We start from the raw sequence: 43,447 nt of genomic DNA on the forward strand, positions 1-43,447 counted from the left end.
CATTAAATAGGCTTTTATAAGTAGGAGCGTCATAGATTTGCCCGTTTTTTCTAATTAAATCACGTCCCGTTGCAGGATCAACACCAGCCCATTGAACGCCCCAGATTGTGGTTGTACTGTAACCAACTTTTTGTGCAAGAGCAATATTAGCTATAGAATAATCACTTCCTAAACCTACTAAATCAGTTACCTTATTATCAACAGTTGAGATGTTGAAAGATGATGTCCATTTGAATTTTCCTTTCTGGAACCATTTAATTCTCGTAGTCAATTCAAAACCTTTGTTGTACATACTTGCTGCATTAAGCTGCATTGTTCCGTAACCCGTTTCTGTAGGGATTTCGCGGCTTGCGATCAAATCGTTTAAATCATCATAATAATATTCTAATGATAATTCGACAGCATTAAAAATATTAAAATCGATTCCGGCATTGAATTTTTTATTTTTCTCCCAGCTTAAATTTCCGTTAGGCGCAGCACTTGGCGTTGCATATGATCCGCCATTATAGCCGTTTTGAAGCACATTATATAATCCTTTTGAACGGTACGAACCAATTCTGGAATTTCCGGTTGAACCGTAACTTGCTTTTAGTTTCAGGAAATCAATCCACGACGAGTTATTCAGAAAACTTTCATTAGTGATAATCCATGCTAAACCTGCACCGCTGTTTATAGCCACGTTCGTATCATCTCCAAAAACCGAACTTTCGTCACGCCTTATATTTCCAAGGAAATAGTATCTTTTTTTATAATTATAATTAAGTTGTCCAAAGAAAGAAACACGTGAATTGTAATTAATATCACTCTTAAAAAGCTGCTTTGCATAAGTTTCATCAGCAGTTGTATTGACATTATCATCCTGAATGGCATCTTCAATATTATTGAGAATATTAGGGTTTGTAAATCCGGTTGCAGTGGCAGAATTAAAATTTGTCTTTTCTTCAGAAAGTTCAAATCCTAGAACACCGTCAATCGTATTATTTTTATTGATTTCCTTGTTGAATAACATTTGTCCCTGCCAGTTCCATTTAGTCGAATTTCGTTTATTGAATAATCTTCTTCCCCAGTTAGGATAATTAATGCCGTCTAACAGGAAAGTACCATTGACTTGCCCGCTTTCATTTTCACCGGAAAAATAGCGATCCTGTACTTTATCCAGATAATCCAAACCAAATAAAGTAGCCAACCTGATGTTTTTATTAAGATCATAACCAACATTCAAACTTCCTAAAATAGCTTTAGATTCGGTTTCATTTTTATTTTGTTCGATAGCCGCTAACGGATTTCCTCCCGTTGAACCCGTTAATCCTAATTTAGAATAAGTTCCGTCTGCGTTATAAGGTGAAATTGTTCGTAAATAAGCAAAATCATAGTAAATATTTGGTGCATCTTTTTTTACATAACTGGGATTAAAAGACAAGTTAATATCCCATTTTGATTGTTTGTACCCAATGTTTATTCCACCATTTAATTGTTTTGTAGTATTGCCCAATTGCGGTTCATCAATATTTAAATACGTGATATTAGTGCGATAGGTAATTTTTGAAGTTCCGCCAGAAACACTAAAATTATACTTATTATAAATCCCCGAATTATTTAAAAGATCAAACCAGTCAGTATCAACTCCGTTATAAGGAACTGGAACATAATTAGGTGTTTGACTGGCGTTAAAAGCATTATTTACATCATTATATTGCTTTCCGTTAAGGTATTTAATTTGATTTATTGCCGTTGAAACCCCAAGCTGGTTAGAGAATTGAAACTGTGCTTTTCCTTTTTTTCCTTTTTTGGTAGTAATCAAAATTACCCCGTTTGCACCGTCGGCTCCATAAATACCAACCGCCGCCGCATCTTTAAGAACCGTAAAAGTTTCAATATTGTCTGGCGAAATAAAAGCAAGAGGATTTGATAAATTTTCTCCAAGACCGCCGGCTGCGTCAAAAGAAGCACTATCAATCCCTTTTTGTTCGTTCATAATCACGCCATCAACTATAATTAATGGCTGAGTCGAAGTTCCAAGAAGACTTCCGGTTAGTGGTTTTAAACTTCCCTGACCACGAATATTGATTTTAACGGGAGTTCCAATTCCCGAAGTATTTTCGATTAAAACACCTGCAACTTGCCCTTCCAGCATTTTATCAATACTTTCGGAGGCTTGCTGAACAGGAATATCCTTAGCATTTATAGTTGAAATACTCCCAACAATTTCCTCTTTCAGTTTTTTAGTTCCGTAAGATGAGGTAATTACAACCTGATTCAGTTCATCTGTAAATTCTTCGAGATAAACCGAAAATTCTTTTTTATTATCTGTTTTTGTATTTTGAGAAATCATCCCTAAAAATCCAACTTCAAGCACTATATTATTGATATTATTTCCTTTTAACTGATACACAAATTTTCCGTTAAAATCAGTTATGGCGCCCATTCCGGTTCCTTTTATACGAATTGTTGCTCCGGCAAGCGGAAGTTTATCTTTAGCATTATAAACCGTTCCGCTAATGAATCTTTCTTTTTCATCAGAAGTTGAAGTAACTGTTGGAGCAGGAGCAGAGTTCGTTAATAAAACCTGCTTTTTTTGTATGTAAAACGAAATATTTTTCCCCGAAAATAATTGTGTTAAAGTAGTTTCTAAAGTCGCATTTTGAACATTTAAATCTGCCAGTTGACCGGCATCAATTTTTCGTGCATTATAAATGATCCTAAAATCAGTTTGTTCTTCAATTGATTTAATAATCAAACTAATAGGTTTGTTTTTTAGCTGTAATGTGATTAATTTATTTTGAGAAAAACCTTTAAAACAAGATATGAACAGGGCTAGGAAAAACAGTATTTTCCTTAAATTGGGTATCGTAAAAGTCATGTTTGTTTAGTTATGGAAGATTGGTAATGGTTATGGTATTTTCTTTAATCGAATAATTAAACGGCGTATCACGTTTTAGAAGTTCTAAAATGTTTTCGACACTTGATTCGCTAATTTTAATAGTACCGGTGAAATTCTGTCTGGCCAAAACAGCATTTTCATTGATAATTTCAACATCATAAGTACGCTGGATAATTTTAGCGATAGTAGAAAATGGGGTATCTTTAAAAGCAAGTTCGCCTTTTGTCCATGCCGAAAAGAAAGCAGGATCAACTTCTTTTGTTGTAATTTTTTTAGAATTATTTTGCCAGGTTGCCATTTGGTTTGGTTTCAGCAAAACGGCATTTAATTTGTTTTCAACTTCATACATTTCAATGCTTCCTTCGACTAAAGTACCGTTAACAGTTGGGTTTTCAGGATAAGCACTTACGTTGAATTTGGTTCCAAGAACTTCAATATCAACCTGATTGGCGTTTACAATAAATGGATGTTCTTTGTCTTTTGTTACTTCAAAAAAAGCTTCACCGGTCAAATAGACATTTCTTTTTGAGTTGATGCCAAATTGTTCCGGATATTTTAAAGTGGTTCCTGAATTTAAACTCACAACCGTTCCGTCTGAAAGCGTAAGTTTAAATTTTTTGCCGTAAGGAACTTTAAGTGTATTGTAAACCACTTCCTGATCCTGAACTTTTCCGAAATAAATAATTTGGTTTGGAAATTTCTTTGCGATCAAATCACCGTTGCTATTTTTTATCTGAGTATGATTGTTCTTTGTAATAAATTCTGAACGTCCATTTGCCAATTCCAGAACAATTTCTTTTGATGATTTTGCTTTCTGACTAAAATCAAAAGCCAATTTTCCTAATCCAAATACAACCAAAATTACAGCAGCATATTTCAAATAATGAAATACTTTATTTTTTGGCTGAATAGAAATTACAGGAACAGAATTGTTTGAAAGATCTTCAGAAAGACCGGAAATTGCCCAGGTTTTCTTTAAAGATATAAAGTGCTTTTTATTTTCTTCTGATGCATCAATCCATTCAAAAAGAGTTTGAACTTCTTGTTCTGAAGCTTCATTAGAAAAGTATTTATAGATAATTTCGGTAATCATATTTTGGTTTTTAAACTTCCGGTTATAGTAAGTACACTTCAGAAATAAAATACCCTACCTTTTATTTTTAATTATTACAAATAAGAATAAAAATCAAGAACATATAATCGGATAATTTGGTTTTTAAAATCTTCAAAGCCTTTGTCATGTGGGCTTCGACAGCTTTTAAGGAAACTTGCATTTCTTCGGCGATTTCTGCGTTTTTTTTATCCTCGAAGCGTTTTTTGATAAAAACTTCTCTGGTTTTGGGAGGTAATTCGCTAATGGACTCCTTGATTAAACGCTCTAATTCGGTTAATTCTAAAGTGTCAAATTGCACCGAGTTCAGGATTTCGATATCCAGTTCTCTTTCTTTTTTGTTTAAAATGTCGCTTTTAAATTTATCCTTAACCTTATTGTGTCGGATCATATTCAGGCATTTTGATTTGGCATAAGTATACAAAAAAGATTGAATTCCGTTTATTGATTCAATATTTTTCCGGTTTTGCCACAGATGTAGAAAAGCTTCCTGAGCAAGATTTTCGGCTTCATCCTTATCATAAATAAACTGAATGCTGAAAGAAGTAATTCTGCGAAAGTATTTGTCGTAAAAATAAGTGAAAGCAGTTTCGTCTCCTTCTTTGAAAGATTCAAAAAGATTTGATTCGAAACTGGTATTGTTATTCATTAAACGAAATTTACTTAGAAAGTGGCAATCGGGTAAATGTATAAAACTACCGGAATTTGCCATGAAAGCGGCAAATATAAAAGTTTATTTATATTAATTCTAAATAAAATAAAATTATTCAATGTTTGAAAAAATATTAGTCAGAATAAGAAGAATTTTTACCGCAAAGTCCACAAAGATTTTAATATTAAAGATTTTATAAAAACACAAAGTTCACAAAGCTTTGTCTAAAAACTTTGCGAACTCTTTGCGCTTAATAATGTATTACTTATTTAACCGCAGAGTTCCCAAAGATTTTAATATTAAGGATTTTATAAAAACACAAAGTTCACAAAGCTTTGTGTAAAGCTTGTGAATATTGCGTCAACCTTTGTGAACTCTGTGGTAAAAAATTACCGCAAAGCTTTGACTAAAAACTTTGTGAACTCTGCGTAAACCTTTGTGAACTCTTCGGTAAAAATTTTTCGGTTAAGAAAAAACTTTACGCTTAAAATTTCTCCATCCAAAACAAATCAAAACTAAATTGAAAAGTAATAATGGTAAAAATGCTTTCAGTAAACTAATTTCTGAAGAATCACTAAAAGTTTCCACTTTAAATTTCGACCAGTTTTCTTTACTAACTTCTGCATTATCGAATATTTTCGGATAGAAATACAAACGCATTTTTTCGTGGAAAAGCTTGGTTTCTTTCAAAAATAAAAGCTGGTTTCCTAAGTCTGATTTGGCGATTTCATTCAGTTGAATCTGCGTGTGCAAAGTCGGAATAAATTGCGCGATTAATTGACTTGCATTATTACGCTGTTGCAATTTATTTTCTAATTCCTGAGATTGTTTCGATGAATCATCATCTCCTGCTTGTTGCATGGCGTAATACCAAAGCCAGTTGAACTCGCCTTCAGGCAAAGGATATTTCTTAAACTGCGGATAATGATTGTAGAATTTATCCATCGTGATTTTTTTATCCATATCCCATTTTTCATGATAGGCATTTCGTTGTTTTACGGTTAATTCCAAAGCTTCAGGAATTGGATATTTATTGACTACATACGTATTGATTATCGCTGGCAAAATAATAATCAGAAACAACCAGATTGTCAATAAAATAACGGCGTTGAAGTTTGAATTTTTTTGTAATGAAACAATAAAAAAGCTTATTGAAAACCAAAATAAAATATACAAAACACTTAATCCGTAAAATGTTAAAAGTGAAGTATCAAATGGAATATTCAAAAACAAAACTGCCACAAAAAGTACAATTGTAAGCAAGAGAATTAGGCTTAGAATCCTGATATAAAACAATTTCAGAATGTATAAGAACGTATTTTCGGTTTGAGTGGCAACAATTTTCCAGGTGCCGCTTTCTTTTTCTTCCGAAACCAAATTATACGAAAAAGCGATAATTAAAAGCGGAAAAAGATAAATGAGCACAAAACTAAAGTCAATATTTCCGGATAAAAGATTATTAGGGTTATTGAGTTCGGCATCGTATTTCTGAGCTTCTAAACCTCGAATCGTAACACTTTGTATCGACGGATTTACATCGCGCTGACCAATTGCCAAACTGTTTATTGGCAACGTTTTATTCACTAATGAAAACTTAATGTAGTAGAGGAGAAGCCCAATTTCGTCTTTATGGAAAGCGGCATTTCTTGCAATATGTTCTTTTTGATATACAGCGGCTTCGGTAATAGTATTGTGTTGTTTCTGTTGGAATTGCTGACCAATCAAAAGACTTATGAATCCGATAATCAACAGAAATATCAATCCAATTTTTGTGCCTTTTGATCGTATGAAATTTTTAAAAAGTAATGCTAACATATTAAATGGCTTTAAGGTTTTTAGCTGCAATTCGAATCAAAACGGGCAGCAGGATAATCCAGAGAATAATAGAAATAACCGAAACAATTTCAGACTTTAAAACGTCTGAAACTCCTTTTGTTTCGTAGTGAAATTCGGCAATATCAGCCCAATGTTCTTTGTTAATGGTCAAAGGTTTTTCGTTTGGTCCCGGTTTTTTATTACTGATGTATTTTACCTGTAAAGCGTTCATTTTCTGCGCCATATTATAACGGTATTCTTCGGCTTGTTTCTGGAAATCGATATACGAATCATAATCGGTATTAGACAATCCCATCGATAAATTTTTCATCGCGATGTAGGGATTAAAAAACGAAATTGTTTTAGAAAAACTGTTTTGCTTTTCATAAACCTGAAGTAATTTTTCCAGATGTTTGTTGTAAATACGAGAACTTATTTTCTCGCCTTCGGTCATGATAAATCCTGAATAATTAAAAGGAAGTTTTTGTACCGAATCGACTTTGTAAACGCTCAAAAGTGAATCTTTAATGGCTTTATAATGCAAATCATTCGGGTTGTGGCTGTCTCCTTGTTTCAGAATGTCTTTTTCGATATCACTGTTAAATTGAATTTTCGACGGCGCCTGATAGATATAAGCCCCAATTGCCTGAGTAGTTCTTGGCAGAATAATCGTGAAAACGAGCCAAATTCCAATTAATGAAATCAACGCTTTTTTTGATGTTTTGCTTGAAGCAGAAATTAAAACGGCAATCACACAAAAGAAGATTAAATAGATAAAATGAAACCCAATAAACAATACCATTTTGATCGTTTCATCAACCGAAATTGTAAAGTTTTGAAGCAACAACCAAATAAAAACAAGTACAATAATCGTGGGAATAAAAAGCATCATGATAACGCTTGCGATTCCTAATACTTTGCCTAATAAAAGCTGTTTCCAACTAATTCCCTGACTTAAAAGGAGTTTTAAAGTGCCGTTTTCCCTTTCGGCAGCGACCGCATTAAATCCTAAGAAAAAGATAAGTAATGGCAGTAAAATTTGCAAAACCATTGCAATACTGATTTCTCCAAAACGCAGCATACTGTTTGAAAATCCTGCTTCAGAGAAATTTGCCGTGTTTTGTTTGTGTGCTTCCAGAAAAATAGCATTCCCGAAAAACGGTTCCATTCCAAATTCAAAAACACTTAGCGGTGTACTTTTTCTAAAGGCAAAATTTCCGTAATGCGCCATTCGGTGCGGGTTTTTGTCCGGATTTTTCAACCAGTCTTCGCGGGATTCATGTTGGTATTTTTCGCTGGTTTCATTTTGATTGGTATAATTCTCCCAACCTGAAAATGCGGCGTAAAGTAAAATAAGCCCAATAAAAAGGGTGATGATAAATACCGCACTATTTTTAAATACCGAGTTCTTTAAATGTTTGGCGATTAAAATTTCTGTTTGTAATAATTTCATATAAATTAAAATTTATAAGTTACGTTTAGGCTGAAGTTTCTGGGTGCTCCGGGAAATAATCTCAAATAATTCTGAGCGCCTAACCAATAGGTTTTGTTGAATAAATTACCCGCATTAAGGGCAATTTGCATATTGCTTTTGTTGGGTTTGTAATACACTGCGGCATCAAAAACTGTAAAGTCAGGAAGTGTAAACGCTCTTGTAAACCATGGCACTTTGCTGCTTTGATATTGCATCCCAAAACCAACACCAAGATCTTTTAAACCTGAATCTGAGTTAAAGTTGTAACGTGTCCATAAATTGGCGCTGTTTTTTGGTGTATTTTGCTTTCTGGCACCAATTAACGAGACATCACGATCATTTGTAATTTTGGCATCGATATAACTGTAGGATGCATTTATTTGCCAATCGACGGTGATATAACCCGCTAAATCACACTCAAAACCACGGCTTCTTTCAGCGCCTCTTGTCACCAATAAATCGGGATTTGCGGGATCATTGGCATTCATTAAAATATTGCGCTGATTGATTTCGTAAATCGCAGCATTAAAGCTCATTGAATTATTAAAAAATGTACTTTTTATTCCTATTTCTTTCAAATTACTTTTAAGCGGATCAAACAAACTTCCGGCGGGTAAAGATCCCGTTTGTGGCATTAAAGTAACCGTATTCGATTGAGGCTGATAACCTTCAAGATAAGTCGTGTAAACGTTAATCTCATTATTTACGGCGTAAGTAATACCAACTCGTGGCAATAAAGCTGTTTTTTTAACCGTTAGTTCATTGTTTGATTTATAATTGGTTATGTCTTCAAACCATTCGTTTCGCAATCCAAGCAAAACCGTAAATTTCTCCCACTGAATCTGATCCTGAATATAAATTGCATCTGTTGTGGTTAATGCTGATGGCAGCGCAGTTCTCACATTCAGTGTATAATCATCTGGACTTGTAATCGTGTAAGTGGGGTTATTTAAGTTGAAGTAATTGACATTTGGTTTTGGTAAAACAACGCCGTCAATTGTTGTAGTTTGGTAATTGGCGGAGTTTGCAGGAACAAAGGAACTTGCCACAGTTCCGTCTTTTAATAAATAACCTCTCGCTGCATTTTGTCCGCCGCCTTTGGTTTTGTTCCAACTGCTTAAATCGTAGCCCACTAATACCTTATGTTTAATTTTTGCGGTTTTTAAATCGAAATTAAAATAGGTACTTAAATTATCAACGTCCCAATATTGCTGACGCTGAACAAATTGCATCATCGCTAAATTTGTAACGGGCTGATTGTTCATATCAACTGCAAAACCATTTGTAGTTCTGTGTTCCTGAAGATTTTCGGTCCAGGATTGTTTCATGTATTGGGCGTTGAAACCAATTTTAGAACTGAATTTATGTGCTAAACTGGTCGTAAAAACCATTTCTTTGGATTTAAAAAAATCACTTGGAGCACCCAGATTCAAACTAATTGGTGTTTTATTTAAACTGGTAACTCCGGAAACTGCGCCAAAAATAGGCTGACCACGATCCAGAATTCCGGTCATATCGCTTAAAATTAATTCGGTATTAATTGCGGTTTTTTCATTTGGGATATAACTGAAAGACGGTGAAATCAAAAACGATTTGTTGCTCACTAAATCACGAAACGATTTAGCTTCCTGATAAGCGCCGTTTACGCGGTATAAAAGGGTTTTAGATTCGTTTAAAGGTCCTGTAAAATCGAGGCTTCCTCGGAAAGTACTGAAACTTCCCACACTTAAACTGACTTCTTTTCTATCAATTGCCAAAGGTTTTTTGGTGACTAAATTGATACTTCCGCCCGGATCTACAGAAGAAAATGTGGCGCTCGACGGACCTTTTATGACTTCAACACGCTCGATATTAGTGGTCAAAGGCTGTAAAAAGTAATATTGGCGTGTTCGCATTCCGTTTATAATCTGCCCCTCTTCATTTTGACTGATTCCGCGAATCGTGTATTGATTGTAATAACTCGCCGGAATCACGCCACTTGCCATTTTTACGGCATCGGCAAGATAAAAAGCGCCTTTGTCTGCAATTAATTCTTTGGTAATCGTTGAAATAGATTGCGGAATATCCTTGTTTAAAGCGGCTGTTTTTGTCGCCGCAAACGAGTAATCGCTGTTGTATTTTTTTGTTGAACGACCAATGATTTCAACGGTTTGCAATTCGTTGCGTTTGGAAACCATTTCGATAGAATCTTTCGCAATACTATCTTTTACTTTTTTGTTAATGACTTGGGATTGTACAAATTGCGTACTCACGAACAGCAATATAAAGAAAATTAAATGTTTCATTTTTTTGGTTGGATTGGAAAAATTTTCCTTTTATACAGTTTGTAAATACAAATCTTCAAGTTCGTTTTCCGAGATTTTATCCGCTTCAATAATGGTGACTAAGTTTCCTTGTTTCATAATCCCAATATGTGACGCAACTTCTCTGGCTCTGAAAATATCGTGCGTCGCCATTAAAATCGCGGTTCCATCTGCAGAAAGCTCTTTCAGGATTTGCGAAAATTCATTTGATGCTTTGGGATCTAATCCGCTTGTAGGTTCGTCTAACAATAGTACTTTGGCTTTTTTGGCAATGGCAATTGCGATTCCTACTTTTTGGCGCATTCCTTTTGAATATCCTCCCAAATTTTGCTCGTGCGCGGTAATTTGTAAACCTGCTTTTGTCAGGAAATAGGTCAATTCGCCCGTTGAATATTTAAATCCGGCAAGCGATGAAAAGAATTTTAAGTTTTCTATTCCGGTAAGATTAGGATATAACATTACGGTTTCAGGGATGTATGCGACGTATTTTTTAGTTTCCTGAGCGTTTTCGATTACCGAAATTCCATTGATTCTCAATTCACCTTCGGTTGGTGTTATAAAACCTAAAAAAAGATTGATTGTGGTTGTTTTTCCAGCACCATTCTGACCTAAAAGCGCAAAGATTTCACCTTCTTTAATGGTTAAATTCAGTTTGTTTAATGCGATTTGGTCGCCGTATTTTTTCGTCAGATTTTCAGCTATAAGCATGTTTTTATGTATTTAGTTTTTAGTATTGGTTTTCAGTTTTCAGTCTCGGTCTCAGTTTTCAGTCTCAGTTTTCAGTCTCGGTTTTCAGTCTCAGTCTCAGTCTCAGTCTCAGTTTTCAGTCTCAGTCTCAGTTTTCAGTGTCAGTCTCGGTCTCAGTCTCAGTTTTTAGTTCCGGTTTCGTTATGAGACTGAAAACTGAGACTGCGACTAAAAAAACTGAATACAAAACGAGTTTTCCTTTTACCAATTAAATAACGGGTAAGAGGTTTTTTTACTTTCGAAAAATAAAATGTAGTAAACTAGACTGTGATAGGAGGCGCTCTGAGTGCGAAAAGGCTGCCTTTGAAAAAAGTTGAAGCTCCTTTTGTATAGAAGAATACATAAGAGGTTTCAACGCTTGCTTTATGAAAAGATAAAGCTTGGAAATTATTAGGGATAAATGTACTAAATGCAAAGTGGCAAACGTGACAATTGTTGTCGACAGTGTGGCTGTGTGTGATTTGTTTTTGTCCATCAACGTATTGATGATCACAACGTTGTTCTGTTAACTGCTTGTAAATATGCTCGTAAGAATGTATGGTCTGAAACAGCATTGCGAACAATACGGTTAAAGACATAAAAAAATTAATTAAGACAATTTTCTTTTTCATTCTTGTTTTGAAATCCTTACAGATAGCGGAGTTTCTGAGTTTTTAACTAACGCAACTTGGTTGCAAATATAACTTTAATTATAAATTATTGGTTATAAATTATTAATTTTTCTTCAGGCAATGAGATTTTATTTGAAGCGGAATATCTTTAAAGATATGCTTATTAATCTATTTTTCAGTGTGATAAAAATAAAATTTCTTGATTTTTAGAAGTTACTATATAACAATTGCAGCGTATGAAAATCTGAAGATCCGTCAAAATATTTGTCTAATACATCATTAAACAAAGGTTCCGTATTTTGAATGCTGGCAAACAAGGTCATGCAGGATTGCAATTTTTCGTTATCAGGGTTTCCAAAGATATCTTCGGCAGTTTTTTCATCTGTTTTGATTAATTCGGCTGTGATTTCTATAAGATGTTTTCCCAGAATTGGATGTTCCAGAAACGCAATTGCTTCATCGACATTTTTAATTTCGTAAAATTTTGATGTATCACAAGATGCAAGTCCTTTTATTTGCGGAAAAATAAACCACATCCACGGTGATTCTTTTTTGCCTTTCTTAATTTCTGAAAGTGCAGCTAAATATAATTTGTTTTGCGCGTCTAAAAAGCGAACTAAATCTTTGTTGTTGTAAGCCATTATTTACTGATTTTATTTGGAGCAATCAGGTCGTAAATCTACTGAAAATATATGTAGTTGTATATTTCTAAAGCTTTTTTTACATCTATTTTTTGTGATTTTATTAAGAAAAAAATCGCTGTAGTATTTATCTGATTTTTTTTAAGTGTTTGAAAATTTGATCTAGCAAAGGCGAAGAGGCGTAAAGTTTTTCGTGTAAGTTTTTGATAATTTAAACTTTGCGTCTTTGCGAGAAATTATTTTTGCTTGGATTATAAGTTTTTTGCATCATTCAAACCTATTGCGACTTATTTTTCAAAAATTATTTGATATATCAATTATTTATTTATATTTGATATATCAAATACTTTTAAAAAAATGAAACAGAAAACCCCAACCGGAACCGTGCTTTATTCTATCGAACAGGCAATAAAGGAATACAGGAAAGTTTGCCAGAAAAATATCCAGAAAATTGTCAATGATATTACAGTTGACCAGTGTCTGGTATTAATTATCTTAAACGATAATGAAAAGATTTCTCAAATAGAAATTGCCAAATTGATATTCAAAGACAATGCTTCGATTACAAGAATCATTGAATTGATGGTTAAAAAAGATTATCTGACAAGAGAAATTGATGAATTTGATAAAAGAAAAACGAAGCTTATAATAACCGAAAAGGGCAAAAAAACGGTTGTTTTACTATCGCCTGTTTTTGAACTTAACAGGGAAACGGCTCTTGACGGAATTTCGGCTGAAGAAATCGAATTACTGGATAAAATTCTACATAAAATAATTTCAAATTGTAAAACTTCATAAAATGAAATACCTTTTAAATTTACTATTGCTATCGATATCAATAGGTTCCTATTCCCAACAAAATCAAACGGCAAAAGATTTTAATCTTACCGAAATCAATCAAAAACAAATTATAGATTCTTTATCAAAGGAACTTGAAGAGTTTTATATACGACCTAACTCGATTGCGGCTATAACTAAAAAACTGAATGAGAATTACAAGAAAGGAAGCTATAAAAACATCTCAAAGCCTAATGAATTTGCTTCAAAACTGAGTGCAGATCTTGTCGATGTCAGTAAAGATTTGCATTTTAGTGTGACGTATAATCCTGAATGGACAGCGACTAAAAAAAATAATAGTATAGAATCGCAGAAAAAGCTTAAAGCGGAAGAATTAGCAGCGGCTAAAAAAAGGAATTTTGGTTTTCAGCAAGCACGAATTCTGGAGGGGAACGTTGGCTATTTAGAATTCGATTATTTTGAAGATCCTGCAATAGCAAGCGAAAAGGCTGCCAGTGTTATGCAATTTTTAAATAATACTGATGCTCTGATTATAGATTTGCGTAAAAATAACGGTGGAGCTATGGAAATGGGACAATTTTTAAGCAGTTATTTTTATTCAAATAAGGAATTACCGCTTTATAAATATTATTATTACGAGAAAAACAGAAAAAAAATCGACAGGGAAATGTGGTTATTGCCCTCTGTTCCGGGGAAACGCATGGAGGATATTGATATTTATATTCTAACAAGTGAAATTACTTTTTCGGCTGCTGAATGGATGAGTTATTCTCTTCAAAACTTGAAACGTGTTACGATTGTGGGCGAAAAAACGGCTGGCGGTGCGCATCCGGTTGATCGAAAGGTTTTGCCAAATGGTTTTTTTGTAACTATACCTGTTGGAGAGGTGAAAGATCCTATTACCAATACGGATTTTGAAGGAAAAGGGGTTATTCCCGATGTTTTATGCAAAAGCGAAGAAGCTGTAAATAAATCTCATATACTGGCATTGCAAAAGCTTTCGGCAAAAAATAAGGATTCATTAAATAATCTTGATTGGTTTATTCCGATTATCAAAAACAGACAAAAAGCGGCGCATATTGAAACTTCTGTTTTAAAATCTTATGAAGGTAAATTCGGAAAATCTGAACTGAAATACGAAAATGATAATTTGTATTATAAATGGAATAATATTGCCAGTTTTTTACTTACTCCGATAGATCAGGATTTGTTTCTGTTAAACGGAATTGATGATTTTCGTATAAAAGTTATTTCGGATAAAAACGGAGTAACGGAAATTAAGAGGATATATCAGAATGGACAGGAGAAGATTTATAAGAAGGGGTAGAGAGTGAAGGAGCAAGAGTATAGATTATAGAGTATAGATTATAGAGGAAATAAGCAAGAAGCAAGATTATAGAGGAAAGAAGCAAGAAGCAAGATTATAGAGGAAAGAAGCAAGAAGCGAGAGTATAGAGGAAAGAAGAAAGAATGTTGTAGTTATAAAAAATCCCAAATCTAGTATTAGATTTGGGATTTGCATTATTACAATTTGTTTTTAAAACTGTTGGATGCAATTTATTTCTATGTTTTGAAATGTTTTACAACCAACGTGATTTTACTGTTTACTTATAGAAATCGCTTTTCCAGTTCCTTTTACTTTGATAAAATAAATTCCTGACGGATGTTCTGAAATGCTGATTAAGTTTCCGGATCCTTGTTTTACCTGAGTTCCTAAAGGGGAATAAACAGTCCATTCCAGTTCTTTTGATAAATGGAATAATCCGGTTGACGGATTTGGAAATACTGTGATTTTATTCGGTTCTTCATTTGGATTTTCAATACCAAGATTGCAATTATGAACCATAAAAGGAGAATTGTTTTTAATGTTATTTCCTATGGTATTACTCACAGTTAATGAAACGGTTTTTGTTCCTTCAGTACCATAAATTACGGTGTGAGGACCAGCTCCTGTTGCTGTTGCAGGTTGCGCGCCTTCGCCAAAACTCCAAACATAATTATCAACGGTTCCTATAGAAACTGAGGTAAATGTCACGGGAGTGTTCAAGCATCCCATTGGTGTATTTACTTCATAATCAGCAATTGGTGCTGCTGTACTTCCTGTTAATACAAATTCCATTTTATTGATGTTGATATCTGCTTCTTCAAAATACAAAGTGATTACGTGAGCGCCCTGAGTTAAAGCAATATTTTGAATTGCAGTCGTTTGCCACGCTTGAAAACCTCCTGTATTAGGTATATTAATTGTTCCGGTTACATTTACGCCATCTACTTCAAGGCGCAATTTTCGGTTCGTATAAGGAGATGAAGTTCTGAAATTTATCGTATAATTTCCGGCTGTATTTACTTTTGCGGTGTATTTAAGCCACTCATCTTTAGCAACGTAGGAAAGATTAAATCCTCCTTCGTTACAAACTTCGGTTCCTACGCGATCTCCGGGTCTGTATGGTACATCGCCTCCGCCATTGGTATCAAAATAAGCAGTTGGTCCCACATCATAATTCTCAGCTTCTATAATGCCGGGAATTTGTGCTACAGCTCCTAAATATGGAGCATTACCAAGTGTGATTGCAGTATAAACAGCAGTATAAGTGATTGTTCCCGTTGCCGGAGCTTTAAAGTTTTGGTTTGCCGCTCCGCCGTGAACCCAATGATCAAAATCATATCTGATATTGCCAACATATTGCGGAGTTGGCGCATTCAATGTTTGTACAGTTGCATTAGCTACCACTTGTTTTGTTGCTGGTGCCGTAACTGGTTTCTGATTGAATTCTAAAGCTAATAAAGCAGGAGTACTGGTTACGGTAACATCGACTAAATTAGGTTTAATGTCAACAAAAGCTGTTCCTGTTAAACCATTAGTATCGGTTACTTTTACAGTAAATCGATACCAGACGTTCGGTGTTTTTTCACCTTGATTAGAGGCAGTAAAGTCTCCTGATTTTACACCTTGCGGACTTCCGCCTGGATGCGAATGTCCCGCTCCGGGAATGTCTTCATGAAAAAGGTCTATATTCCATGAATACGCACTTGCGGGTAATATTCCGTCTTCGACATCTGTTGCAGTTGCTTCAAAGTGAACCACATCGTCAGCATTCCATTTTAAAGATGTCAATGGCGAAACTATGGTAACTACAGGCGTGTTATTAAAAGGAGTTACCGTTAAAGTTGCAGGATTACTGGTTGCATTTCCGGCAGTATTGGTTACAATTACTCTGTAAGCGCCTGCATTTCCTGTGGTAACGTTTGGAATTGTATAATTGACTGCGGTTGCTCCGGGAATATTTACATTGTTAAATTGCCATTGGTAGGTAAGTCCCACGCCACTTGCCGAAACGGTGAAAGTGACAGGCGTAGTTTGCATTATGGTTTGAGAAACAGGATGATTTACTATAGTTGGCGCGGCAGTTGCAATGTAATCTAGTTTGATTAAAGCACCGTTATTTCCATAGGCACAATAATAAATATAACCATCATTCCCTAACATCATTCCTAGTGCTTGTTGTTGTGGCGCCGTATAAAATTCGGTTGATTCCGGATCAGCAATATTGGGGTCGAATGAACGAATTGCATTTCTGACAAAATCCTTAATAATGAATTTTCCCTGCAAATCAGGATAACGGGATGTTACAGGATTGTAGAGTAAACCATTTGTTAAAGCGTTTCCGATACTTCCGGTTTGGTATGTAAAAATTGGGTTGGTAAAAATATCAGTTTCAGTTTGTTTTCCGTCACCACCTTGCGGATGTCCCCAAGCATAATTGCGAATTGTTGGGTTACTGATTTCATTGATTTCTTCCCACGAAGTTCCAACATCCAAAACAAATAATTTATTGGCTACGGGATTGGCAACAAGTCTCCACGGATTTCTGAAACCATAAACCCAGATACTTTGTCTTTGTACAGAACCGGTTCCATAAAACGGATTTCCTGGTGCGGGTTGTCCTTCCTCAGTAATTCTTAGGATTTTTCCTTTATAAGTGTCAAGATCCTGAGCGTTGGTGTTTTGCTGGCTGTCTCCAACCGTTACATAAAGATATCCCTTAAAGAATTTTAAATCTCCACCATTATGAAAACCCTGTCCGATAGGCTCTAACAGTAAAATTTCCTGTCGGCTCACAACCTGATTTGCATTGTCGATTTTTATTCTTTCAATTCGGTGACGGATTACGCCATCGTTAATAGAATAAAAGACATAGATATAACCGTTTGTGGCAAAATCAGGATGTAAAGTAAGTCCAAGTAAGCCTTGTTCATTGTCTGTAACGGTTGCCACTGTAAAAACGGTCGAAACGATATCGTTTTGAAATACCTTTACAATTCCGCCTCTTTCAGCAATAAATATTCGTCCGTCTGCTGATTGTTCTAACGCAAGTCCTTCCTTAATTACTGCATTAGGAGCAAGGGTTTCTGTAATGTACTGACAATTTGCCTGTGATGAGAGCAATAGAAAAAAGACATACAAAATACGCCTGAAATGTTGCTTTTGGAAAAGGGTAAGTAGATTTTTTTTCATAATTATTCAGATTGAATTTATAATTTGGGTAACCAAATTTAAACTTTTTCTTCCTAATTATTTAATTTCCAATGATTTCTTTGCGATGTAATGTTCCCCAGTCTTTTAATGCCATAATTACACCATTTAAAGATTTACTGTGTTCTGTAGAGGCGTATTCGACTGTTGGCGGGAATGTATCATACACAGTACGGGTTACAAGCTTGTTTATTTCCAGATCTTTAAGTTCTTTCGACAGCATTTTATCGGTTATGCCGTTGATGTCTTTCGAAATTTGTTTGAATCGTTTTGGTCGGTTTGATAAAGCGATTAATATTGGTATTTTCCATCTTCCGCTTAAAACTTCTAATGCATCTCTTACGGGTCATAATGAAGCCAGGCATTCTTCTGGTTCACAGACTAATTCTTTTAAATTATCGATTTTTGTTTCCATATAAATAATGTTACTATCCTCAAGGAAAGCGCTATCCTCCAGGATAGTACTATAAAAGAGATAGCAAATGTAGATAAGTTTGTATCATAAACAAAATAATAATAAATATGAGCAAAAAGATTCTGAATATAGTAACAAGCATTAAAGGCGATGCTTCTTTTAGTAATAAATTATCGAATGCAATTCTGGAAAAATTGGAAGCAGAATATAACGAAACCCAGGTTAAAACGCTTGATCTTTCTAAAACGCCTCTGCCTTACTTGAGTGAATTGGATATTAGTGCTTTTTACACTCCGGAAGAAAATCGTACAGAAGCCCACAAAGAAACTTTAAGACCATCTGATCTTGCAACAACTGAACTTTTAGAAGCTGATATTATTGTCATTGGTGTTCCGCTTTATAATTTTGGAATCCCAGCGGTATTAAAAGGCTGGATCGATCAGGTTGCGCGTGCAGGTAAAACTTTTAGTTATGATGAAAATGGACCAAAAGGATTATTGACAGATAAAAAAGTGTTTTTGTCTATTGCTTCAGGCGCTATTTTTTCTGATGGACCTTATAAAAGTTATGACTTCTCAGAGCCTTATTTGCGAACGGTTTTAGGATTTTTAGGGATTACCGATATTACTACTTTTCGTGTAGAAGGAACTGCAATTCCTGACTTTGCTGAAAATGCTTTGCCTAAAGCTTTAAACGCAGTAGAAGAATTTGCTTTTTAAACTGAAGATAAAATTACGATTGTTGGACATTTTCGTAATTGTATAAACCCGACAGGTTTTTACAACCTGTCGGGTTTGTCGTATAAACATTTTTCGTAAATTAAATAACACCCCGATGGGGTTCTGTTCTATAAATTTCTAATTTTCTATAAATATGTTGTCCCGCTGGGACTGAAAAAACAATTTGTATCAAACTTAGTAATCTTTATTAAATTTTTTGAACTTTGACAAAGATAATTTTGACATTATTACTTCTCAATAATCATGGTAACTCCTTGTCCTCCGGCGGCACAAATGGAGATAAAACCTCTTCCTGAACCTTTTTCGTTTAGTAATTTTGCCATAACGCCAATGATTCTTCCTCCGGTTGCGGCAAAAGGATGCGCGGCTGCAAGAGAACTTCCTTTTACATTTAATTTATTTCTGTCAATTGCACCCAGAGTTTTCTTTAAACCTAATTGTGCGCTGAGTTCCGGGCTTTCCCAAATTTTTAAAGTAGCCAAAACTTGTGCTGCAAAAGCTTCGTGGATTTCGTAATAATCAAAATCCTGCAAAGTCAGTCCAGCTTTGTCAAGCATTCTGCTGGCGGCAAATAAAGGCGCTAACAAAAGATTTTGTTGATTTTTGACATATTCAATAGCCGCAATTTCAGCGAAAGTAATGTAAGCCAAAATTGGAAGATTATTTTCTTTAGCCCATTCCTCACTTGCTAAAAGTATACAAGAAGCACCATCTGTTAATGGAGTTGAATTTCCTGCGGTAAGCGTGCCGTTTACTTTATCAAAAGCAGGATTTAATTTTGCCAGTTTTTCAATAGTGCTGTCTTTCCTCAGATTATTGTCTTTGTCTAATCCGTTAAACGGAGTAATCATATCATCAAAAAAACCTTCATCATACGCTTTTGCCATATTAAGATGGCTTTTTAGCGCTAAATTGTCCTGATCCTCACGGGATATCTGGTAATGTTTTGCAGTAATTTCGGTATGACCGCCCATAGAAAGTCCGGTTTGTGATTCTTCGTTTTTTGGAACTAACGGCGATAAATCCTTCGGACGAAGTTGTAGAAACAGTTTTATTTTTTCGCCTACTGATTTTGCTTTTCGGGCATTCAGTAAAATTTTTCTCAGTTTTTCACTCACTGCAATTGGCATATCGCTGATAGAATCAACTCCTCCGGCAATTCCGGAATCTATTTGTCCAAGCGCAATTTTGTTGGCAATATATATGGCACTTTCAATTCCCGTATCGCATGCTTGTTGTAAATCACAGGCTGGAGTTGCGGGATCGAGAGCGGTTTTCATTACACATTCTCTAATCAAATTATTATCATAAGTATGTTTGATTACGGCACCTCCGGCAACTTCACCAAGTAGTTTTCCTTGCAAATTGTATTTATCAATAAGTCCGTTAAGTGCAGCGGTCATCATTTGTTGATTTCCAACTTCGGCGTAGGCCGTATTAGCCCTTGCAAACGGAATCCTGTTATAACCAACGATTGCAACTTTTCTAACTGTAGAAGTGGTATTCATATATTTTAAGATTAGTTTTTGTTCGAAAGATTAAAGGTAAGTAGATTTTTTTTGCCACAGATTTGAAAGATTAAAAAGATTAATTTTTTTAAACTGGGATTTTTTGCCACCAGTAGCTATCGGGATAAATGATAAAAAAATATTTACTCCTTGCCATGCAGATTAATTTTTAACACATAGTCCCGATAGCGGGACTTAGATTTTATATTCTTAAAAGGCGTTTCACTTATTTAAAATGCACATAGCTGTGTGAAAGAACTGTTTTTAATCATTTTAATCTGTGGCGATATAAAAGAAATTTTTTGCCACAAATGTCACATATTAAAAAGATTAAACATTTGAATTATTAATCTTTAGAAGAATGAAACTGCATTATAATTTGTTTTTATTTAGAATGATTAAAAATAATTTGGAAAACAGACTTTTAGCTATTACTTTTGCCACCGAAATCAAAACCAATTAAAATGAATAACATGACAATAAAAAAAGTTTTATTTTTTCTTGTGTTTCTAAGCTCATTGCCCATGATGAGTCAGGAACTGGGAAAAGTGACTGGGAAAGTTTCGCTAAGCGGAAACGCGCCGGCAGAAAATGTATCTGTAGTGCTAAGAGGAACAAAATATACTGCGGTTACGAATGAAAAAGGACAGTATGAAATTAAAAATGTAAAACCGGCAAGTTATACTATTAGTATTCATTCAGTTGGGATTCATCCAATCGAAGACCAAATTATCGTTAACGCAAAACAAACTACAACTAAAAACTTCATGCTTGCTGAAAGTCAGGAAGATCTTGATGAAGTAGTAATTACAAAAAACAAGTACAAGCAAGATAAGCCTTCATTATCATTGCGTCTTCAGACTCCCGTACTTGAAATTCCTCAAAACATTCAGATTGTTAATGGTCAGACTTTAAAAGACCAGCAAATTACAAGTATGAGTGATGGGGTTATCAGAAACGTGAGTGGTGCTGTACGTTCAGAGCATTGGGGAGATTTATATACAAATATTAAAATGCGTGGTTCTCAAGTTCAGGCTTTTCGTAATGGTTTTAACGTGGTTTCTTCTTTTTGGGGACCTTTAACCGAAGATATGAGCTTTGTAGATCATATCGAATTTGTAAAAGGACCTGCTGGATTTATGCTTTCAAGCGGTGATCCAAGTGGACTTTATAACGTGGTGACTAAAAACCAACCGGAATTACTAAAGGTGAAGCTACTGTAATGGCGGGAAGTTATGATTTTTACAGAGCAAGTATTGATCTTGACGGAAAACTGGATAAAAAAGGTAAATTATTATATCGTTTTAATGCAGCTGCACAAAACAAAGGTTCTCACAGAGCATTTGAACACAATGACCGTTATGTAATTGCCCCGGTTATTACTTATCAGGTTGATGATAAAACAAAAATTACTGCGGAATATAATTTCCAGTATGCCAATATGACTGAGGTAGGTTCTTATTATGTATTTGGTCCTGCATCTGAGGGATATGCAACTTTACCGGTTGGGTTTACAATGACGCAGCCAGGATTGCCGGATACTAATATACAGGATCATAGCGGTTATCTTATGTTTGAACATAAATTTGATGATAACTGGAAACTGACAGCACAAACTTCTTATTTTAAATATCTTCAACAAGGGTATAGCTCATGGCCAAGTGCTGTAGGTTCAGACGATAATGCTCTTGGAAAGGGAAATATTATTAGAGATGTTGGTATCTGGGATGCAGAAAGTAATATGTACTTAGGTCAGATATTTGTAAACGGAAAGTTCACCACAGGAGCAATTACACATAAGATATTAGGAGGAGTTGATTTAGGAAGCAAAGATTATATGGCAGATTGGGGACAATCTCATGATCTGGATACTCCCGAAAATCCATTTAATGTTTACAATCCTAATTATGGAACACCATCTAACGGTTTCCCCGCTTTTGATCATACAACGCCGCTTTCAATTAGAGCTGGTGGTAAAATGAATTCAGAATATGCTGCTGCATATATTCAGGATGAACTTGGTTTTTTTGAAAATAAATTAAGATTAACTCTTGCTGCGAGATATACCTGGATTAGTCAGTCAAGTTTTGGTGAAACACAGGAAGATAGTCACATTACACCTCGTGTAGGACTTAGCTACTCCGTGACTGAAAGTTTAGCTGTTTACGGATTATATGATCAGGCTTTTACACCACAATCAGGTATTGTTTTAGATGGCGAAGTAAAACCATTAACGGGTAATAATATTGAATTTGGTATAAAAAAAGATTGGTTTGACGGTTCTTGGAGTACAAGTTTATCTGCTTACAATATCTTAAAGAAAAACGAACTTACTTCTGACCCAATGAATACACCAGGTCAACAATATAGTGTTGTTCTTGGAGAAAAAAGAGCACAGGGTGTTGAATTTGACTTAAGAGGAAAAATCTTTGATGGTCTTAATTTAATTGCTAATTATGCTTTTACAGAATCTACTGTACTTGAGTCTAATGTTACAACTATTAAGGAAGGTTCTATTGTTCCCGGATATGCAAAACATACGGCAAATGCCTGGTTAAATTATACAATTCAGGGCGGAAAATTGAAAGGATTAGGAGCTTCGATTGGAGGAACTTTCCTTGATGGACGTCAAACAGATAGCTGGAGTGTAGGACTTGAAAAATTACCAAGTTATTTTAAATTGGATGGAGGATTATCATATGAAACTTCTAAATTTAAAGTTACTGCAAACGTATTTAATATTCTTGATAAATATCTTTACAGCGGTTCTTATTACGAATGGCTTTCTGCTTACTACTGGCAAACAGAAGCACCAAGAAACTTTAGAGTTGGTGTAACATACAAATTCTAAATTTTTTTGCTCACGGATTTTACAGATTTAAACGGGTTTACACTGGTTTAATTATTGTAGTAATTTGTAAAAAATATAAAAAAAGCATCCGTCGTTATGGCGGATGCTTTTTTGTTTTGAAGATATGTAAGAATATGTTTTGCCCACGGATTTTAGACAGATAAAACGGGTTTTCGCTGATTTTTGTTCTTAAAACCTGTTAATCTTGATGATTATCGTGAGCGACAAAAAAAATAAAGATCAGTAAAAGTCCGCTTAATCAGTTGATTAAAAAAAAATCCGTGCAAACCAGTTTAATCCGTACCATCCGTGGGCAAAAAAACTATCCTTTATGAATTAATGGAATAACTTTAGAACCTATAAGTTCAATAGCATTCATCAATTGTGTGTGTGTTAAACCTGCATTATCCATTTGGAAAGTAAACCTTGAGATTCCGCCAAGGGATTCACTGTGACGTAAAATTTTCTCTGCAATACGTTCTGGATCACCAACAACTAATACACCTTCATCATCAATAAGCATATCAAATTTGTCTTTAGTTACAGGAGGCCAACCGCGTTCTCTTCCTAGTTTCGTCCAGAGTTCAGCATAACCCGGATAATATTCTGATATGGCTTTTTCTGTCGTACTTCCCACAAAACCTGGTGAATGTAAACCAACTTTTAGTTCTTCGGGTTTATAACCGGCGGCTTTTCCGGCTTCACGATACAAATCAACCAAAGGTTTAAAACGATGTGTTTGTCCGCCAATAACAGCGACCATTAAAGGCAATCCCATAGATCCGGCTCTCACAAAAGATTCCGGAGTTCCGCCAACGCCTAACCAAATGGGCATTTTTTCCTGTACTGCTCTTGGATAAACGGGAAGATTATTCAAAGCCGGTCGAAATTTCCCCGACCATGTTACAAATTCATTATCCCTGATTTGAAGTAATAATTCTAATTTCTCCTTAAAAAGCGCATCATAATCATTTAGATTATATCCGAAAAGAGGATAAGCTTCGATTGCAGATCCACGTCCTGCGACGATTTCGGCCCTTCCTTTCGAAATTAAATCAAGCGTTGCAAAACTTTGATACAATCTTACGGGATCAACGGCACTTAAAACCGAAACGGCACTTGCTAGCCTGATACGTTTTGTTCGGGCAGCGGCAGCGCTTAATATTACGGCTGTAGCCGAATCTAAAAACTCCTTTTTATGATGTTCTCCAATTCCAAAAACATCAAGACCAGCCTGATCTGCAAGTTCGATTCTTTGCAATAATTGTTCCATCGCATCAACACTACTCAAAGTATTGTTGTCCCCGTACATTGCCGAAGCAAAACTGTCAATTCCTATTTCCATTTTTTTTTTTTAGCTTTAGGCTTTAGGCGATAAGCTTTAAGCTTTTTCGCGTTTAGCAATTGTTGTTATTTAGCTTTAGAGGTTTTATGCGCAAGCTTTGAAAGCCTAGTGCCTAAAGCTTATAGCTTAAAGCATCTTTCAATGTGAGAATCCAAAGGAAACACTGATCAAAATAATGATAATAACGATCAATGTAATCACCACATACAGATAATCCTTCTCTAATAAAAAAGAAAATAACGAAAGTAAAACACGTAAAACCGGCGTTAGAAATAATAAAATAATCCCAACAAATATCAATGATTCTCCATTTCCCAAAATGGCTCCATTATAGATTGCCGAAATTACTTCGAATATATTACGGTCATTTTCATGAAATACAGAGTAATTTTCAATATCAGTACTATGTGCCATTAAATAGACAATTCCGCCAATAAAAGCGACTGATAATGAAATCCAGACGCCGTATCGCAATAAATTCCCTATGATGGTTTGAAAATCTTTTTCTCCAAATTTTTCCTTTTGCATAACCTTAGATTTTTCCATTAAGTCCGTTGTATATCATATTTACTGCAAGCACAAAAATCAGGCACGCAAAAAAGATTCTTAGTTTTTTAGGGTTGGTTTTAACCAATACTTTTGCTCCCGCCATTGCGCCAAACAAAACACCAATTACAACAGGCATGCAAATTCCGGGTTCAATATATCCTTTTTGAATATAAATCACAGAACTCGCCATTGCTGTAACTCCCATCATAAAATTACTGGTTGTGGTAGATACCTTAAACGGAATTCTCATAATATTGTCCATTGCAATTACTTTAAAAGCACCGGAACCAATTCCTAATAAACCGGACATCATTCCCGCAATTCCCATCATGCTAAAACCGCCAATAACATTTTTAGTTCCGTAGCTGATAACTTCTCCATCGTGTGAAGGATAAGTTCCTGCTAATCGAAGTTTTTTAGCTAAAGGGCTTGATTCTAAAACAATATGTTCTTCTTTTTTGCGAAGTGAATTGATAGCCGAGAAAATCAAGGTAAGTCCAAATAATACAGCAATGAATGAAGTAGGAGCGATTGTAGAAAGTAAAGCTCCGCAAACTGCTCCGATTGTGGTGGCAATTTCGAGAAAAATTCCCAGTCGCATATTCGTGATTCCTTCCCTGACATACGCCGCAGCTGAACCTGAAGAAGTGGCGATTACAGAAACCAATGCCGCACCAATTGCATAATGAATATCAACGCCAAGAATGACTGTTAAAAGGGGAATTATAATGATTCCGCCACCCAAGCCTGATAATGAACCAATAAAACCTGCTAAAAAAGCACCAAGAATCATAATCAGGGTAAATGTAAGTACTGTCATTCGGATAAATTTTGTTGATGCTAATTTACGAATACATATTTATTCTGAGAGGATTTACGAGCTTAAATAAACCTTAAAAATGTGAACGCATAAATTAAAATTGAAATAAAATTTTTAAAACTAAAGAGTTATGAGGTTTTTCTGTTTTAGATAATGGAACTTTTTAAATAGAAATTACCTTAAGTTAATTTGGCAACTATTATTTAGGATCAAATTTGCACTATAAAATTTAAACAAATTAAAAATGATAAATGAATTAAAAGTTGGAGATAAAATACCTCATTTTACGCTACAAGACCAAAACGGAAATAATTTCAACAGCGCAACTGATACGCTTGGAATCACCACAGTAATTTATTTTTATCCAAAAGATGAAAGCGGTGTTTGTACTAAAGAAGCCTGTGCTTTTCGTGACAGTTATCAGGATTTTACCGATGCCGGAATTCAAGTTCTGGGAATTAATGGCGCCGGTATAGAAAGTCATAAAACTTTTGCCGAAAAAAACAGATTGCCTTTTAAACTATTAAGTGATCCGGGAAATAAAGTGATTAAGCAATTTGGAGTTAAGAAAGCGTTGTTTTTAACAGGCAGAGAAACTTTTGTTTTAAATGATAAAGGAATTGTAATCTACAAATTTAGAGATTTCTTTAAAGGAGCCGCTCATGCAAAAGAAGTATTGGAGTTTTTAAAAACAAAGTAATAGTTAATTCGCTACTTTTAAGCCCGGTTCATTTGAGCTGGGCTTACCTGTTTTTATATGAGTGATAAAAAGGAATTATTTGATTTTCTGCACGATTTTTCGAATCTTTCAGAGGTAGATTTTGACAAAGGGAATCAATATTGGTACACGAGAACTATTAAAAAAGGAGAATTTTTTAATATGCAGAATTTTGTGTGCTCCGATCTTGGCTTTATCCGAAAAGGAATTTTCAGAATTTATTATTATGATGAAAAAGCGATGGAAGACAGAAATATGTTTTTCTTCTCTGAAGGGAAATTTATTGTTTCCTTTGCCAGTTTTGTTTACCAATATCCTTGCGCTTATTATGTTGAAGCTATGGAAGATGCCGAATTATATGCTATAAAATACAAAGATCTTCAGAATTTGTATAACGTCAATAACGGATGGGCAAATACAGGAAGACTTTTAGCCGAATTGTTTTTTATCTACGCTCAATCCAGAATGGAAGAGCTCCTTTTTAATAATGTGGAACAACGTTATACAAAATTACAAAAAGAACAACCCGAAATTCTGAATCGAATTGCCTTATTTCATATTGCGTCTTATCTTGGGATTACAAGTCAATCGTTAAGCAGGATTAGGAAGAGATTGGGGTGATTATATATATTGTGGTTACTTTGCGTTCAATGGATTAATCCCGATAACTATCGGGACTAGCTACAAAATAAATCATTCCTTCGTAATTTTATCAGGAGTTCCGGAGAAAAAGAACATATTGTGGGGATGGATTTTATTCCATTCTTTGTTAGTTGGGATTTTATTGTAAATAATTTTCGCGCAGTTTCTTTTCCCAATTTTTATTACGTCCGCTCTGTCATTCTGAGGAACGAAGAATCTCCGTTAGTAACCGTTACAATTGGTGTACGCTATCTTTGCGGAGTTTCTTGCGGAGATTCTTCGTTCCTCAGAAAGACAATATTGTGGTTACTTTGCGTTCAATGGATTAATTCATTCTAGATATAGATTATAATTAAAAAAGCCCCATTACAAAATAATGAAGCTTTTTATAAAATAGTCTAAAACTTTAAGGATTTAAAATCTATTATTTCATTTTTCCCACAGTATCTGTTTTTATAGCAGCTGAATCTGGTACTACAGTTGCTGTATCTACTGAAGTGCTTACAGTATCAACTGTTGTTTCGGTAGAATCAACATAAGTATTCTCTGCAGGGATTGTGTCATTTTTCTTGCATGAAAATGATAATCCAATTAAAACAAAAAGAAATGCCACTTTTGATTTGAATGATGTTTTCATAATTTATTTATTTCGTTAATAATTAATTATTTCAAATTTAAATAGTTAGCATTTTAATTCTTTACATGATTCTTGATTGAGTTTATAAAATACTCATTATTAATATCTTAAAATGATTTGCGCAGTTATTTTTGAAAATAGAAATTTCTTATGAAAATTAAATACCTAGCCCTGACAGTAGTCTACCGTCTGGACACAAATATTATTAATCAATTTTGAACACGAATTTCACGAATTTGCACAAATTTTAATAGGTTAATTTAGTTTGTGAAATTAATTCCACAAACTAAATTAGTGTCAATTATTGAATTCGTGTTTGTTTTGTACTTGTGTCCAGACGGTAGGATAGTAGTGGTATCCTTTTTCTGGCTTTTTAGCAAGGAAAAGATACAAGCGTCCCGAAGCTTCGGGAGCAGGAATAGCTACAAATTATTAAAATGAAAACTATTTATTGTCAAGCGCAAAGGAAGTTTTACCAATGGAAGAAAGCAATAAAGCGGCTGCAGCACTTGTTAAAACCGAATAGTCAAAAGGTGCTTTTATTGAAATTGAAATCGCCATGCTAATTGCAAAAAGCAACATTAATGCTGAGGTTCCTAAAGCTGCATATCTCGTTTTGAAGCCGAGAATTAACGAAATACCAAATGCAATCTCGAAAAATGTTGCCAATGCGCCTAATATTCCCGCTACAGATTTACTTGCAAATGAGTTCAAGGTCTGTGTGTAGGCGATGAAATTTTCCCAATTTCCCCATGCAACTCCAGGAGATCCCGGCGCTCCCCAAAACCCGAAGCGATCTGCAACGGCGGATAACATTGTGATTCCAAGTACAACTCTTAAAATTAAACCAGCTTGTGGTATTGATATGTTTTTCATCTTTCTAATTTTTACGTAAATATAAAGAGATGTTTGGCAACTTTGTATATCAATTTCGGGTTAAAAATTGCTTTTACGATGCATTAAAACCGTCTTCTTTATCCTTAAAAGCCCATGATGCCATTGCTTCAATAACGGGCATCAAACCATTTCCGGCATTACTAAGTCTGTAAGTTACAAAAGGCGGAACAACTGGTTTTGCTTCTCTAATAACAAGATTATCTGCTTCGAGCTGCTTTAAATGCTGGATTAACATTTTTTCTGTTATTGCCGGAATAGCTCTTTTTAATTCGCTGTAGCGTTTACTGCCGCCAGAAAGATGGTAGATAATAATGGGTTTCCAATATCCGCCAATTTTTTCCATTACATAAGTAACAGGACATTTTTCTAAGGCATATTGCTTGTTTTCCTGAATTGTCGATGATTCTTTAATTGCTGTCATTTGTGCATACTTTAGGGTAAGTACTTGTATATAAGTAAGTACAAATATACCTTTGTTTGAGATAATAAAAAATAATTTAGATATGAAAATTACAATTTCAGGTTCATTAGGAAACATTGGAAAACCTTTAACCACAAAACTTGTTGCTTCAGGACATGACGTAACGGTGATTACAAGTAATAATGACAGAGTAGAAGCTATTGAAGCTTTAGGCGCAAAAGCAGCCGTAGGTTCAGTTGGCGATGCTGCTTTTTTGAAAAATGCATTTACAAATGCTGATGCCGTTTTTGCAATGACACCGCCAAATATGGGAGGATCAAATGTTATTGACAATACTACAGAAGCAGGAAAAGCATTTGCAGCTGCAATAAAAGAAGCAGGAGTGAAGCGCGCCGTAATGCTGAGCAGTATTGGTGCAGATTTATCTGGCGGAAATGGACCAATTGCGGGACTTTACAACATCGAAAAAATATATGAAACTTTAGAAAACGTTTCATTAACTTTTTTGCGTGCAGGATTTTTCTTTACTAATCTGTACAATGATGTTCCAATGATAAAAGGCGCGGGAATTATTGGATCTAATTACTCTGCTGCAACTACAATTCCGTTTGTACATCCTGTGGATATTGCCGATGCTGTTGCTGAGGAATTACAAAAAACTCCTTCAGGAAAAGACATTCGTTATATTATAAGCGATGTTCGTACATCAAGTGATGTTGCAAAGGTTTTAGGTCTGGCTATTGATAAACCGGAATTACCGTGGATTGAATTTACTGATGAACAAGCTCTTGGCGGAATGAAAGAAGCGGGTTTGCCAATTGAAATAGCCGAATTATATGCCGAAATGGGTTCAGGTTTAAGAAGCGGGAAAATTCAGGAGCATTTTTTAAACAGTAAAACCGCTGTTGACGGAAAAATTAAATTAGAAGATTTTGCGAAAGAATTTGCTGCGAAGTTTTAAGTAACAAAAGTTCAATTAAAGGCATGGTCCCAATAGCTATCGGGACATAGATTTTAAATTTAAAAAGAACGCAAAAACAAATATATTTCTTTCACAGAGCTAGCTTTGTGTATCTTAAAAGCCGATTGTATAGTTTGTACAATCGGCTTTTTTTGTTTTAAAAACCAAATTGATAAATTTATACAGATATACAATCAAGTTATACCATTTCTAAAATTGAATCTGCTATTATCTTTGTAATAGAATTACAACTTAAAAATTATACATATGAAAGCTATAGGATTTAAAACATCATTGTCAATAACTGAAAAAGAGAGTTTTACAGCATTTTAAACTACAAAGCCAGTTCCTGGTTCACGCGATTTACTGGTAAAAATAAGTGCGGTTTCGGTTAATCCGGTTGATTATAAAATACGTCAGAATAGCGCAAAAGATACCGTTTTAGAAACACCAAAAATCATTGGTTGGGACGCTGTTGGTATTGTGGAAGCTGTTGGATCTGATGTGAGTTTATTTAAAATTGGCGACGAAGTTTATTATGCCGGAGATATCACCAAACCAGGAAGCAACGCCGAATATCAGATTATCGACGAACGAATTGTGGGCAGAAAACCAAAATCACTTAGTATTGAAGAAGCCGCAGTAATGCCTTTGACGGGTTTAACGGCTTGGGAAATATTATTTGACCGTATCAGAATCAATCCTGAAAAAGACAAAGGCAAATCGATTTTAATCATTGGCGGTGCTGGCGGAGTGGGTTCCATCGCGATTCAACTGGCTAAAAAAATAGCAGGTTTAACCGTTATTGCAACAGCGTCGCGTCAGGAAACTATCGATTGGTGTAAACAACAAGGTGCTGATTTTGTGGTGGATCACCAGGATTTAATCGCTTCTGTTCATGAAGCGGGATTTAAAAACGTTGATTTTATCGTAGACTTTGTTGATACTAATTTATATTGGGATGCAATGGTGGAACTGATTAAGCCACAAGGACATATTGCCTCGATTACAGGAAGTAGTGATCCTGTTGCATTAAACAAATTGAAGAATAAAAGTGTATCATTTTCATGGGAATTAATGTACACACGTTCGATGTTTGAAACCGATGATATGCAGGAACAACATAATATACTGAACAAAATTGCTGATTTATTAGATGAAGGGATATTAAAATCAACGCTGAATGAAACGCTTATTGGCTTAAATGTAGAAAATTTCAAAAAGGCACACGAATTACTGGAATCAGGTAAAACTATTGGTAAAATTGCTATTAAGTTTTAAATTTATAAAATATTTATAAAACAAAACAGGCTGTCATTTTATGACAGCCTGTTTGCAATAAAGTAGATTCTGGTTATTTTAAGGATTTTGATGTGTAATTATTTAAGGGTAATTGCCATATTTGGTGTTATAATATCCCCAGTAGCTCCAGAGAATCGCTGTGCAAATATTTCGATATAATCGTTATTTGATAATTCCACAGTTCCGTTTAACGGAAGAACGACAATATCATTTACTGCGCCTCCTCGTCCATAAATTTTGTATTGTGTTAAAGGAGTACCGTTTTTAGCAATATAAATAATATAAATTGCTACTCCGGGAACCTGAAAGGAAATGGATCCTGCAAGCTGAAAAATTCTCTTCTTTTTACCCATATATCGTAATCTGTTATTATTGTTTGGAGATAAATCTGTAGAAAATCTAAATAAATTATAAGATGTTGAATTTCCCAGCACTTTTACTGTATTACTAGGGTTTGCTGTATTGAAGCTAGTTGGTGCTCCTGAACCAACGGTGTAATCCATAGAGAAATCTCCTACAGCATTTGCATCAGATTCAGTTGGGATTCCTGCAGATCTCACATTCCAGCTATTGGTAAAATTATATCCTGTAAAAGTTCCTGTACCTGTGTATGGTTTTACATATCCTGTTGTATTACTTCCTGTAAATACAACTGATTCTAAAACAGCATCCCCGGTTATAGTTGGATTTGCAGATACATCAAATCCTATTGCTGAGGCCTCAACCTGACTAAAACCTCCCTGTTTTTGTACAAGGGTAAAAGTTCCTGTCAGCTTTTCATAAGTTCCCAGATTATTACTAAACCAAGCCGTATTACTAAGCAGTAATTGTGTAATATTATTATAGGTTATCCCGTTTGCATTTCCTGAAAAGTTCACGATACTTAAAAATGCCAATCCAAAACCTGAAACTGTACCTACTGTATTAGAGCCGGCAACAACACTATCCCTGAAAATTAAATTTTGTGTTGCAGCCCCGTTCAGGTTAAATACCAATCCGTTTGGGACTATTAGGGTTACACCTCTGATACTTCCTCCTGTTGCTCCTTCGAAAAGATTACCTGTTGGTCTTACAATTACATCTTCATTTGCATCTTGTCCCTGTACATAAGCATTATTTAAATCAATAGGGAAATTAAACGTTACCGTACCATTGATTTCATACAAAGTGTTTGAGGTTAACAAATATTTAGATCCTCCGCCATTCGCAAGTTCAGTGGCTAATACAGTCGCTAGATTATCTGTAGATTTTATACGTTTAAAATTGATTCGTCCGGGTACTCCACTAATAATAGGAACCCATGCCGAAGTTCCTGTAGAATAATAATAAAATACTTTTAAATCGGTATCATATACCGTTAAACCATCTGCGGGAGTTAGTATTGCATTACGCTGAAGAGTGGTCATTCTTGGCGTTAGCATTCCTTTTGTGGTAGAAGTAATGTCTAAAATTGAAGTTGCATTGGGAGTTGTTGTTCCAATACCTATTTGTGCGTTTCCTGCTAAAGTTAAAAGGAAGAAAAACAGCAGCAATAATGTCTTATGATTTTGAAGAGTAGGTTTGTTGATCATAATTTTAATATTAAATGATTAATTTTTTTTTAGTTATTTACCTGAATTTGAGATGACAACCTTGTCAGTGAATCTTTCATTATCAATTGTTAGGAACTCTGCAATGTAAATTCCGTTGCTTAGTCCGCTGGTGGAGAAAGTGTAGTTTTCATCTGTTCCCAAATCCTTTTTAGATAATACCGTTTTACCTAAAACATCATATAACTTGAATGATTTTAAGGATAAATTGTTAGGATTTGAAGCTATAAGTTTACTATTGGTATTATCCTGAGTGATAAAGAATTTTTTAAAGGTTTCACTTCCCGTTCCAAGTGACGTTTCGCTTTTAAACGTAATTTTAAATCGGTCATTATATATTCCCGGTGCTACGGCAACTTCATAAGTACCATTTTTAATATCATGATACGAGTTATCAAGCGCGTCATATAAGTAAATATTCTGCGAGTTATCAAAATTTATTACTTCCGGAATATAAAATTTAAAAGTAGTAGCCGTCGTCACTTTTGCGTTAAGCGCAATTTTTTTGGTATCATCAAAATTGATTCCCTGAATGACATAACTCGCATCTTGTAACCAGAAAGTGATATCGTTTGGCAATGCATCATCCATATTTAAAGCATCAATGCCTAAATCAATTCCATCCGTTGCCTGAGGTACAAAAGCCAGTGCTATTTGCCTTGTAAATTCATTATTGATGATCGTATTTAATTTAAAATGCGAAACTTCTTCAATGACTTCTCCGGTAACTTCGTCTTTTTTAGCCGTTTTTTCGGCAGGAACATGTTTTTCAAATTTAGATCCGCTAGTGCCTTCTTTCACAAATACTCTATGACTATTTTTGAATGTTGCTGTTCCGTTAGCATTTGCATTAATTACAAAACCTTGACCAATAGGTGAATATCTTCTGTCTATTACAAGTCCTGAAGATGTTCCGGTTGTGTTTAATGAACCATCTGCTTTATAAGAATTAAAAGTTGCCGGTATATATAAGCCTGAAGAAACCAAATCTACAGGTGCATAAGATCCATAACCCCCTTTGTACGAAACAAGAGTGTGAGAGTTTACGGTTTTGTCCTGTTCCCAAAAATAAGCGATACCATTTGTTGCTAAATTAGAACCATCTAATAAAAATGCATTTAAATGTAAAGCTGAGGGATATGGATTTCCGGTTAACGTGGCATTGTTTAGGCCAAGAGCAATCGTGATATTACCATCATTTGGTTTTCCTATAAAATCATATCGCTGAGTGCCTCCGGAATTATTGGTAACGCCGGTTCCTTCAGGATCTGTGGCATCGGTTCCGCTTGTGCCTTTCATAGAAAAGCCCTGACCGGCTGCTAATGTTTGAGCACCTCCAACAAATACCCATTGCGAATAGTTATTGGCATTCACTAATTTATAAATCCATTTTGCAGCTATTGCCAGCGGATTCGAGGTTCCGTTAGAGTTAGTGACGGGCAAAATTGTTGCAGCCGTTGAAGCCGTTGAAGTGGTAGGTCTGCCTAACATTGTAATTCCAAAGTTCTCATTGCCAATAGTGGCAGAAGCATTGCCTACGGGAGAACACCAGTAATTATAATCAAAATTGTCTGATGTTCCTTCCTGATACACAGATAATACGCCTGCGCCGGTATTGGTAGATGTGCTTGTTGTACCTTGTAATAATTGCGCATTGTTTCGCAAATATAAATTGGAGCTTGCTGCTAAATTTATTTCCTGCGTCACAAATAATACTTCATTTTTTACATACATATTTGCTGTTGCCCCAAAATAAATTTGCGAGATACATTTTGTGGTGGCAAATATTAAAATAAGTAAAGTTATTTTTTTCATAACTTATGTTTTTAGTGTTTAATAGCTTCTAATTGCTATTTATTATTTTTTCCGATAAAGTCTAGATTGCAGATTTTGGTTTTGTTTTCTTTATCTGAAAATAAATACCCAGTGAAACGCCACTTAACATTAAAATCCATATTTCACTGTCTATGGGGGCAGGATCACCTACCGGAGGCGGAATTGCTTGTGGCTGCGGAAGAGGAGGAGCGGGCGCACAATAACTTTTAAAAATAAAGCACACGAATACGGCTAATAATAACTTTAACTTTCTGATTTTCATAGGATAATTTTAGATTTGGGTAAATAAAATTCATGAAATAATTTATTTTAACATTTATCAAAAAAATGATCGGTAAGAATAACTTTATAAAAAATAAAAACATTTAAACTCATATCACTTTTTTTTAATAATTAAAATAATCTGTAATTTTTTGGCTACGAAAAAATAATAAGACAATGTGTTAAATCGTAAAATAATCTCACAAAAAATAACTTTGAAACACTACAGCAATTACATATTTCTCAATTTTTTAACAAATAACCGTTGTAGTATAAATAAGATATTTAGTCTAATATATTCAAAAAAACGGTATATTTTTTAAATTTAAGAAGAATATTTTATGTAATTTCCTATGTATGCATAGTAAATTTAAAAAATCGATATGTTGATGAAAATAGAATGAAAATGAGTTTATTTAGTGAAATATGCATTATAACCAAAAAACGAGCTGATTATTGAATCAGCTCGTTTTTTATAATTGTGGCAGTTTGTATTATTTCAATGTCGTTTTGATTACAATTGCCGCTTGTAGAATCGCAGTTTGCACGGCAGGAACATTTGCAATTGGGTTTAAAAGTCCGTAATCGTGAATCAATCCGTTGTATCGTGTTAAAGTTACAAGAACTCCGGCTTCGTTTAATTTTCTGGCATATGCTTCGCCTTCATCTCTTAAAACGTCATTTTCAGCAGTTTGAACTAATGCAGGAGGTAAGTTTTTTAATTGTTCTAAACTTGCGCAAAGCGGAGATGCATAAATTTCATTTCTTTTATCAGTATCAGGCAAATAATTATCCCAAAACCATTTCATCATATTTTTAGTTAAGAATCTTCCGTTTGCAAATGAATTATAAGATTCAGTTTCAAAATTAGCATCTGTAACCGGCCATAATAAAACCTGCAATTTAATTTGAGGACCTTTTTTATCTTTTGCCATCAAAGTAATTGCAGCAGCCATGTTTCCGCCAACGCTGTTTCCTACTACGGCAAGTTTTTTACCGTCAACGCCAATTTCTTTTCCGTTTTCTGAAACCCATTGCGTTGCAGCATAAATTTCGTTTATGGCAACCGGATATTGCGCTTCAGGTGAAGGAGTATAGTCAGGGAAAATCGCAACAGCGCCACTTTCAACAACTAAATCTCTCACTAATCGTCTGTGAGTAGGATAATCTCCTAAAACCCATCCACCACCGTGAATAAAGATAAATACCGGAGCATTCGCTTTAGCGCCTTTTGGTTTTGTAATGTGAATTTTTACTTTTAATCCGTTTTGTGAAATCACTTTTTCAGATTCCTCAATTCCTGAATAATCAACTGTTACAGATTTTTGTGCGCCAACTAAAACTCCTCTTGCGTCTGAAACACTTAATTGTTCCAAAGGTTTTCCGTCACCTGAATTTAATACTTTCAAAAAGGAGCGGACTTCTGTAAAAACCTGTGGATCGTTTTCTCCTTTAAATTGTCTTTCCTGTGCAGTTGCGATAGTATTTATAGTGAACAATGCTGCAATAAATAAACCTTGCTGTAATAATTTAATAGTTTTCATATCTTTATTTTTTATCATTTATAATTTGATAGGACAAAGATATGGCGGTAGTAAAGCTCTAAAAATAGACAAAAGTCTATTCTAATTGTACATTTTTCCCTTGAAGGTATTTTTTCTTGAAATTTGACGGAGTATCGCCAACTTTATTCGTGAAAAGGCGGTTAAAGTAAGCCGGATCTTCGTAACCAAGTTGGTACGCAATCTCTTTTACACTTAAAGCCGAATATCCCAAAAGCCTTTTTGCTTCCAGAATAATTCGGTCTTTTATAATATCGTTGGGTTGTGCAAGTTCCAGACGATTGAATTTGTTGGATAATGTTTTGGCTGCAACGCCCAGAATATCAGCATAATCAGCCACGGTATGTTTTGCTCTGAAATGAATTTCGACCAAACGGCTAAAATCCCTGAAAAAATCCATTTCCTTAGAGGGTTCATTGTTTAAAACACCTAATTGCTGTGTTTTCCAGATTCGGGTAGCTTTTATAATAAGTTGTTTCAGATATGTCCGGATCATTTCTTCCTGCGAAGAATCAGGCGAATCAAATTCTTGCTGAATCTGATTGTAAATACCTTCAATAAATACAACTTCCTTGTCCGGTAAAGCCGTCATTGGCATTTCAAAAATATTATTAAACAGTAATCCGTCACAGGCAACCTCGGCATCATGAATTTGAACGCAATAAAAATCACGATTGTAATACATAAAATAGCCCTGTTTTTTTCCTTCTTTTTCAATTTGCAAATATTGATTGCTATTGATAAAAAATAGGGAAGCACTGAAAGTTTGATACTGTTTAAAGTCAATTGTTACCGAATAATTTTCGGGCAGATACAGTACTTTTATATAAGGTTTGTAATAATCACCGTTGATTTCGTCTATCGCATCCTGATTCAAAACCAGAAAACCCAGTTTTTTATAATTGGATTCAAAAAAATTATGATTATTCATTATATGTTATTATCCGATAAAAGAAAGAATACTGGTAGGAATTTTGTCAAAATCCTCAATAGAATATGGTTTTATCAAATATGCTTTCACGCCAAGTACATCGCATTTTTCCTTGTAAGCGGGATTTATACTCGTAGAATAAACAAAACAAGGAATCGTTTTTAACTCATTATTGTTTAAAATTTCCTGCAAAGCTTCAATACCATCTACAATTGGCATATTGATATCTGTTAAGATAACATCAGGAACTTCATTGGTATCATCTTTTAAAAAGTTTAAAAGTTCCTCACCATTTCCCACAAGACTTACTTTTGTAAAATCCGGATTTTTGGTAAAAGATTGAAAGATAATATCTGCGTCATCGCAGTCATCTTCGGCAATAATAATATGTAAGTTATTTGAATGTGGCATTTTATACAATTGGGAAATATAAATTAAAGGTAGTTCCTTCGTTCAGATTACTCTCTACGGTAATATTTCCCGAATGATTTTCCATGATTTTTTTGCAAATAGCGAGACCTATTCCGTTTCCGGAGTACTCATTCTTAGCATGTAAACGCTGAAAGATAGTAAAAATTTTAAGCAGATGTGTTTTTTCCATTCCAATCCCGTTATCTTTTATCTGAATTTTGATAAACTGACTGTCCTGATTTGGAATTTCTGATTCGAAATTATCTATTTGAGAAATTTCAATCAAAGGCGGATGATCTGGTTTACAATATTTTATAGCATTAGTTATAAGATTAGCAAAAAGTTGTCGCATTTGTACTTTCGAAGCTTTTAATACAGGTAATTTTCCTATTTTAATCTCAGCTTTTTTATCTGTAATTATAATTTCCAAATCATCAGTGACTTCAGAAATTACTTCAGATAAATTAAGCTTTGTGCGTTCTTCCTGAGCCGTATGCGATGAATAACTAACTAAATCATCCACAAGAGAATTCAGTCGCAATGCCGAAACTTTCATGACATTCATGGATTTAGTATCTGCTTCAGTAAGATAACTGCCATCGATCCTCCCGTTGTACATTACAATTTTTCTAAGCGGTTCTTTTAAATCATGTGATATTACATGAATAAATTCCTCCAGATTAGCATTTGTTTTATTTAACTCGTTGATTTTTTCTTCAAGTTCTTTTTGATTGTTTAATAATGCGTCCTCGTGTTTTTTCTTATCTGTTAAATCTGTAACGACAACTCCAATTCCCTGAACAGCAGGTTCAAGATCTGTTAAAGATATATTAGCAGGAAAAGTTTTTTTGTCATTGACCGTTTTAAATACGATTTCGTGTGTTGTAACGCCATATCTTAAGGCTTCAATAATCGAAACAAAATTGTTGTCATTATCAAAGTATTCATATATATAGTTTCCAATTATTTTTTCAGAAGGCAAACCTATAAGCTTTGAAAAATATTCATTGCAATATAATATGAGTCCGTTTCTGGAAATACTCAAGGCGCCTTGTCCGAATTTCTCAATTAGCAATCTAAACGTATAATCAGCAGTTTCAAGTGAATAAAGCTGCGGAGTTCCGTTTGTGTTCACTACTAAAGCATCAACATCTCCGTCCTTTATGGCATCAACTATACTATTTGATTCATAAAGTTTTTCCTTTAATGCTTCTATTTCGGCTAATAAGAATTCGATATTTGTTTTGTTGTCCTGCAAATTATTCTCTTATATTTAGTATTCTTAATACCTTTTCTTTGTCTGACAAATCACCTAAAATGATTCTTCTTGGTGCAGGATGTATTTTTATCAATGTAGGAATTGCTACAATTTGATGAATTACTGCCTGTTCGCTGTCACGACTGATATCAATAATTTCTAGTTCATAATTATTTTCAAGATATTTATCGCATATCCTGCGTAGATTTTCGATTGCATGTCCCGATTTTACAGACATACCCGAAACGAAAAGCATAAACTTGTGTTTGGTTGTACTTGCTTCATCAGATGAAATATCCATTTTTTACGAGTTTAAGGGTTTGATATTAAGCCCAACAAGTACTCTTTCTTCATTTGAAAGATCGCCAATAATTTTACGAATAGGCTCAGGAAATTTTCTCACCAATGTAGGTACAGCAAAAATCTGGTCGCCTTCTGCCAATTGAGGATTTTTAAGTAAATCAACAATTTCAATACTATATTTACCTTTTAGATATTCCTCGGCATATTTCTTTATATTTTCAAGCGCAGTAATAGACTTAGGGGTTTGACCCGCTATATAAAGTCTTAATTGCCATTCTTTTACAACTTCCTTTTTCATTTTATTTCTTTTTTTTAGAAGCCAGCTTTTCCTGCAATTCTTCTGTTGCTTTCAGGATGCTTAATTCTTCTTCGGCAGATTCAAACTCATTTTTAAGTGCTTCAATATTGGCTTCAAGAACTCGGCGTTTACGCTCAATTTCCCTGTCTTTTCTGTTGATCTCGTTCTGAAGTTTAATGTCAGATATTGTTTTCGTGAACTGATGCGATTGTCTCGCAGCACCCGTAAGAATTCCTTGTGGTCCTAATTCAACATCCAGTAATTTGATTCCGTTTTTTGTAATAACAAATTCCCTTACCTGGTTAGAATGTCCCATTCCTCTTGATTTCACAATAAAAATTCCACGGTTTCTTTCGCCAATACCTTCCATATCACGAACCGTAACCCACGTATCGACTAATGATGATACAGATTCCTCAGCAAGATCAGGTCTAAAATTGTCCGTTTGTTTGTTTAGCGAAGTAAAAAGTGCCGTAATATTACTGGCTTTCAGCATATCAATAAGCCTAACAAGCATCGAACGAACTTCGTGTTCACTTCCTACCGTAATTAAATTACTAATAGGATCAATAATTATTGTTGTAGGTTTAAATTCCCTGATAAGTTTTCTAAGTGTAAGCAAATGCAGTTCAAGACCATTTAATGAAGGTCGTGAGGAATGAATTAGCAAATTACCACTGTCAATATGTTTTTGAAGATCAACACCTATTGATTTCATATTTCGAACCAATTGCTGCGGCGATTCTTCAAAAGCAAAATAAATTGTTTTTTCGTTGTTCTCACATTGTTGATTTGCAAAGTAACAAGCCAAAGTTGTTTTAGCCGTTCCCGCTGTTCCCGAGACTAAAATATTGCTTCCGCGATAAAATCCACCGCCCTCAAACATTTCATTTAATCCTGACAATCCTGTTGGAACAACATCTGATGAAACTTCATTATTCAGTTTTAAAGAAGTAATAGGCAGAACCGAAATTCCGTCTTCATCAATTAAAAACGGATATTCGTTTGTACCATGCGTTGAACCTCTGTATTTTACAATTCGAAGTCTTCTTGTAGAAACCTGCTCAATTACACGATGATCCAGTACAATTACACAATCAGAAACATATTCTTCTAATCCCTGGCGCGTTAAAGTGGCTTCGCCGCGTTCTCCCGTAATAATTGCGGTTACACCTTTGGCTTTTAACCAATGGAATAATCTTCGCAATTCGGCTCTCAGAATCGCCTGATTGTCAAGACCTGCAAATAAAGATTCAATTGTATCGAGTACAACACGTTTTGCTTTTATAGAATCAATGGCATGTCCTAACCTGATAAATAAGCCATCAAGATCATATTCTCCGGCTTCTTCAATTTCAGATCTTTCAACACGTACGTGATCTACAACGAGTTTTTTATCAGCTTTGAGCTGTTCAAGGTCGAAACCAAGGGATTTTACATTTAAAGTAAGATCATCCGAAGGTTCTTCAAAAGACATGAAAACTCCGGGTTCGTTATATTCTGTAATACCTTTAATAAGGAATTGCATAGATAACAATGTTTTTCCACAGCCGGCACCACCGCAGATTAAAGTTGGTCGTCCTTTAGGGAATCCGCCATCAGTAATCTCATCAAGGCCGTCTACTCCCGTAGGAGTTTTTGGAAATTTAAAACTATTTGATTTTGTTTGTTCTTGCACGATATTTAAATTCTATTGACTCAAATATACGTTTTCCTAGAATATTAACAATTATAATTTATTAAAGATTTAACAGCTGTTTAGTGATTATTAAACCTTTTCAAGAATGGTTCAGTATGAAAGATGGGAATAATGTAAAATACAAGTAAAATAATGAAAGTTTTTTCTATTCTTGACTTTTTGGAATATTGAGTTTTTCAATATTTTTAGTGATAATATTTTTGTCAGAAATTGTTTTGGCTAAGCCAAAGGCGGTTTTAAAGTGCTGTAGTGCCTTTTTGTCATCAAAACCAACATATAAATTTCCAAGTAAGAAATAGTAGAAATGATTATCAATAAGATTTAGTTTTTCAGCCTCAACAATTGCTTCTGGATTTCCTATAACCTTTGATAAAGCATACGTTCTGTTTAAAGCAACGATTGGTGAATATTCTAAAATGATCAGATTGTTGTACAATTCTAAAATATTCTGCCATTTTTCCGGCGTATCTTTTTTCTGCGTATGCCAATAAGCAATTCCTGCTTCAAGATGGTATTTAGTAAGTGTGTTTCCGCTAGAAGACTGACTTAAAAAATAAGTTCCTTTATCGATTAATTCCTGATTCCAAAGAGATTCATCCTGATCTTCATACAAAATAATTTCACCATTTTCGGTGGTTCTGGCTTCAAATCTCGACGAATGAAAACACATTAACGCCATTAATGCATTTGTTTCAGGCAGGTTTGTTGATTGATTCTGAATTAAAAGAAACGTTAAACGCATTGCTTCCGCACAAAGATCTTTTCGTAAAGTAGTATTTTGAGAAGTAGAGTAGTAGCCTTCAGAAAATAAAAGGTAAATAGTTTTAAGAACCGTATCAATCCGTTCCTTTATTTCAACCGAATTTGGGTTCTGAATCTTAATATTTTCTTCCTTAAGCTTCTCTTTGGCGCGATTGATTCTTTTATAAATCACTTCTTTATTGGATAAAAAAGCATCAGCAATTTCGTTGATCCCAAAACCGCATAATAAATTTAATGCCAATGCAATCTGCGCTTCATCACCATTACAGGGATTACAAATGGTAAAAATCATCGCCAATTGACTATCAGCAATATTCTGATCAGATAAATCAATGTCGATTTCCGGATTATAAAGTGCAGAATTGTACTTGATTTCGGTTATAATTTTCTTTTCAAAAATATCATTTCGCTTAAAATAATTCTTGGTTTTGTTTTTGGCAACGGTGTACAACCATGCTGTAGGATTTTCAGGAATTCCCTTTATCGCCCAGGTTTCTGAAGCCGCCAAAAAAGTATCACTCACAATATCCTCCGCAATTTCGATATGATGAATCCCAAATAAATGACATAACACCGAAACAATTTTCTGATATTCCGTTCGAAATAAGTTGGGGATAAGTTCCTGATTCATAAATTATAAACTTTCAAATTTTTAAAATTCCAAATTCCAATAAATTGCCCACGGGTTTTAACGGGTTTAGCGGGTTTGCGCGGGTTTTTTATTTCTATGCGTAATCTTGTAATCTTTGTTAAATTTTAAAACTTTGACAAAGATTAGCGACATAGTTTGTCATTCTGAGGAACGAAGAATCTCCACGATCATCATCCGTAAAGAAATGTAAAAGCCAATCGTTGTCGAGCTGCTTGCGGGGATTCTTCGTTCCTTAGAATGACAAACCGTTATGGTTAGTTTCTAAGAAAGTGTAAAAATATTTCACGCGAAGTAACCCCAATCTTGTCATTCTGAGGAACGAAGAATCTCCACGATCATCATCTGTAAAGAAATGTAAAAGCCAATCGTTGTCGAGCTGCTTGCGGGGATTCTTCGTTCCTTAGAATGACAAACCGTTATGGTTAGTTTCTAAGAAAGTGTAAAAATATTTCACGCGAAGTAACCCCAATCTTGTCATTCTGAGGAACGAAGAATCTCCACGATCATCATCT

36 protein-coding genes and 2 pseudogenes (1 of these 38 only partly in view) are annotated in these 43,447 nt (G+C 34.7%); 9 read left to right on the top strand and 29 right to left on the bottom strand.

What is annotated here, in order from left to right; translation table 11 throughout:
- The 9 genes from KHA90_RS13955 to KHA90_RS13995 form a co-directional block, all read right to left on the bottom strand.
- Window positions 1–2,737: the 5' portion of a SusC/RagA family TonB-linked outer membrane protein gene (locus KHA90_RS13955; RefSeq protein WP_244860345.1), read on the bottom strand. The gene continues 494 nt to the left of window position 1, outside the view; only the first 2,737 of its 3,231 coding nucleotides appear in the window; the start codon lies at window positions 2,735–2,737; its stop codon lies off the left edge, out of view.
- A gap of 133 nt (window positions 2,738–2,870) precedes the next feature.
- The gene (locus KHA90_RS13960; RefSeq protein ID WP_213301276.1) at window positions 2,871–3,974 is read right to left on the bottom strand and encodes a FecR family protein; all 1,104 of its coding nucleotides are present in this window, start codon (window positions 3,972–3,974) and stop codon (window positions 2,871–2,873) included.
- Window positions 3,975–4,041: 67 nt separating this feature from the next.
- Window positions 4,042–4,641 carry an RNA polymerase sigma-70 factor gene (locus KHA90_RS13965; RefSeq protein WP_213301278.1) on the bottom strand — a complete coding sequence of 200 codons (600 nt, stop codon included), beginning with the start codon at window positions 4,639–4,641 and terminating at the stop codon, window positions 4,042–4,044.
- 468 nt (window positions 4,642–5,109) lie between these two features.
- On the bottom strand, window positions 5,110–6,459 hold the full coding sequence (locus KHA90_RS13970) for a DUF3526 domain-containing protein (protein ID WP_213301280.1): 1,350 nt from the start codon (window positions 6,457–6,459) through the stop codon (window positions 5,110–5,112).
- 1 nt (window position 6,460) lies between these two features.
- On the bottom strand, window positions 6,461–7,912 hold the full coding sequence (locus KHA90_RS13975) for an ABC transporter permease (RefSeq protein WP_213301282.1): 1,452 nt from the start codon (window positions 7,910–7,912) through the stop codon (window positions 6,461–6,463).
- Window positions 7,913–7,917: 5 nt separating this feature from the next.
- A complete protein-coding gene (locus KHA90_RS13980) occupies window positions 7,918–10,218 on the bottom strand; it encodes a TonB-dependent siderophore receptor (RefSeq protein ID WP_213301284.1) in 2,301 nt (766 codons plus the stop codon).
- A gap of 30 nt (window positions 10,219–10,248) precedes the next feature.
- A complete protein-coding gene (locus tag KHA90_RS13985; RefSeq protein WP_213301287.1) occupies window positions 10,249–10,944 on the bottom strand; it encodes an ABC transporter ATP-binding protein in 696 nt (231 codons plus the stop codon).
- Window positions 10,945–11,243: 299 nt separating this feature from the next.
- Entirely contained in the window at window positions 11,244–11,594 is a 351-nt protein-coding gene (locus KHA90_RS13990) for a hypothetical protein (protein ID WP_213301290.1), read from the bottom strand.
- A 206-nt stretch (window positions 11,595–11,800) separates the two neighbouring features.
- Window positions 11,801–12,235, bottom strand: a complete 435-nt coding sequence (locus tag KHA90_RS13995) for a DUF1810 domain-containing protein (protein WP_213301293.1) — start codon at window positions 12,233–12,235, stop codon at window positions 11,801–11,803.
- Between the two features lie 357 nt (window positions 12,236–12,592).
- Here KHA90_RS13995 and KHA90_RS14000 point away from each other — a divergent pair, with 357 nt between their 5' ends.
- Both KHA90_RS14000 and KHA90_RS14005 read left to right on the top strand, forming a co-directional pair.
- Window positions 12,593–13,033 (top strand): MarR family winged helix-turn-helix transcriptional regulator, encoded by a 441-nt coding sequence (locus KHA90_RS14000; protein WP_213301296.1) that lies wholly within the window; start codon window positions 12,593–12,595, stop codon window positions 13,031–13,033.
- A gap of 1 nt (window position 13,034) precedes the next feature.
- Complete coding sequence (locus KHA90_RS14005; protein WP_213301299.1) at window positions 13,035–14,360, top strand: S41 family peptidase; 1,326 nt, start codon at window positions 13,035–13,037, stop codon at window positions 14,358–14,360.
- A gap of 270 nt (window positions 14,361–14,630) precedes the next feature.
- Here KHA90_RS14005 and KHA90_RS14010 read toward each other — a convergent pair whose 3' ends face one another.
- Both KHA90_RS14010 and KHA90_RS14015 read right to left on the bottom strand, forming a co-directional pair.
- Window positions 14,631–17,549 carry a PQQ-dependent sugar dehydrogenase gene (locus tag KHA90_RS14010; protein ID WP_213301304.1) on the bottom strand — a complete coding sequence of 973 codons (2,919 nt, stop codon included), beginning with the start codon at window positions 17,547–17,549 and terminating at the stop codon, window positions 14,631–14,633.
- A 61-nt stretch (window positions 17,550–17,610) separates the two neighbouring features.
- A pseudogene (locus KHA90_RS14015) lies at window positions 17,611–17,880 on the bottom strand (winged helix-turn-helix transcriptional regulator); the annotation flags it as partial.
- A gap of 209 nt (window positions 17,881–18,089) precedes the next feature.
- On the opposite strand from KHA90_RS14015, the gene KHA90_RS14020 reads away from it, so the two are divergent.
- The gene (locus tag KHA90_RS14020) at window positions 18,090–18,701 is read left to right on the top strand and encodes an FMN-dependent NADH-azoreductase (protein ID WP_213301308.1); all 612 of its coding nucleotides are present in this window, start codon (window positions 18,090–18,092) and stop codon (window positions 18,699–18,701) included.
- Between the two features lie 248 nt (window positions 18,702–18,949).
- On the opposite strand, the gene KHA90_RS14025 is transcribed toward KHA90_RS14020, so the two are convergent.
- The gene (locus tag KHA90_RS14025) at window positions 18,950–20,230 is read right to left on the bottom strand and encodes an acetyl-CoA C-acetyltransferase (RefSeq protein WP_213301311.1); all 1,281 of its coding nucleotides are present in this window, start codon (window positions 20,228–20,230) and stop codon (window positions 18,950–18,952) included.
- 473 nt (window positions 20,231–20,703) lie between these two features.
- Between KHA90_RS14025 and KHA90_RS25400 the strand changes: the two genes are divergently transcribed.
- Window positions 20,704–21,453 (top strand): carboxypeptidase-like regulatory domain-containing protein, encoded by a 750-nt coding sequence (locus tag KHA90_RS25400; protein ID WP_244860348.1) that lies wholly within the window; start codon window positions 20,704–20,706, stop codon window positions 21,451–21,453.
- Entirely contained in the window at window positions 21,453–23,081 is a 1,629-nt protein-coding gene (locus KHA90_RS14030) for a TonB-dependent siderophore receptor (RefSeq protein WP_244860351.1), read from the top strand. The genes KHA90_RS25400 and KHA90_RS14030 overlap by 1 nt, the downstream gene beginning before the upstream one ends.
- A gap of 322 nt (window positions 23,082–23,403) precedes the next feature.
- On the opposite strand, the gene KHA90_RS14035 is transcribed toward KHA90_RS14030, so the two are convergent.
- The 3 genes from KHA90_RS14035 to KHA90_RS14045 form a co-directional block, all read right to left on the bottom strand.
- A complete protein-coding gene (locus KHA90_RS14035; RefSeq protein WP_213301314.1) occupies window positions 23,404–24,426 on the bottom strand; it encodes an LLM class flavin-dependent oxidoreductase in 1,023 nt (340 codons plus the stop codon).
- Between the two features lie 138 nt (window positions 24,427–24,564).
- A complete protein-coding gene (locus KHA90_RS14040; RefSeq protein WP_244860353.1) occupies window positions 24,565–24,954 on the bottom strand; it encodes a DUF1634 domain-containing protein in 390 nt (129 codons plus the stop codon).
- A 4-nt stretch (window positions 24,955–24,958) separates the two neighbouring features.
- Complete coding sequence (locus KHA90_RS14045; RefSeq protein ID WP_213301320.1) at window positions 24,959–25,795, bottom strand: sulfite exporter TauE/SafE family protein; 837 nt, start codon at window positions 25,793–25,795, stop codon at window positions 24,959–24,961.
- Between the two features lie 244 nt (window positions 25,796–26,039).
- Between KHA90_RS14045 and KHA90_RS14050 the strand changes: the two genes are divergently transcribed.
- Together KHA90_RS14050 and KHA90_RS14055 are read left to right on the top strand one after the other, a co-directional pair.
- Window positions 26,040–26,495 (top strand): peroxiredoxin, encoded by a 456-nt coding sequence (locus KHA90_RS14050; protein ID WP_213301323.1) that lies wholly within the window; start codon window positions 26,040–26,042, stop codon window positions 26,493–26,495.
- Between the two features lie 57 nt (window positions 26,496–26,552).
- Entirely contained in the window at window positions 26,553–27,134 is a 582-nt protein-coding gene (locus KHA90_RS14055) for a Crp/Fnr family transcriptional regulator (protein WP_213301326.1), read from the top strand.
- A 445-nt stretch (window positions 27,135–27,579) separates the two neighbouring features.
- Here the strand turns inward: KHA90_RS14055 and KHA90_RS14060 are convergent, their stop codons facing one another.
- From KHA90_RS14060 to KHA90_RS14070, 3 genes are all read right to left on the bottom strand, one after another.
- Window positions 27,580–27,792 (bottom strand): hypothetical protein, encoded by a 213-nt coding sequence (locus KHA90_RS14060; RefSeq protein ID WP_213301329.1) that lies wholly within the window; start codon window positions 27,790–27,792, stop codon window positions 27,580–27,582.
- A 444-nt stretch (window positions 27,793–28,236) separates the two neighbouring features.
- Window positions 28,237–28,668 carry a DoxX family protein gene (locus tag KHA90_RS14065; protein ID WP_213301333.1) on the bottom strand — a complete coding sequence of 144 codons (432 nt, stop codon included), beginning with the start codon at window positions 28,666–28,668 and terminating at the stop codon, window positions 28,237–28,239.
- A 73-nt stretch (window positions 28,669–28,741) separates the two neighbouring features.
- Window positions 28,742–29,110, bottom strand: coding sequence for a winged helix-turn-helix transcriptional regulator (locus KHA90_RS14070; protein ID WP_213301336.1), 369 nt, complete (start codon window positions 29,108–29,110; stop codon window positions 28,742–28,744).
- An 82-nt stretch (window positions 29,111–29,192) separates the two neighbouring features.
- Here KHA90_RS14070 and KHA90_RS14075 point away from each other — a divergent pair, with 82 nt between their 5' ends.
- Window positions 29,193–30,071, top strand: coding sequence for an NmrA family NAD(P)-binding protein (locus KHA90_RS14075; protein WP_213301339.1), 879 nt, complete (start codon window positions 29,193–29,195; stop codon window positions 30,069–30,071).
- A gap of 267 nt (window positions 30,072–30,338) precedes the next feature.
- Window positions 30,339–31,352 (top strand): annotated as a pseudogene (locus tag KHA90_RS14080) (zinc-binding alcohol dehydrogenase family protein).
- A 98-nt stretch (window positions 31,353–31,450) separates the two neighbouring features.
- Here the strand turns inward: KHA90_RS14080 and KHA90_RS14085 are convergent.
- From KHA90_RS14085 to KHA90_RS14135, 11 genes are all read right to left on the bottom strand, one after another.
- Complete coding sequence (locus tag KHA90_RS14085) at window positions 31,451–32,944, bottom strand: hypothetical protein (RefSeq protein ID WP_213301341.1); 1,494 nt, start codon at window positions 32,942–32,944, stop codon at window positions 31,451–31,453.
- A 33-nt stretch (window positions 32,945–32,977) separates the two neighbouring features.
- Window positions 32,978–34,777: a T9SS type A sorting domain-containing protein gene (locus KHA90_RS14090; RefSeq protein ID WP_244860356.1), complete on the bottom strand. Its 1,800-nt coding sequence runs from the start codon at window positions 34,775–34,777 to the stop codon at window positions 32,978–32,980.
- Window positions 34,778–34,838: 61 nt separating this feature from the next.
- Window positions 34,839–35,060, bottom strand: coding sequence for a hypothetical protein (locus tag KHA90_RS14095; RefSeq protein WP_213301344.1), 222 nt, complete (start codon window positions 35,058–35,060; stop codon window positions 34,839–34,841).
- A gap of 493 nt (window positions 35,061–35,553) precedes the next feature.
- The gene (locus KHA90_RS14100; protein ID WP_213301346.1) at window positions 35,554–36,603 is read right to left on the bottom strand and encodes an alpha/beta hydrolase; all 1,050 of its coding nucleotides are present in this window, start codon (window positions 36,601–36,603) and stop codon (window positions 35,554–35,556) included.
- A 76-nt stretch (window positions 36,604–36,679) separates the two neighbouring features.
- Window positions 36,680–37,552: a helix-turn-helix domain-containing protein gene (locus tag KHA90_RS14105; RefSeq protein WP_213301349.1), complete on the bottom strand. Its 873-nt coding sequence runs from the start codon at window positions 37,550–37,552 to the stop codon at window positions 36,680–36,682.
- A 9-nt stretch (window positions 37,553–37,561) separates the two neighbouring features.
- Entirely contained in the window at window positions 37,562–37,963 is a 402-nt protein-coding gene (locus KHA90_RS14110) for a response regulator (RefSeq protein WP_213301352.1), read from the bottom strand.
- Between the two features lies 1 nt (window position 37,964).
- Window positions 37,965–39,221 (bottom strand): sensor histidine kinase, encoded by a 1,257-nt coding sequence (locus KHA90_RS14115; protein ID WP_213301355.1) that lies wholly within the window; start codon window positions 39,219–39,221, stop codon window positions 37,965–37,967.
- A 1-nt stretch (window position 39,222) separates the two neighbouring features.
- On the bottom strand, window positions 39,223–39,522 hold the full coding sequence (locus KHA90_RS14120) for a circadian clock KaiB family protein (protein ID WP_213301358.1): 300 nt from the start codon (window positions 39,520–39,522) through the stop codon (window positions 39,223–39,225).
- A gap of 3 nt (window positions 39,523–39,525) precedes the next feature.
- Window positions 39,526–39,822 carry a circadian clock KaiB family protein gene (locus tag KHA90_RS14125; protein ID WP_213301361.1) on the bottom strand — a complete coding sequence of 99 codons (297 nt, stop codon included), beginning with the start codon at window positions 39,820–39,822 and terminating at the stop codon, window positions 39,526–39,528.
- A 1-nt stretch (window position 39,823) separates the two neighbouring features.
- Window positions 39,824–41,500: a circadian clock protein KaiC gene (gene kaiC, locus KHA90_RS14130; protein WP_213301364.1), complete on the bottom strand. Its 1,677-nt coding sequence runs from the start codon at window positions 41,498–41,500 to the stop codon at window positions 39,824–39,826.
- 166 nt (window positions 41,501–41,666) lie between these two features.
- Entirely contained in the window at window positions 41,667–42,914 is a 1,248-nt protein-coding gene (locus KHA90_RS14135; RefSeq protein WP_213301367.1) for an RNA polymerase sigma factor, read from the bottom strand.
- Window positions 42,915–43,447: the final 533 nt, after the last annotated feature.

Origin of the sequence: Flavobacterium psychroterrae (assembly GCF_018380615.1) — a bacterium.
Classification (GTDB): domain Bacteria; phylum Bacteroidota; class Bacteroidia; order Flavobacteriales; family Flavobacteriaceae; genus Flavobacterium; species Flavobacterium psychroterrae.

Bases quoted from the DNA above. Each gene is read 5' to 3' on its own strand.
- KHA90_RS13960 (WP_213301276.1), bottom strand. From the start codon at position 3,974: ATGATTACCGAAATTATCTATAAATACTTTTCTAATGAAGCTTCAGAA.
- KHA90_RS13965 (WP_213301278.1), bottom strand. From the start codon at position 4,641: ATGAATAACAATACCAGTTTCGAATCAAATCTTTTTGAATCTTTCAAA.
- KHA90_RS13970 (WP_213301280.1), bottom strand. From the start codon at position 6,459: ATGTTAGCATTACTTTTTAAAAATTTCATACGATCAAAAGGCACAAAA.
- KHA90_RS13975 (WP_213301282.1), bottom strand. From the start codon at position 7,912: ATGAAATTATTACAAACAGAAATTTTAATCGCCAAACATTTAAAGAAC.
- KHA90_RS13980 (WP_213301284.1), bottom strand. From the start codon at position 10,218: ATGAAACATTTAATTTTCTTTATATTGCTGTTCGTGAGTACGCAATTT.
- KHA90_RS13985 (WP_213301287.1), bottom strand. From the start codon at position 10,944: ATGCTTATAGCTGAAAATCTGACGAAAAAATACGGCGACCAAATCGCA.
- KHA90_RS13990 (WP_213301290.1), bottom strand. From the start codon at position 11,594: ATGAAAAAGAAAATTGTCTTAATTAATTTTTTTATGTCTTTAACCGTA.
- KHA90_RS13995 (WP_213301293.1), bottom strand. From the start codon at position 12,235: ATGGCTTACAACAACAAAGATTTAGTTCGCTTTTTAGACGCGCAAAAC.
- KHA90_RS14000 (WP_213301296.1), top strand. From the start codon at position 12,593: ATGAAACAGAAAACCCCAACCGGAACCGTGCTTTATTCTATCGAACAG.
- KHA90_RS14005 (WP_213301299.1), top strand. From the start codon at position 13,035: ATGAAATACCTTTTAAATTTACTATTGCTATCGATATCAATAGGTTCC.
- KHA90_RS14010 (WP_213301304.1), bottom strand. From the start codon at position 17,549: ATGAAAAAAAATCTACTTACCCTTTTCCAAAAGCAACATTTCAGGCGT.
- KHA90_RS14020 (WP_213301308.1), top strand. From the start codon at position 18,090: ATGAGCAAAAAGATTCTGAATATAGTAACAAGCATTAAAGGCGATGCT.
- KHA90_RS14025 (WP_213301311.1), bottom strand. From the start codon at position 20,230: ATGAATACCACTTCTACAGTTAGAAAAGTTGCAATCGTTGGTTATAAC.
- KHA90_RS25400 (WP_244860348.1), top strand. From the start codon at position 20,704: ATGACAATAAAAAAAGTTTTATTTTTTCTTGTGTTTCTAAGCTCATTG.
- KHA90_RS14030 (WP_244860351.1), top strand. From the start codon at position 21,453: ATGGCGGGAAGTTATGATTTTTACAGAGCAAGTATTGATCTTGACGGA.
- KHA90_RS14035 (WP_213301314.1), bottom strand. From the start codon at position 24,426: ATGGAAATAGGAATTGACAGTTTTGCTTCGGCAATGTACGGGGACAAC.
- KHA90_RS14040 (WP_244860353.1), bottom strand. From the start codon at position 24,954: ATGCAAAAGGAAAAATTTGGAGAAAAAGATTTTCAAACCATCATAGGG.
- KHA90_RS14045 (WP_213301320.1), bottom strand. From the start codon at position 25,795: ATGACAGTACTTACATTTACCCTGATTATGATTCTTGGTGCTTTTTTA.
- KHA90_RS14050 (WP_213301323.1), top strand. From the start codon at position 26,040: ATGATAAATGAATTAAAAGTTGGAGATAAAATACCTCATTTTACGCTA.
- KHA90_RS14055 (WP_213301326.1), top strand. From the start codon at position 26,553: ATGAGTGATAAAAAGGAATTATTTGATTTTCTGCACGATTTTTCGAAT.
- KHA90_RS14060 (WP_213301329.1), bottom strand. From the start codon at position 27,792: ATGAAAACATCATTCAAATCAAAAGTGGCATTTCTTTTTGTTTTAATT.
- KHA90_RS14065 (WP_213301333.1), bottom strand. From the start codon at position 28,668: ATGAAAAACATATCAATACCACAAGCTGGTTTAATTTTAAGAGTTGTA.
- KHA90_RS14070 (WP_213301336.1), bottom strand. From the start codon at position 29,110: ATGACAGCAATTAAAGAATCATCGACAATTCAGGAAAACAAGCAATAT.
- KHA90_RS14075 (WP_213301339.1), top strand. From the start codon at position 29,193: ATGAAAATTACAATTTCAGGTTCATTAGGAAACATTGGAAAACCTTTA.
- KHA90_RS14085 (WP_213301341.1), bottom strand. From the start codon at position 32,944: ATGATCAACAAACCTACTCTTCAAAATCATAAGACATTATTGCTGCTG.
- KHA90_RS14090 (WP_244860356.1), bottom strand. From the start codon at position 34,777: ATGAAAAAAATAACTTTACTTATTTTAATATTTGCCACCACAAAATGT.
- KHA90_RS14095 (WP_213301344.1), bottom strand. From the start codon at position 35,060: ATGAAAATCAGAAAGTTAAAGTTATTATTAGCCGTATTCGTGTGCTTT.
- KHA90_RS14100 (WP_213301346.1), bottom strand. From the start codon at position 36,603: ATGAAAACTATTAAATTATTACAGCAAGGTTTATTTATTGCAGCATTG.
- KHA90_RS14105 (WP_213301349.1), bottom strand. From the start codon at position 37,552: ATGAATAATCATAATTTTTTTGAATCCAATTATAAAAAACTGGGTTTT.
- KHA90_RS14110 (WP_213301352.1), bottom strand. From the start codon at position 37,963: ATGCCACATTCAAATAACTTACATATTATTATTGCCGAAGATGACTGC.
- KHA90_RS14120 (WP_213301358.1), bottom strand. From the start codon at position 39,522: ATGGATATTTCATCTGATGAAGCAAGTACAACCAAACACAAGTTTATG.
- KHA90_RS14125 (WP_213301361.1), bottom strand. From the start codon at position 39,822: ATGAAAAAGGAAGTTGTAAAAGAATGGCAATTAAGACTTTATATAGCG.
- KHA90_RS14135 (WP_213301367.1), bottom strand. From the start codon at position 42,914: ATGAATCAGGAACTTATCCCCAACTTATTTCGAACGGAATATCAGAAA.